At 73.0% G+C, this 57,671-nt stretch carries 42 protein-coding genes and 3 pseudogenes; 16 read left to right on the top strand and 29 right to left on the bottom strand.

The features are described 5' to 3' along the window. Positions 1-275: 275 nt before the first annotated feature. The 5 genes from IE286_RS17875 (at position 276) to IE286_RS17855 (ending at position 7,112) form a co-directional block, all read left to right on the top strand. Entirely contained in the window at positions 276-497 is a 222-nt protein-coding gene (locus IE286_RS17875) for a hypothetical protein (protein ID WP_189797761.1), read from the top strand. Between the two features lie 491 nt (positions 498-988). Further along, the gene (locus IE286_RS17870; RefSeq protein ID WP_229863047.1) at positions 989-2,194 is read left to right on the top strand and encodes an NAD(P)-binding domain-containing protein; all 1,206 of its coding nucleotides are present in this window, start codon (positions 989-991) and stop codon (positions 2,192-2,194) included. Positions 2,195-2,329: 135 nt separating this feature from the next. Continuing rightward, positions 2,330-2,899 carry a TetR/AcrR family transcriptional regulator gene (locus tag IE286_RS17865; protein ID WP_189797759.1) on the top strand — a complete coding sequence of 190 codons (570 nt, stop codon included), beginning with the start codon at positions 2,330-2,332 and terminating at the stop codon, positions 2,897-2,899. 203 nt (positions 2,900-3,102) lie between these two features. Further along, positions 3,103-4,284, top strand: coding sequence for a GDSL-type esterase/lipase family protein (locus IE286_RS17860; RefSeq protein WP_189797758.1), 1,182 nt, complete (start codon positions 3,103-3,105; stop codon positions 4,282-4,284). A gap of 92 nt (positions 4,285-4,376) precedes the next feature. Then, positions 4,377-7,112, top strand: coding sequence for a SpoIIE family protein phosphatase (locus IE286_RS17855; protein WP_229863043.1), 2,736 nt, complete (start codon positions 4,377-4,379; stop codon positions 7,110-7,112). A 353-nt stretch (positions 7,113-7,465) separates the two neighbouring features. On the opposite strand, the gene IE286_RS17850 is transcribed toward IE286_RS17855, so the two are convergent. The 3 genes from IE286_RS17850 to mdlC form a co-directional block, all read right to left on the bottom strand. Further along, positions 7,466-8,698, bottom strand: coding sequence for an MFS transporter (locus tag IE286_RS17850; protein WP_189797757.1), 1,233 nt, complete (start codon positions 8,696-8,698; stop codon positions 7,466-7,468). A 108-nt stretch (positions 8,699-8,806) separates the two neighbouring features. Next, a complete protein-coding gene (locus IE286_RS17845) occupies positions 8,807-10,261 on the bottom strand; it encodes a benzaldehyde dehydrogenase (protein WP_189797756.1) in 1,455 nt (484 codons plus the stop codon). Positions 10,262-10,336: 75 nt separating this feature from the next. Then, positions 10,337-11,917 carry a benzoylformate decarboxylase gene (gene mdlC, locus IE286_RS17840; RefSeq protein WP_189797755.1) on the bottom strand — a complete coding sequence of 527 codons (1,581 nt, stop codon included), beginning with the start codon at positions 11,915-11,917 and terminating at the stop codon, positions 10,337-10,339. 96 nt (positions 11,918-12,013) lie between these two features. Between mdlC and IE286_RS17835 the strand changes: the two genes are divergently transcribed. The 3 genes from IE286_RS17835 to IE286_RS17825 all read left to right on the top strand — a co-directional run bounded on the left by IE286_RS17835 (position 12,014) and on the right by IE286_RS17825 (position 15,215). After that, positions 12,014-12,967, top strand: a complete 954-nt coding sequence (locus IE286_RS17835) for a LysR family transcriptional regulator (protein ID WP_189797754.1) — start codon at positions 12,014-12,016, stop codon at positions 12,965-12,967. A 197-nt stretch (positions 12,968-13,164) separates the two neighbouring features. Continuing rightward, positions 13,165-14,847, top strand: a complete 1,683-nt coding sequence (ctaD, locus tag IE286_RS17830) for an aa3-type cytochrome oxidase subunit I (protein ID WP_189797753.1) — start codon at positions 13,165-13,167, stop codon at positions 14,845-14,847. Then, the gene (locus IE286_RS17825) at positions 14,844-15,215 is read left to right on the top strand and encodes a cytochrome C oxidase subunit I (RefSeq protein WP_189797752.1); all 372 of its coding nucleotides are present in this window, start codon (positions 14,844-14,846) and stop codon (positions 15,213-15,215) included. The genes ctaD and IE286_RS17825 overlap by 4 nt, the downstream gene beginning before the upstream one ends. Before the next feature lie 107 nt (positions 15,216-15,322). Here IE286_RS17825 and IE286_RS17820 read toward each other — a convergent pair whose 3' ends face one another. From IE286_RS17820 to IE286_RS17790, 7 genes are all read right to left on the bottom strand, one after another. Further along, entirely contained in the window at positions 15,323-15,925 is a 603-nt protein-coding gene (locus IE286_RS17820) for a GTP-binding protein (RefSeq protein WP_189797751.1), read from the bottom strand. Continuing rightward, positions 15,906-16,277: a DUF742 domain-containing protein gene (locus IE286_RS17815; protein ID WP_189797750.1), complete on the bottom strand. Its 372-nt coding sequence runs from the start codon at positions 16,275-16,277 to the stop codon at positions 15,906-15,908. Before IE286_RS17815 ends, IE286_RS17820 begins: the two co-directional genes overlap by 20 nt. Beyond that, on the bottom strand, positions 16,270-16,701 hold the full coding sequence (locus IE286_RS17810; RefSeq protein WP_125496377.1) for a roadblock/LC7 domain-containing protein: 432 nt from the start codon (positions 16,699-16,701) through the stop codon (positions 16,270-16,272). Before IE286_RS17810 ends, IE286_RS17815 begins: the two co-directional genes overlap by 8 nt. 12 nt (positions 16,702-16,713) lie before the next feature. After that, a complete protein-coding gene (locus IE286_RS17805; protein WP_189797749.1) occupies positions 16,714-19,290 on the bottom strand; it encodes a sensor histidine kinase in 2,577 nt (858 codons plus the stop codon). A 383-nt stretch (positions 19,291-19,673) separates the two neighbouring features. Next, entirely contained in the window at positions 19,674-20,858 is a 1,185-nt protein-coding gene (locus IE286_RS17800) for an NAD(P)/FAD-dependent oxidoreductase (protein ID WP_189797748.1), read from the bottom strand. Positions 20,859-20,925: 67 nt separating this feature from the next. Continuing rightward, complete coding sequence (locus IE286_RS17795) at positions 20,926-22,461, bottom strand: amino acid adenylation domain-containing protein (RefSeq protein ID WP_189797747.1); 1,536 nt, start codon at positions 22,459-22,461, stop codon at positions 20,926-20,928. Then, on the bottom strand, positions 22,458-24,404 hold the full coding sequence (locus tag IE286_RS17790) for a beta-ketoacyl synthase N-terminal-like domain-containing protein (protein WP_229863034.1): 1,947 nt from the start codon (positions 24,402-24,404) through the stop codon (positions 22,458-22,460). The genes IE286_RS17795 and IE286_RS17790 overlap by 4 nt, the downstream gene beginning before the upstream one ends. 736 nt (positions 24,405-25,140) lie before the next feature. Here IE286_RS17790 and IE286_RS17785 point away from each other — a divergent pair. The 4 genes and pseudogenes from IE286_RS17785 to katG all read left to right on the top strand — a co-directional run bounded on the left by IE286_RS17785 (position 25,141) and on the right by katG (position 31,023). Then, complete coding sequence (locus IE286_RS17785) at positions 25,141-26,187, top strand: GAF domain-containing protein (RefSeq protein ID WP_189797746.1); 1,047 nt, start codon at positions 25,141-25,143, stop codon at positions 26,185-26,187. A 262-nt stretch (positions 26,188-26,449) separates the two neighbouring features. Then, positions 26,450-28,090, top strand: a complete 1,641-nt coding sequence (gene pgm, locus IE286_RS17780; protein WP_189797745.1) for a phosphoglucomutase (alpha-D-glucose-1,6-bisphosphate-dependent) — start codon at positions 26,450-26,452, stop codon at positions 28,088-28,090. A gap of 229 nt (positions 28,091-28,319) precedes the next feature. Continuing rightward, entirely contained in the window at positions 28,320-28,766 is a 447-nt protein-coding gene (locus IE286_RS17775) for a Fur family transcriptional regulator (protein WP_189797744.1), read from the top strand. Positions 28,767-28,790: 24 nt separating this feature from the next. Then, positions 28,791-31,023, top strand: a pseudogene (gene katG / locus IE286_RS17770) (catalase/peroxidase HPI). A gap of 108 nt (positions 31,024-31,131) precedes the next feature. Here the strand turns inward: katG and IE286_RS17765 are convergent. Together IE286_RS17765 and IE286_RS17760 are read right to left on the bottom strand one after the other, a co-directional pair. Continuing rightward, on the bottom strand, positions 31,132-32,559 hold the full coding sequence (locus IE286_RS17765) for a purine-cytosine permease family protein (RefSeq protein WP_189797743.1): 1,428 nt from the start codon (positions 32,557-32,559) through the stop codon (positions 31,132-31,134). A 195-nt stretch (positions 32,560-32,754) separates the two neighbouring features. Then, on the bottom strand, positions 32,755-33,414 hold the full coding sequence (locus IE286_RS17760; RefSeq protein ID WP_189797742.1) for a dienelactone hydrolase family protein: 660 nt from the start codon (positions 33,412-33,414) through the stop codon (positions 32,755-32,757). Between the two features lie 125 nt (positions 33,415-33,539). On the opposite strand from IE286_RS17760, the pseudogene ku reads away from it, so the two are divergent. Further along, positions 33,540-34,022 (top strand): annotated as a pseudogene (gene ku / locus IE286_RS27250) (non-homologous end joining protein Ku); the annotation flags it as partial. A gap of 58 nt (positions 34,023-34,080) precedes the next feature. Then, positions 34,081-34,689 (top strand): hypothetical protein, encoded by a 609-nt coding sequence (locus IE286_RS27245; protein WP_229863033.1) that lies wholly within the window; start codon positions 34,081-34,083, stop codon positions 34,687-34,689. Positions 34,690-34,952: 263 nt separating this feature from the next. On the opposite strand, the gene IE286_RS17750 is transcribed toward IE286_RS27245, so the two are convergent. Next, on the bottom strand, positions 34,953-35,660 hold the full coding sequence (locus IE286_RS17750) for an SDR family NAD(P)-dependent oxidoreductase (protein ID WP_189797741.1): 708 nt from the start codon (positions 35,658-35,660) through the stop codon (positions 34,953-34,955). 103 nt (positions 35,661-35,763) lie between these two features. Between IE286_RS17750 and IE286_RS17745 the strand changes: the two genes are divergently transcribed. Continuing rightward, positions 35,764-36,603 carry a helix-turn-helix domain-containing protein gene (locus IE286_RS17745; protein ID WP_189797740.1) on the top strand — a complete coding sequence of 280 codons (840 nt, stop codon included), beginning with the start codon at positions 35,764-35,766 and terminating at the stop codon, positions 36,601-36,603. Positions 36,604-36,821: 218 nt separating this feature from the next. Here IE286_RS17745 and IE286_RS17740 read toward each other — a convergent pair whose 3' ends face one another. The 5 genes and pseudogenes from IE286_RS17740 to IE286_RS17720 all read right to left on the bottom strand — a co-directional run bounded on the left by IE286_RS17740 (position 36,822) and on the right by IE286_RS17720 (position 41,649). Further along, positions 36,822-37,598: a hypothetical protein gene (locus IE286_RS17740; protein WP_189797739.1), complete on the bottom strand. Its 777-nt coding sequence runs from the start codon at positions 37,596-37,598 to the stop codon at positions 36,822-36,824. Positions 37,599-37,728: 130 nt separating this feature from the next. Beyond that, positions 37,729-38,417 (bottom strand): annotated as a pseudogene (locus IE286_RS27945) (histone deacetylase). A 204-nt stretch (positions 38,418-38,621) separates the two neighbouring features. Continuing rightward, complete coding sequence (locus tag IE286_RS17730; protein WP_189797738.1) at positions 38,622-39,449, bottom strand: carbohydrate ABC transporter permease; 828 nt, start codon at positions 39,447-39,449, stop codon at positions 38,622-38,624. Positions 39,450-39,454: 5 nt separating this feature from the next. Next, the gene (locus IE286_RS17725; RefSeq protein ID WP_189797737.1) at positions 39,455-40,405 is read right to left on the bottom strand and encodes a carbohydrate ABC transporter permease; all 951 of its coding nucleotides are present in this window, start codon (positions 40,403-40,405) and stop codon (positions 39,455-39,457) included. Between the two features lie 11 nt (positions 40,406-40,416). Continuing rightward, the gene (locus IE286_RS17720) at positions 40,417-41,649 is read right to left on the bottom strand and encodes an ABC transporter substrate-binding protein (protein ID WP_189797736.1); all 1,233 of its coding nucleotides are present in this window, start codon (positions 41,647-41,649) and stop codon (positions 40,417-40,419) included. A 280-nt stretch (positions 41,650-41,929) separates the two neighbouring features. Here IE286_RS17720 and yicI point away from each other — a divergent pair, with 280 nt between their 5' ends. Beyond that, the gene (yicI, locus tag IE286_RS17715; protein WP_189797735.1) at positions 41,930-44,200 is read left to right on the top strand and encodes an alpha-xylosidase; all 2,271 of its coding nucleotides are present in this window, start codon (positions 41,930-41,932) and stop codon (positions 44,198-44,200) included. A 92-nt stretch (positions 44,201-44,292) separates the two neighbouring features. Here yicI and IE286_RS17710 read toward each other — a convergent pair whose 3' ends face one another. From IE286_RS17710 to IE286_RS17660, 11 genes are all read right to left on the bottom strand, one after another. After that, entirely contained in the window at positions 44,293-45,495 is a 1,203-nt protein-coding gene (locus IE286_RS17710; protein WP_189797734.1) for a cysteine desulfurase-like protein, read from the bottom strand. Positions 45,496-45,662: 167 nt separating this feature from the next. Beyond that, the gene (locus IE286_RS17705; RefSeq protein ID WP_189797733.1) at positions 45,663-46,928 is read right to left on the bottom strand and encodes an NAD(P)/FAD-dependent oxidoreductase; all 1,266 of its coding nucleotides are present in this window, start codon (positions 46,926-46,928) and stop codon (positions 45,663-45,665) included. Beyond that, positions 46,925-47,119, bottom strand: a complete 195-nt coding sequence (locus IE286_RS17700; RefSeq protein ID WP_189797732.1) for a ferredoxin — start codon at positions 47,117-47,119, stop codon at positions 46,925-46,927. The genes IE286_RS17705 and IE286_RS17700 overlap by 4 nt, the downstream gene beginning before the upstream one ends. Before the next feature lie 45 nt (positions 47,120-47,164). Then, complete coding sequence (locus IE286_RS17695) at positions 47,165-48,385, bottom strand: cytochrome P450 (protein ID WP_189797731.1); 1,221 nt, start codon at positions 48,383-48,385, stop codon at positions 47,165-47,167. Positions 48,386-48,603: 218 nt separating this feature from the next. Beyond that, positions 48,604-49,266, bottom strand: a complete 663-nt coding sequence (locus tag IE286_RS17690) for a TetR/AcrR family transcriptional regulator (protein ID WP_229863031.1) — start codon at positions 49,264-49,266, stop codon at positions 48,604-48,606. Positions 49,267-49,490: 224 nt separating this feature from the next. Beyond that, on the bottom strand, positions 49,491-50,129 hold the full coding sequence (locus IE286_RS17685) for an HD domain-containing protein (RefSeq protein WP_189797730.1): 639 nt from the start codon (positions 50,127-50,129) through the stop codon (positions 49,491-49,493). Between the two features lie 103 nt (positions 50,130-50,232). Beyond that, positions 50,233-51,267 carry a GlxA family transcriptional regulator gene (locus tag IE286_RS17680; protein ID WP_189797729.1) on the bottom strand — a complete coding sequence of 345 codons (1,035 nt, stop codon included), beginning with the start codon at positions 51,265-51,267 and terminating at the stop codon, positions 50,233-50,235. Further along, complete coding sequence (locus IE286_RS17675; protein ID WP_189797728.1) at positions 51,264-52,460, bottom strand: PP2C family protein-serine/threonine phosphatase; 1,197 nt, start codon at positions 52,458-52,460, stop codon at positions 51,264-51,266. Before IE286_RS17675 ends, IE286_RS17680 begins: the two co-directional genes overlap by 4 nt. Positions 52,461-52,657: 197 nt before the next feature. Then, positions 52,658-55,357, bottom strand: a complete 2,700-nt coding sequence (locus tag IE286_RS17670) for an FUSC family protein (protein ID WP_229863029.1) — start codon at positions 55,355-55,357, stop codon at positions 52,658-52,660. After that, positions 55,354-55,836 (bottom strand): MarR family winged helix-turn-helix transcriptional regulator, encoded by a 483-nt coding sequence (locus IE286_RS17665; RefSeq protein ID WP_189797727.1) that lies wholly within the window; start codon positions 55,834-55,836, stop codon positions 55,354-55,356. Before IE286_RS17665 ends, IE286_RS17670 begins: the two co-directional genes overlap by 4 nt. Before the next feature lie 124 nt (positions 55,837-55,960). Next, positions 55,961-56,743 (bottom strand): IclR family transcriptional regulator, encoded by a 783-nt coding sequence (locus IE286_RS17660; protein WP_189797726.1) that lies wholly within the window; start codon positions 56,741-56,743, stop codon positions 55,961-55,963. Positions 56,744-57,671: the final 928 nt, after the last annotated feature.

Below are 57,671 nucleotides of genomic sequence, written 5' to 3'. Positions count from 1 at the left end.
CCCCGGTGTCCGGTGGGTGGACGGCGTGCCGTCCGGCGGCTCACGCCCCCAGGCGCGCGCCGCAGACCGTCGGTGCCGTCCCCGCCGCACCGCACACGGCGTCCAGGTCTGCCGTCCGTGGCGCTCCGCTCTGGTGCCCACGCCCCGTCATGGCACTGCACTGCTTCCCCGAAACTCCGGCGGGCTGTTTCACCCGAATGGCCTTCCCTGAGGGCGTGCCGCCGCCGAACGGGTGTCTCCTGGAGCGGGAGAGGCGTCCATCGAGGGAGCCGATCATGTATGAGATGTGTGCAGGACTCGAAGAACCCGGCGGGGCACCGGTGTGGCACGTCATGGCCAAGAGCGCGGCCAGGACGCTCTGCGGCCGACGGCTCGGGCAGCGCGTCGACGGGGCGAGCGCGCAGCGGGCCGGTCATTGCTCCACCTGCATGACCTTGTTCGGCAAGCTGATGACCGCGCCACCGGCCGTCAACTCCCCGGCGGCCACGGAGCGCTGAGGTCGTCCCTTCCGGGCCGGGGACCGGACCGGCGGACGTGAGGGCCTGCCCCTTTGCGGACGTGCCGCAAAGGGGCAGGCCCTCGGTCTCGGCCGGGAGCACGGCGACGGCGGTGCGGGCCGCACGGTGCCGCGGATGCGTGCCGGGCGTGACCGGCGTGACCCGCACGGCACGCCGTGAGGTCCGCGGGGTGTTCGCTGTGGCCGGCGGGCCGGCTGGGCCGCGTGGGGCGACGGCGCGTCAAGGGTTGGTGCATCTTTCGGCAAGGTGGGACCGATTCCGCATTCCGGCGGCGGCCGATGGGTAACACTGTGCGGCGGAGGGGGGACCGCGTGCGGCGGCGTGTGCCGTCGCGCCCGTCCCGAAGTGCCGCACCGCCTGGGGGAAGGCGGTGGGGGGACCAGTCGGGGGGATGCATGACGCAGTCGCTTCCTGGGCGGCGTCCGGTCCGTGAGAGGGCGTCCAGCGGGCGGCCGGGACTTCCGGTCGTCGTGGTCGGGGCCGGGCCCTACGGGCTGTCGGTCGCCGCGCATCTGCGCGCGGCCCGAGTGCCGGTGCGCGTCTTCGGCGAGGTCATGGGCAGCTGGCGGCATGCCATGGCGACCGGCATGTTCCTGAAGTCGACGCCCAACGCCGTCGACCTGTCCGTGCCGGAACCCGGCGGCCGGCTCGCGGACTTTCTCCAGGTGCACGGCGAGCCGGAGCTGACCGTGCGGACCCCGATCCCGTGCGAGGTCTTCGTCCGCTACGGGCAGTGGTTCCAGAAGCGGTACGTCGGCGAGGTGGAACCGGCGCGCGTCGTGGCCGTGGAGCGGGCCGCCGGCTCCGCCTTCGCGGTGCGCCTGGACGACGGGCAGCACCTCGAGGCACGTTCCGTGGTCGTGGCCACCGGGCTGAACCATCTGGCCCACATACCCCCGGAGCTGCGCCGTCTCGCGCCCGAGGGACCGGGCGTCGGGGCTCTGGTGTCGCACACCAGCCACCACACCGACCTGTCCCGCTACGCCGGCCGGCGCGTCGCCGTGGTCGGCGGCGGCCAGTCCGCGCTGGAGAGCGCGGCCCTGCTGCACGAGTCCGGCGCCGAGACCCGGGTCCTGGTGCGGGAGCGGAGCCTGCTGTGGGGGACGGTCCCGGACGAGCACCGGCCGTGGCCGCTCAGGATCGTCCGCCCCGGCTCGCCGCTGGGCAACGGCTGGATCCTCGCCGGTGTGTGCCGGGCGCCCGGCGCTGTCCGCCGGCTGCCTCCGGCTGCCCGGCTGCTGCTGTTCCGGCGGGCGCTGCGCCCCTCGGGCGGCTGGTGGCTGCGGGACCGGGTCGAGGGAATCGTGCCGGTGACGACGTCGCGCCGCATCGTACGGGCCGAGGCGGACGGGGCGACGGTGCGGCTGGAGGTGGCCGGGCCGGGGCGCACCACGGAGAGGCTGACCGTGGACCATGTGCTGGCCGCCACCGGGTACCGCCTCGATCTCGGCTCCCTGTCCTTCCTGACGCCCGGGGTCCTCCGGGAGCTGCGGGTCGTGCCGGGCTCCCGGGCGCCCTGGCTGTCCGCCGGGTTCGAGTCGTCGGTGCCGGGCCTGTACTTCGTCGGATCGCTGTCGGCGCCGATGTTCGGCCCGATGCTGCGGTTCGTCGCCGGCACGGAGTTCGCCGCCGGCCGGGTCGCCCGCGATCTGGTGCGCGGCGCGGCGGCGCGGTGAGGCGGACGGCGGGCAGCCGCAGGGCCCGGTGACCGGCATGCCGCGGTGATCCGCGTGGCCCGGTGAGCCGCCGAGAGTTTGCCTATAGGCTTTAGGGAAGTGCATAATCCCTTCAGGAAAGACGAAGGGATCGCCGTGCCGCGTGCTGGACTCACCGTCGAACGCCTCGTGCAGGCGGGGGCGGAACTCGCCGACGAGGTCGGCTTCGACCAGGTGACCGTCTCGGCCGTCGCCCGGCGGTTCGACGTCAAGGTGGCGAGCCTGTACTCGCACCTGAAGAACTCCCACGACCTCAAGACCAGGATCGCCCTGCTGGCGCTGGAGGAGCTGGCCGACCGTTCCGCGCACGCCCTGGCGGGCCGCGCCGGCCGGGACGCCCTGGCCGCGCTCGCCGGCGTCTACCGCGACTACGCCCGCGAGCACCCCGGCCGCTACGCCGCCGCCCGGCTCCGGCTCGACCCCGAGACGGCCGCCGCCAGCGCCGGCGTGCGGCACGCGCAGATGATGCGGGCCGTGCTGCGCGGGTACGGCCTGCCGGAGCCGGACCAGACGCACGCCGTCCGGCTGCTCGGCAGCGTCCTGCACGGCTATGTCAGCCTGGAGCTGGCCGGAGGGTTCGCGCACAGCAGCCCCGACGCCCAGGTCAGCTGGGAGTGGATCCTGGACCGCCTCGACGGGCTGCTGACGAGCCTGCGGCCGCACTGACACACGCCGCGGCAGAGCGCACCGCGCACACGGGCGGCGCACCGGCCCCGCCGCACAGCCGCGAGCGCCGCGCAGGCCGCCCCCGCACCGCACTCGGGCGCCGGGCCACGCCCCGCGCCCTCCGGCCCGCCTGCCGCGCGCCCCCGCGCCCGGCCGGCGCACCCGCCCTGCCCCGCCCACCGCCGAGACCCACAGGTGGAACCGTGAACACCGACCCTCGCTGGATCGCCACCCCGCTCACCGCGGACCTCGTGCGCGGAGCGCTCGAACTCGAACGCACCCCGCACGGCCTCCTCCCGCACCGCCTCCCGGCACGCGCCCGCGCCCAGTGCGCCGACCCCCAGCTGGCCATGGCGGAGGCCCAGCCCTCGGGCGTCCGGCTGGCCTTCCGGACCGCCGCCACCGCCGTCGAGCTGGACACCCTGCCGACCAAGCGCGTCTACACCGGGGCCCCGCCGCGCCCCGACGGCGTGTACGACCTGCTCGTCGACGGGCAGCCGGCCGGGCAGGCCACGGTGAGCGGCGGCAGCGTCCTCACCGTCGACATGGCCACCGGCACCACCGATCACCGGCCCGGTGAACCCGGCACCCTCCGCTTCACCGGTCTGCCCGCCCGGGAGAAGGACGTCGAGATCTGGCTGCCGCACAACGAGACCACCGAGCTGGTCGCCCTGCGCACCGACGCCCCTGTCGCGCCCGTACCCGACCGGGGCCGCAGGGTGTGGCTGCACCACGGCAGCTCCATCAGCCACGGCTCCGACGCGGCGAGCCCCACCGGCACCTGGCCCGCCCGCGCCGCGGCCCTGGCCGGAGTGGAGCTGATCAATCTGGGGCTGGGCGGCGGCGCCCTGCTGGACCCCTTCACCGCCCGCGTCCTGCGTGACACCCCCGCCGACCTCATCAGCATCAAGATCGGCATCAACCTGGTCAACACCGACCTGATGCGGCTGCGCGCCTTCACTCCCGCGGTCCACGGCTTCCTCGACACCATCCGCGAAGGCCACCCCACCACCCCGCTGCTGGTGATCTCGCCGATCCACTGCGCCCTGCACGAGCACACCCCCGGGCCCACCATGCCCGACCTGAGCGCCCTCGCCTCCGGGCGCATGGGCTTCCGGGCCGCCGGCGATCCCGCCGAGCGCGCGAGCGGCAAGCTCACCCTCTCCGTCATCCGGGAGGAACTGGCCGGGATCGTGCAAGCGCGCGCGGCCGAGGACCCCCGCCTCGGCCACCTGGACGGGCTCGCGCTGTACGGCGAGGCCGACGCCGCCGAGCTGCCGCTGCCCGACGGGCTGCACCCCGGTGCCGCCGCCCATCGGTGCATCGGCGAACGCTTCGCCCGGCTGGCGTTCACGGCCCCCGGCCCCTTCGCCGACGTGTCCTGAGCCCTCGCCGACGTGTCCCTCGCCGCGCCGTCCCGCAAGGATCAAGCGGGCAAGCCGTGACGATTCGGGTCATCAGGTGCTAGAAAGGCTCGATGGCAACCCCTTCGGGCCGTCCTCGACCCCTGTCGAAGCGGTCACTGGTGATGAGAAGCCTGCGCAGCGTCGCCGGGCAGATGTTCGTACTGCAGGTGGCGCTCGTCGTCCTGCTGGTGGTCGCGGCCGTCGTCGCCCTCATGCTGCAGTCCGAGCGGGACACCAGCGCGGAGGCCAAGCGCCGCTCCGTCGCCGTTGCCGAGACCTTCGCGAACTCCCCGGGCCTGCGGGCCGCGCTGCGCGAGCCGAATCCCACGAGTGTGCTCCAGCCCCTGACCGAGGCGGGGCGCAAGGCCGCGGGCGTCGACTTCATCGTGGTCATGGACACCCACGGCATCCGCTACACCCACCCGCTGCCCGACCGCATCGGGAAGCGCTTCGTCGGCACGATCGGCCCGTCCCTGCACGGGGACACCCTCACCGAGAGCGTCAACGGGCCGCTCGGCGAGGAGATGCAGGCCGTCGTGCCCGTCGAGAACCCCGGCGGGCGCGTGGTGGCGCTGGTCTCCGCGGGGCTGAAGGTGAAGAACGTCGCCAACGAGGTGGACCGGCAGATACCCATCATCCTGACCGCGGGAGCGGGCGCCCTCGGCGCGGCGACCGCCGTGACCGCCCTGGTGAGCAGGCGATTGCGCCGCCAGACCCACGGGCTCGGGCCGGACGAGATGACCCGCATGTACGACCACCACGACGCGGTGCTGCACGCGGTACGGGAAGGCGTGCTGATCGTCGGCGCCGACGGGCGGCTGCTGCTCGCCAACGACGAGGCCACACGGCTCCTGGAGCTGCCCCCGGACGCCGAGGGCCGGCAGGTCACCGAACTGCCCGGCCTCGAATCCGACACGGTCGCCCTGCTCGCCTCGGGCCGCGAGGCCACCGACGAGGTCCTGTTCGCCCGCGGCCTGCTGCTCGCCGTCAACCAGCGGCCCACCGACCGCGACGGAGGCCCGGCCGGCACCGTCGTCACCCTGCGCGACTCCACGGAGCTGCAGGCCGTCTCCGGCCGGGCGCAGATCGCCCGGGAACGGCTGGAACTGCTCTACGACGCGGGCCTCGGCGTCGGCACCACCCTCGACGTCACCCGCACCGCCGAGGAACTCGCCCGGATCGCCGTCCCCCGCTTCGCCGACTTCGTCACCGTCGATCTCGCCGACGCCGTCCTGCACGGCGGGGAACCCAGTGCCCGGGCCACCGACATGCGCCGCGTCGCCGTCCACGGCATCCGCGACGACCACCCCCTCCACCGGCACGGCCGGCTCATCGACGCCCTGTCCGCCACCCCCCGGGCAGGCGGCTACCGCGTCGGTCGGCTCGCGAGCATCCCCGACCTGTCCGCCGCGGCCGACTGGCAGGCCCAGGACCCGGCTCTGGCACGGCAGATCCTGGAACACGGCATCAACGCGCTGATCGTCGCCCCGATCCAGGCCCGCGGTGCCGTCCTCGGCGTGGTCAACTTCTGGCGCACCAAGGAACACGATCCCTTCGACGACGAGGAACTGTCCCTGGCCGAGGAACTCGTGGCCCACGCCGCGGTCAGCATCGACAACGGCCGCCGCTACGCCCGCGAGCACACCATGGCGGTCACCCTCCAGCGCAGCCTGCTCCCGCGTGCCCTGCCCGAACAGGACGCCATCGACGCCGCCCACCGCTACCTGCCCGCCCACTCGGGCGTCAGCGGCGACTGGTTCGACGTGATCCCGCTGCCGGGCGGCCGGGTGGCGCTCGTCGTGGGCGACGTGGTCGGCCACGGCCTGCACGCCGCCGCCACCATGGGCCGGCTGCGCACCGCGGTGCACAACTTCTCCACCCTCGACATGCCGCCCGACGAACTGCTCAGCCACCTGGACGACCTGGTCGGACGGATCGACCAGGAGGAGGCCGGCACAGAGGCGGCGGCCGCCGTCGTCGGCGCCACCTGCCTGTACGCCATCTACGACCCGGCCACCCGCCGCTGCGCCATGGCACGCGCCGGGCACCTCGCCCCCGTCGTCATCCACCCGGACGGCACCGCCGCCTTCCCCGACCTGCCCTACGGGCCGCCGCTGGGCCTGGGCGGCATGCCGTTCCGCACCGAGGAGCTGGAACTGCCGGAGGGAACCCAGCTGGTGCTGTACACCGACGGACTGGTCGAGGACCGCGGTCGCGACCTGGACGAAAGACTGGAGCTGTTGCGCGCGACCCTGGCGGACCACCCCGGCCGGTCGCCCGAGCGGCACTGCCAGGCCGTGCTGGACGTGCTGTTGCCCGGACAGCCCCAGGACGACGTGGCCCTGCTCGTCGCCCGTACCCGCGTGCTGTCGCCCGACCGGATCGCCGACTGGGACGTCCCCGCCGACCCGGCCGCGGTCTCCGGGATACGTCAGGCCGCCCGCGCCCGTCTCGACGCCTGGCAGCTGTCCGACCTGGAGTTCAGCCTGGAACTCGTGCTGAGCGAACTGGTGACCAACGCCGTCCGCTACGGCTCCCCGCCCATCCACGTACGGCTGATGTACGACCGCACGCTGATCTGCGAGGTGTCCGACGGCAGCAGCACCTCACCGCATCTGCGCTGCGCCGCGGCCACCGAGGAGGGCGGCCGGGGCCTGTTCCTGGTGGCGCGGACGGCCGAACGCTGGGGCACCCGCTACACCTCCCAGGGCAAGGTCATCTGGGCCGAGCTGTCCCTGCCCGGCACCGTCGGCGCCCCCCGGATCCCCGGCCTGGAAAGCCTCGGCGACCTCGAGGAACTGCTCTGACGTCGGGCGCGACGTGCTCTACGGCCAGGCGTGCAGCTCCGGCAGCGTCCGCTCACCTGTCTCGGCTCCGGGGCACGGGGACTTCCGCGGCACGAACCACGTGGATCCGGCACTGGACGGCGCGGACGACGCGGTGGTCCTCTTCGGCCGGAGCCCACTGATTTGTGTGGTACGTCACACCCGCACCGGGCAGTCCCGGAGGGTGATCCGCGGCGGCACTCTGCCATCTGCGCGCCGGGGACGGAAGCCGGGGGGGACCTGATCAGGACCACCGGTGTGCGCCGGACGCCGGGATGCCGGAAGGGACCCCGGACGCATCCCGGGGTCCCCTGTGGTGCACACCTACGCCGGTTTCAGGCGGTTTCGGCGGAGCCGCGCGGCAGGATGAGGACGGCGGCGAAGGCGCACACCGCGACCGCGGCGAAGAACCAGAAACCCCACGGGTGGCCGATTCCCGCCGTGACCAGGGCCCCGGTGACGGACGGGCCGACGATCGAGCCGATCCGGCCGATGCCGGAGGCCGAGCCGAGCGCGGTGCCGCGCACCGCGGCCGGGTAGAAGTGCGTCACGTACGCGTAGACCAGCACCTGCGCGGAGAACACGAACACCCCGGTGAAGAACACCACCACGTCGAGCAGCAGATCGCTCTCCATCTTGACGCTCAGACAGGCCAGCATCACCACCGACACCGCGAACCAGCCCAGCGTGGTGCCCTTGATGCCGCGCCGGTCGGCGACGGCACCGCCCAGGACGAGACCGACGACGCCGCCGATGTTGAGCACCAGCAGCTGGGTGACGGCGGTGGGCACGGGGTAGCCGGCGTCGTTCATCAGCTTCGGCAGCCAGGTGTTCAGGCCGTACACCAGCAGCAGGCCCATGAAGGACGCCAGCCAGACCCCGATGCCCGCACGCAGACAGGCCGGCTTCAGCAGCTCCGTGAACGGCACCCGCTGCGCGCCCTCCGCCTGTCTGGCCTGGACGAACGCCTCCGACTCCGGCAGCCGGAACCACTGGATCACGGCAATGACGAGACCGACGGCACCGAGGACGTAGAAGAGAATCTGCCAGTCGTCCGTCACCTGCAGCGCCAGCAGCGAAGTGATCACGGCACCGGTGTGGTAGCCGGTCATGGTCAGCGTGCTGGCCCGGGCCCGCCGCTCGGGCGGCATGTGCTCGGCCATCATCGTCAGCGACACCGGCATGCAGGCGCCGAGGCCCAGGCCGGCGATCAGGCGCAGCGCGGCGAACATCGCCACCGAGCCGGCCAGCGGCACCAGCAGCGTGAACACGGAGAACAGCACGACGGACGAGATCAGCAGCAGCCGCCGGCCGATCCGGTCGGCCAGCGGGCCGACGCAGACCGCGCCGATGGCCACGCCGACCAGCGACAGTGTGGCGATCGTGGTGGCGTCACCGGCGGTCATGCCCAGGTGGTGGGTGCGCAGCAGCACCGGGATGATCGCGCCGAGGACCACGAGGTCGTAGCCCTCGAGCAGCACGGTGATCCAGCACAGGACGACGGTCCAGGCGTTGTGCCCGGTGGTGCCTCTGCCGGGTGTGGTGCGGGACGGGACGGTGGATGTCATCGGACAACCCCCTGCGGACGGGTGCGAGCGAAGGGCATCGGAGCAAACGGGACCCGGGCCGGGACGGGATGGGACGTGACGTGCGGACACGGCCCGGGCCGGGGAAGGTCAGAACGGGTAGTCGGCGATGTCCGGGCGGACCGTGACCCACTGGGTCTCGGTGAACGCCTCGATGTTGGCCGCGGCCCCGCCGAACCGGGAACCGGTGCCGGAGGCCTTGACGCCGCCGAAGGGCGCGTTCGGCTCGTCGCTGACGGTCTGCTCGTTGATGTGGACCTTGCCGGACTCGATCCGGTCGGCGAGCCGCATCGCGGTGCCCACGTCGCCGAGAATCCCGACGGACAGCCCGTACTCGCAGTCATCGACGATCCGCGCGGCCTCCTCCAGCGTGGAGAAGCCGGTCACGGGCGCCACCGGGCCGAAGATCTCCTCGCGCCAGGCCGGCATGTCGGGCCGCACGTCCGCCAGCACCGTCGCCCGGTATCCGGCCCCCGCGATCTCGCCGCCCGCGACGACCCGCGCGCCCGCCGCGACGGACTCGGTGACGATGGAGTGCACCCGCGCCAGCTGCCGCCGGTCGATGACCGGGCCGAGCGCGACGTCCTGACGCGCCGGGTCGCCCACCGTCAGCGCCTCCGCCTTCGCGGCCAGCGCCGCGGTGTACTCCTCCAGCAGCGACTCGTGCACGATGTGCCGGCCGGTGGTCATGCAGATCTGGCCCTGGTGCAGATACGAGCCGAACGCGCCCGCCGAGGCCGCCTTGTGCACATCCGCGCCCGGCAGCACCACCAGGGCGTTGTTCCCGCCCAGCTCCAGATGCGCCCGCTTGAGCAGCCGGCCCGCCCGCTCGCCGATGGCCCGCCCGACCGGCGTGGACCCGGTGAAGGAGATCACCCGCACCTCGGGGGCGTCCACCACCGCCTGGCCGACCGAGCCGTCGCCCGGCAGCAGATGCAGCACCCCGGCGGGCAGCCCCGCCTCCTCGAAGATCCGCGCGATGACGACGCCGCCGCTGACCGCGGTGCGCGGATCCGGCTTGAGCAGCACCGCGTTGCCCAGCGCCAGCGCGGGGGCCACCGAACGCAGCCCCAGGATCAGCGGGAAGTTGAACGGCGCGATGACGCCGACCACACCGGCCGGGCGGCGCCGGGCCAGCGACCAGCGGGACTCCTCGGAGGTCAGCACCTCACCCTGCGGATGGGTGGGCAGCGACGCGCACTCGAAACACTCGCCCACGGCGAGCCCCACCTCGAAGCCCGCCTTGGACCGCACCGAACCGGCCTCCCGCACCAGCCAGTCCTCCACCTCGGCGGCGTGCTCGGTGAACAGCTCGCCCGCCCGGCGCAGCACCGCGGCCCGCTCCTGCGGGGACACCGCCGCCCACGCCCGCTGAACCTGTGCCGCCCGCGCCGCGGCCCGGGCCACGTCCTCGGCGGTGGCCAGGCCGACGGTGCCCAGCCGGTCCCCGGTCGCCGGCTCCACGACGGGCTGCTCGGCGGCCGCCGCCCGCCACCCGTCGCTGAAGACCTTCTTGCTCCAGACGTCGCTGTCCAGGAGTGCCATGGGTGTCCCTTCGTCGTTCCGCGGTGAACGTGTGGTGGTGCGTGCGGTACGGGGTGAGCGGGCCGGGCGCGGGGCTCAGGACGGGGTGGTCAGCGACGTGTCCACCTGGACCAGCCGGGGCCCGTCCGCCGGCCGGGCGAGCACCGCCCGCAGTTCCTCCTCGTCGCCGGCGTGCACGGCGGGGACGCCGTACCCCTCCGCGATCCGGGTGAAATCCAGTCCCGGAAGGTCGAGACCCGGCGCGTCCGGCACGCCGAGCAGATCGCCGAACCAGCGCAGCGCGCCGTAGGTGCCGTTGCGCAGCAGCACGATCGTCAGCGGCAGGCCGAGCCGGGCGGCCGTCCACAGGGCGGTGATGCCGTAGTTCGCCGAACCGTCCCCGACGACGCCCGCCACCGGCCGGTCGGGACGGCCCAGCGCGACACCGACCGCGCCGGGCAGCCCGAAGCCGAGGCCGCCGGCCGCCGGGAAGAAGTACGAGCCGGGCCGGCGCAGATCCATCTGGCGCCACCAGGCGGCGTTCGTCGACGTCGACTCCACCACGTACGCCGTCTCCCGCGGCAGCACCTCGCGCAGCGCGGCGAAGACCTGCTCCGGGTGCAGCCGGCCGCCCTCGCCGCGCGCCGGCGCGGGCACCGGACGGTACGGGCCGACGGGCCCGGCGGGCGCGTCCAGGTGGCCGCTCAGCACCCGGATCACGGCTGCGAGGCCGGCGACCAGCGCCTCGCCCATCGGCGCCCGCGCCGCCGCCGAGGCGTCCTCGGTCACCTGGATCAGCCGGGTCCCCTCGGGCAGATACCGGCCGGGCAGGTACTCGTGGTAGCGGAACACCGGCGCGCCCAGCACCAGCACCAGGTCGTGCCCCTCGAACGCCTCGCAGACCGGCGCGATCCCGGCGGGCAGCACCCCGCGGAAGAGCGGATGCCGGTTGGGGAAGGGCAGCCGGAACTGCGAGGGCGCCGCCCACACCGGACCGCCCAGCCGCTCGGCCAGCCGCACCGCGTCGTCGAACAGGCCCGCCGCGTCGATGTCGCCGCCCAGCACCAGCGCGGGCCGGCGTGCCGACGTCACCTGCTCGGCCAGCCATCGCGCCTGCCCGGGGTCCGGGACCGCGGCCCGCCGGACCTGCCGCTGGAGCACGTGCAGGCTGTTCTCGCCGGCCTCGGCCGCCCAGTCGTCGTACGGCACCGACAGATAGACCGGTCGGCGCCGCAGCCGAGCCTCGAACACCGCCTGCGCCAGGGCCCGCGGCACGTCCTGCGCACACGCCGGCTCCGCCGCCCAGCCGACCAGCGGCCTCATCAGGGACGGCGCGTCGACGTTGGCCAGGTTGGCCTCCGGGCCCACGGCCGGCCGCACCTGCTGCCCGGCCACCACCACCAGCGGTGTCCGCGCGGCCACGGCATTGGTCAGGGCGCCCATGGCGTTCCCGGAGCCGGAGGCCGCGTGCAGGTTCACCAGCACCGGCCGTCCGGTCGCCTGCGCGTAGCCGTCGGCCATCCCGACGACGGCCCCCTCGTGCAGTCCCAGGACGTACCGGAACCCGTCGGGCAGATCCGCCAGGAACGGCAGCTCGTTGGAGCCGGGATTGCCGAACACGGTGGTGAGCCCGTGACGCTGCAGGAACTCGTGGGCGACGCGACGAACGGAGGGCACAGGCGGTTCCTTTCCACGTGTGGCACAGCACGCTAGGCAACCCTTCGACATGCGCACCAATAAATGTTGAACGGCGGCGCTATAGAGTCGATCGATATGAGGAGCTTCGATCTCAACCTCGCCCGGGTCTTCGTCCTGCTGTACGAGACCGGCAGCGTCACCGCCACCGCGGAGTCGCTGCACGTCACCCAGCCCACCGTGAGCTACAGCCTGGGCAAGCTGCGCCGGCACTTCGGCGACGAGCTCTTCCGGCGCACCGGCCGCGGACTGACCCCCACCGCCGGCGCGCACCGCCTGTACGACCCGCTGCGCCGCGCGCTCACCGAGATCGACGGCACCATCCGCCAGGCCGACACCTTCGACCCGCAGACCATGCCGGGCCGTTTCACCGTGGCCCTGACCGACCTCGGCGAGGCGACGCTGCTGCCCCGCCTGCTGGCGGCGGCCCGTGAGCGCGCACCCCGGGTGTCGTTCACCGTCCGGGCGCTGGACGTGGACGACGCCGAGCAGCAGCTGCGCCGAGGGGACCTCGACGCCTTCGTCGCCACCCCCGTGCTGACCTCCCACCGCACCGTGCGCATCCCGCTCTTCCAGGAGCGCTACGTCGCCATGGTCGCCGCCGACCATCCCCGGGTCCGCGGCGAGTGCATCACCCTGGAGCAGCTGTCCGCCGAGCGTCATGCGACGGTGTTCGGTCCCAGCGGGCACGTGGTGCCGCGGGCCGCGCTCGCCGCCCACGGACTGCTGGACCGGGTGGTGGTGGAGGCCACCCGCTTCTCGATGCTGCCGTACCTGCTGGAGCAGACCGACCTGGTCGCCCTCGTCCCCGAGTACGTGGGGGAGGTGTTCAGCGCCTCGCGCCGGCTGCGCCTGCTGCGGCTGCCGTTCGAGACGGAACCCATCGAGATCGCCCTCTACGCCCGGCACGAGTCCTCGCGCACACCCGCCCAGCGGTGGCTGGTGCAGTTCATGGCCGAGGTGCTCGGGCAGCGGGTCAGCCGGGCCCAGCTGCCGCCCTACGCCGCCGGTCCGGCGCCGTCCGGCCGCTGACGCGCGCACACCCTCGCCGGGTGATGCCGCAGTAGGCCGACGGGGTGCATTCGGGCGGGCGTTGCGCCGATCCGGGGACGCACCGTCAGGTCGCGCGCGGGCCGAGCCGCGAGGATGGTGCGGAGCCCTGCGGTACCTCCGCGGAACTCACGCGTCCAGCTGCGAGAGCACTCGAGAGAAAGCGTGTCACGGGCCGCATGACTGACGTTCAGCACCCTACGCGGGACATCCCGGCTCCGCCCCGTCGTCGCCTGCGGCCCGGAGCCGTGGTGGTCGCATGGGTGACGACCACCGACCACAAGAAGATCGGCTCCCTCTACCTGATCACGTCGTTCCTGTTCTTCCTGTTCGGCGGCGTGCTCGCCCTGGTGATCCGGGCCGAACTGGGCCGGCCCGGGCTGCAGATCATGTCCACCGAGCAGTACAACCAGGCGTTCACGATGCACGGCACGGTCATGCTGCTGATGTTCGCGACGCCGCTGTTCGCCGGCTTCGCGAACTGGATCATGCCGTTGCAGATCGGCGCCCCGGACGTGGCGTTCCCCCGGCTGAACATGCTGGCCTACTGGCTGTACCTGCTCGGCTCGCTGATCGCGGTGGCCGGCTTCCTCACTCCGAACGGCGCCGCCGACTTCGGCTGGTTCGCCTACTCACCGCTGTCCGACGTCGCCCACTCCCCGAACATCGGCTCGGACCTGTGGATCATGGGGCTGGCGCTGTCCGGCTTCGGCACGATCGTGGGCGCGGTCAACTTCATCACCACGATCATCTGCATGCGCGCGCCCGGCATGACGATGTTCCGCATGCCGATCTTCACCTGGAACGTGCTGCTCACCAGCGTCCTGGTGCTGCTGGCCTTCCCCGTCCTGGCGGCCGCGCTGCTGGCGCTGGAGGCCGACCGCAAGTTCGGCGCCCATGTCTTCGACCCGGCCAACGGCGGAGCGCTGCTGTGGCAGCACCTGTTCTGGTTCTTCGGCCATCCCGAGGTGTACATCATCGCGCTGCCGTTCTTCGGCATCGTCACCGAGATCATCCCGGTCTTCGCCCGCAAACCGATCTTCGGTTACATGGGCCTGGTCGGCGCCACCATCGCCATCGCCGGGCTGTCGGTGACCGTGTGGGCCCACCACATGTACGTCACGGGCGGGGTCCTGCTGCCGTTCTTCGCCTTCATGACCTTTTTGATCGCGGTGCCGACCGGGGTGAAGTTCTTCAACTGGATCGGCACCATGTGGCACGGCTCGCTGTCCTTCGAGACACCCATGCTGTGGGCGGCCGGCTTCCTGGTGACCTTCCTCTTCGGCGGCCTGACCGGGGTGATCCTCGCCTCGCCGCCGCTGGACTTCCACGTCTCCGACAGCTACTTCGTGGTGGCCCACTTCCACTACGTGGTCTTCGGCACCGTCGTGTTCGCGATGTTCGCCGGCTTCCACTACTGGTGGCCGAAGTGGACGGGCAGGATGCTCGACGAACGCCTGGGCAAGGCGACCTTCTGGATGCTGTTCACCGGCTTCCACACCACCTTCCTGGTGCAGCACTGGCTCGGTGCCGAGGGCATGCCGCGCCGCTACGCGGACTACCTGGCCGCCGACGGGTTCACCGCGCTCAACATGGTCTCCACCATCGGCTCGTTCCTGCTCGGCATGTCGATGCTGCCGTTCCTCTACAACGTGTGGCGGACCGCCAAGTACGGACAGCGGGTCGGCGTCGACGACCCCTGGGGCTTCGGGCGCTCCCTGGAGTGGGCCACGTCCTGCCCGCCGCCGCGCCACAACTTCGTCACCCTGCCCGTGATCCGCAGCGAGTCCCCGGCGTTCGACCTGCACCACCCCGATGTCTCGGCCGTGGACAAGCGGGAGAACCTGGGCGTGCCGCGATGACGGACGCGGCACGGCCCGCCGGCCGGGACCCGGGCCGCCCGGCCGTCCTGGCCGAGCAGGTGGAGGGCTATCTGCTGTGGCAGGCCCGCGTCGCCGAGGCCGAGGAACGGGCCCGCGCCTTCACCGAACCGCTGCACTGGCTCACCGGCGCGCAGCGCGAGGAGATCGAACGGCACTACGTCCGCGACTGCCTCACCCGGGCACGCACGGACCTCCAGCGCGTCGCCGACCGCTGCCGGGAGCTGCGCGGCGAGTACGAGGAGCGCTACCGCCTGCTGCGCATGCGCTGCGTGGCGCTGACGGTCGCGGGGTTCGCCGTCGCCGCGGTGGTGGCGCTCCTGCTCACCGCCACCGCCGCGCACCCGTGACCCGGCGGCCGGCGGCAGCGGCCGGACGGCGCCCGGGGCGCGCGGGCAGGCCGGACGGACGCGCGGCCGTCACCTCGTCCGCGGGCACGGCCCGGCGTCGCGCACCCTCAGAGCACGACCGGACGGGCGGCCGCCCGGTGGGCCCTCGCACGGGCGTGCGCCGCCTCCAGCACCGCGAGGAGCACCTGCTTGCTGGAGGCACGCTCCCGCACGTCGCACAGCACCACCGGGGTCGCCGGGTCCAGATCCAGCGCCGCCCGCACCTGCTCGGCGGTGCAGTCGCGCCGGCCGTGGAAGCAGTTGACGCCCACGGCGAACGGGATGCCGCGCTCCTCGAAGAAGTCGATCGAGGCGAACGACGCCTCCAGCCGCCGCGTGTCCGCCAGGACCACCGCTCCGAGCGCGCCCGTGGCCAGGTCGTCCCACATGAACCAGAACCGGTCCTGACCGGGCGTGCCGAACAGATACAGCACCAGCTCCGGCGCGATCGTGATCCGCCCGAAGTCCATCGCCACCGTCGTGGAGACCTTGCCCTCCACGCCGGACAGATCGTCCACACCGAGACTGGCCTCGGTCATGCGCTCCTCCGTCTCCAGAGGAGGCACCTCGCTCACCGAGGCCACCATGGTGGTCTTGCCGACCCCGAAGCCGCCCGCGATGAGAATCTTCAACGCGGTCGGCATGACCGGGTCAGAGTTGACGGATACCATCCATCACCCTTTCGATCAGTTCCACGCTCGGCCGGCTGTCCTGTCCGGGCGGCGACTGGACGAGGATCAGCGAGGCGTCGAGCAGATCCCCGCACAGCACCTTCACCACGCTCACCGGCAGATCGAGCAGAGCGGCGATCTCCGCCACCGCCATGGCCCGGTCCCGGCACAGCTCCAGGATCCGGTCGGCCTCCGGCTCCAGCCCGGACGGGGTGTCTCTCACGGAACGGGCGACGACAAGGGTGATCAGCGTGAAGGCGTGCTGGCTGTGCCGGGTGCGCCCGCCGGTGATGGCGTACGGCCGTAAGTAGCGCCCCGTCTTCTCGCCGTCGAGCCCGTGCGGTTCAGGCATCCTGGACAGGGGCGCCGGACGGGGACTGCACACGCGGTGCGGCCGTCAGATACTGGCCGACCTGCTTGACCAGGGTGCCCATCTCGTACGCCATCATCCCCACATCCACTTCTTCCGAGGCGAACGCCGCCAGCCGGGCGCCCTGCCCGGCCGCGGTGACGAAGAGGAACGCCTTGTCCATCTGAATGACCGTCTGCTGCACCCGCCCGCTGTGGAAGTGACGGGCCGCGCCGCGTGCGAGGGCGTGCACGCCCGAGGCCACCGCGGACAGGTGTTCGGCGTCGTCGCGGAGCAAGTCCTTGGACTTGCCGATCAAAAGGCCGTCTCCGGAGAGCACGATCGCGCAGCGGATCTCCGGTATCCGGTCCACCAGGCCGTCCAGAAGCCAGTCCAGCTGACGTCCGGTGGTCACCTGCTCAGTCATTGCTCAACGTCCTCACACTTCATGGGCAGTCGGGCCTGCCCCGTCGCTTGGCCGCCCGTGCGCACCGTGCGGCGTGTCGTCGTCGGACCTCCAGGCCCGCTTGAGTCCTTGCTGGATGGCGTTCATCGTGCGGGCCGACGCGTCCGGGGACAGGCCCGGGTCGAAACCGTCCTCGTCGTCCGCGGCCTGCGCCGCCTCCCGGCGCAGCTGCTGGGCCAGGCTGGCGCCCCGGATGCGCTGCGGCAGCACCGTGGGCGTCGTCAGCGGACGGGGTGCCGAGCCGGACGGCTCCGCGGGCTCCGCAGCACCGGGCCGCCCGGCCGGTCCGGCAGGCTGCCGCGTGGGGGCCTGCCGGTCGTCCCGGCGAGGCGCGGGCGCACGGCCGGCCTCCGCGCCGGGGACGGTCCGCTGCGGGGCCGTGTGCGTCGGCTGGACGTCGCGTATCGTGCGGGCCGCCGGCATGGGCCCGTGGGGCGCCGAGGGCGCGGGATGCTCCGACGCGGGGGGCAACAGGCCAGCACCTCCGTATTCGGGGAAACCACTGTGGTCGGGCAGCGACGGACGGGCGAGCAGCGCCTCGCCGGCCGAGGCGGTCGCGCCGGCCGGCTCCGGCTCGGGCTCCGGCGCCGGAGCCGTCGCGGGGGCGTCCAGGGCCCGGTGCCGTCCGGTGTCCGGCAGCCGCTGGGCGCCCGGCTGGGCGCCCGCCTGTCCCTCGATGGCGAGGCCGGCGGCGACGGCCGCCGACTGCAGCTGGTCGACGACCGGCGAGGCGGACTCCTCCAGCAGCTCCGAGGGCAGCACCACCAGCGCGAGCGTGCCGCCGTAGTCCGACTCGCGCAGCGTGACCTTGATGCCGTGCCGTTCGGCGAGCCGGGCCACCACGAAGTGACCCAGCCGCGGGTCCTCGCCGAACATCGTCATGTCGACCCGGGGCGGCTCGGAGAGCAGCTCGTTGGCGCGCTGCAGCATCTCCGTCGGCATGCCCAGGCCCTGGTCCTCGATGTGCACGGCCAGGCCCTTGGCGACCCGGGCCGTGCTCACCGTCACCTGGGTCTCGGGCGGTGAGAAGCTGGTGCCGTTCTCGATCAGCTCGGCCAGCAGGTGCGTGACGTCGGCGACGGCACGCCCGGCCAGCGCGACCCGGCGGTCCCCCGGCGTGTTGCGCACCCGCACCCGGGTGTACTGCTCCGTCTCCGCCACCGCGCCGCGCATCACGTCGGTGATCGCCACCGGGTGCGTCATCCGCCGGCTCGGCGGGGCGCCGCTGAGGATCATCAGGTTCTCCGCGTGACGCCGGATACGGGTGGCCAGGTGGTCGACGCGGAAGATGTCCTTGAGCAGGTCCGAGTCCTCGTGCTTGCGCTCGAGGTCGTCCAGCAGCGCGATCAGCCGGTGGATGAGCACCTGGGCGCGGCGGATGAGCTGGCCGACGACCTTGGCCGAGCCCTCCCGCCCCTGCGACTGGCGCACCGTGGTGTCCGTGGCGAGCTGCGCGAGGCGGTCGATCGCCGACGCCAGCCGCCCGATGTCGTCGTTCGCCTGGTGCTGCCAGGAGCCGAGCACGGCCGGGTCCACACGTTCGCCGCGCTCCGCCTTGGCGAGGATCTCGGCCAGCCGGAAGGACGCCAGCTGCTCCGCACCCGAGCGGAGTTCGGCCAGCCGCGCGGTCAGCTCGTCCAGCTCGGCGAGGCGGCTCGTCGCCGCACGGCGGTTGCGCAGCGCCAGCACCGCCGCCGCGGCCAGCGCGGCCACCGCGGCCGCCGTGCCCAGCAGGGTGGCCACCAGCAGCTCGCCGGCCCGGTCGTCGGCGCTGTCGGCCAGTGCGTCCAGGGACTGGACACCGGCCGCACGCAGGCCGCCGACAACGCTGCCGGCCGCGGCGGGCCACTGCGTCGCACCGTCCGGCAGCTCGGTGCCCTGCCCGCCGGCGACGGCCCGCTCCACCGCGTCCACCGCGGCCCACTGGGCACCGCCGGTGATCCGCCCGTACGACGCGCGGGCCGCACCGGGCAGATCCTGTGCGGTCAGCTCCTCCTCGGCGGCCTGGCGCAGCGCCGCGTACTGCCCGAAGCGGGCACGGTCGGGGTGGGTGATCTGCTGCGCCGGAAGGGCCGCCGCGACCAGGGCGTCCTCCCGGGAGAGCATCTCGGCGATCCGGGCCAGGGTCACCGTGGCGGAGCCGCCGCGCCCCAGTTCCGCGTCGTCGCTGCGGACGGCCGCGCTCAGCAGGTCAAGGCCCCGAGAGGCGGCGCCGGTGTAGAAGGCGAAGGCGTCGGACAGGGACAGCTTCCGGGCGTCGATCGCGGAGCGGCGCTGGGCCAGCGGGCGCAGCGCGGTGTCCAGCGCCGTGTACCGGTCCCGCAGCGCCTCGCTGTCCGGCGCGGACTCGTGCTGCCGGTACGTCGCCAGCGCCACGTCGGTCTTGCGGCGGGCCGCCTCCAGTTCCGCGCGGGAGCCGGCGGAGCGGTCCGCCTGCCACCGGGCGGTGAGCCGGCGTTCGTCCTGCAGAGTCGTCAGCAGCTCCTGCGCGGGCCGGGCGAGGGAGGAGACATGTCCCGCGTCGGTGTGCAGCCGGACCTGGTCGTCCACGAGCCCCGCCGCCGTGTAGCCCCACAGTCCGCTGACGCAGACCGCGGGAATGACGAAAGGGAGGACGAACGAGGATCGCAGTGATCTCGGAAGGGCGGCGCGATGTCGCGTCCGCCGGTCGCGGGTGCCTGACATGTGATCCCTCGTACAGCAGCGGTTGCAGCGGTGCGGACAGCAGTGCGCGGCCTCCGACCCTCCCCGCGTCGTGGCCTGGTGGCTCACCGTGATCGAAGCCGGCGCGAGCTGCACGCTATCAGGATCATGGCCGAGCGTCATATGCGGAGCCGGGCAACTGCCCGCCGCTCGCACGTCAGTTGGGCCGCTGCCTGCGACAACGGCGGCCGGCGGGTGCCGCATGGGAACACCCGCCGACCGGGCTGGGATCACAGCAGGGCCAGCAGCCGCGGAGTGAACAGGGCGTCGGTGGAGACGATTCCCGCCACCATGTCCAGGTAGATCGACGTCAGTTCGGCGTCCGACTGCACCGCGCGCAGCAGCGACAGCCGCTGCTCGTGTATCTCCAGCCGGGCCACACCCAGCGTGGCCTCGTACCCCGGCACGAGCCGCTGCCGCTGTTCCTCGGCGAAACGGTCCAGCGCGGCGTCCAGGCGGGCCGTATCGCCGCCCAGCAACCCGGACACCGCTTCCACCAGCGCCTCGACCTGCCAGAACGCGTCACTGATGCCGCGCGCCGTGATCGAGTCCTTGTGGTGGGCGGCGTCGCCCACGAGGACCCAGCCCGGCCCCGTCGAGCGCCGGAAGAAGTTCTGCTGGTCGCCGCAGGCGTGCAGGCGCTCCAGTTGTCCGGCCCCGGCCATCCGCTCGTGCAGGGCGGGCGCGGTGAGGCGGATCTGCTCCCGGTAGGCGCGCTGTGCGTCGGTGCGGACCTCGGCGAAGCGGGACTGCGGGATGTAGGCCAGCACCAGGGTCGCCGGACCGTGGGTGGGCACGGTCGCCACCCAGCCGCCGGGCCGCTCGTACAGCTCCAGGTCGGCCGGCACGCCCTGCCAGTACGTGTAGTACGCGCAGGTCAGCCGCGGGTCCTGGACCGTGTACGGGGCCTCGGCCAGCCGGGCGACGGTGGAGCGCATCCCGTCCGCGCCGATCACCAGGTGGGCGCGCTCGGTGAAGGCACGGCCCCGGTGGGTGCCCCGCACGCCGGTCACCCGCCCGGTGTCGTCGCGCAGCAGGTCCGTCACCCGGCAGTGGTCCCGGTACTCGACGCCAGCCTCGACCGCCGCGTCGACCAGGAGGGCGTCCAGCACGTCACGCCGCGGCGCGAACGCCGCCCGCTGCCCCTCCACGCCCCGGGCGCAGCCCTCGATGCGGACGTCGGCGACCTCGTACACCGCCCGCTCGATGGGCGGGCAGCCCGTGGCCCGCAGCCGGTCCAGCAGACCCCAGCGGGCGAGGGCCGCCACGCCGGGCTGGTGGATCAGGTGCGTGGAGAGCGTGTCGGAGCCGTACGCCGCCTTGTCGAGCAGGAGTACCCGGTGTCCGGCACGGGCCAGCAGCAGGGCGGTGGGCGCGCCGGCGCAGCGCGCTCCTACCACGATGGCGTCGTACATGCAGATGCCTCACAACAGATGTCGGTGAACGGTGGGTCGGGGATCGCCGGGGCGGACGGATCCGTGGTCAACGGGTGCGCTCCAGCTGTGCGAGCAGCGCCCGGCGGTCCAGCTTGCCGTTGGGGTTGAGCGGCAGTTGGTCCAGGACCGTGATCCGGGCGGGCATCATGTAGGACGGCAGCCGGTCGCCGAGCGCCGTGTACAGGGTCTCGGCGGTGCCGGTGCCGCTGACCGCGGCCTGCAGCTCCGGTTCGCCGTCGGCGGCCGGCACGGTGACGGCCATCGCCTCCCGCACGCCCGGCAGCGCCCGCAACGCGGCCTCGATCTCGCCGAGTTCGATCCGGTGGCCCCGGATCTTGACCTGGTGGTCGGTGCGTCCCAGATGCACCAGCAGCCCGTCGAGGAGGGCGACCCGGTCGCCGGTGCGGTACCAGTCCCCGGGGCCGGGCGGAGAATCGGCCGGCCGGTGGTCCTCGGTGAGGAAGCGCCCGGCGTCCTGGGCCGGGTCCAGGTACCCGGCGAAGCGCAGCGGGCCGCGCACGCACAGCTCGCCGGTGTCGCCGGGCCGGCCCGCGTCGTCCAGCAGCACCACGTCGACGTCCGGGTGGGCGGTGCCGATGGGGGCCGTGCCGTTGGGGGTGTCCGGCCAGGCGGCCGGGTCCTCGGGGAACCGGTAGGAGGTGCAGGAGATGGTCAGTTCGGTGGGGCCGTAGAGCACTTCGACGCGGCTGCCGGGCGCGGCGGCCTGCCAGTCGCGGGCGGCCCGCAGGGTGAGCGGCTCGCCGCCGAAGACGCTCCAGCGCAGCGTCGGCATGCTGCCGGGGGTCAGGGTGCCCAGCCGGGAGGCGAAGCCGATCAGGGACGGCACCGAGAACCAGTGCGTCAGCCGCAGCTTGTTCACCGTCCGCACCGGGGACAGCAGCTGGCCGCGTTCGGGCACCACGAGGGTGCCGCCCTGGGACCAGGCGACGAACAGGTCGTGCACGGACCCGTCGAAGGTCAGCTCGAAGGACTGCGAGAGCCGGCTGCCCGGTCCGATGCCGTACCGGCCGGCGATCCGGTCCAGGTAGGCGCAGATGTTGCCGTGCCTGACCGGCACACCCTTGGGCGCGCCGGTCGAACCGGAGGTGAAGATGATGTAGGCGACGTCGTCCTCGCTCACCGGGCGCAGCGGCGCGGTGCGGTCCTCTGCGGGGGAGCCGGCCGCCGCGGCCGGGACGTCCTCGGGCGGGCACGCGTGCACGGGCACGCCGAGGTCGCCGGTGTCCGCGGACTCGGCGAGGATCAGGTCGAGGCCGGCCGCCTCGGCGATGCCGGCGATACGGGCGGCGGGGTGTTCGGGGTTGAGGGGGACCACCGCCGCGCCGGCCCGCAGGATCGCCAGGTATCCGGCATAGGCGGTGAGCGAGCGGGCCGCGAGCAGTCCCACCCGGCGCGGCGGGGTGCCGCCGGCCGCCGTGACCAGGCGGCCGGCGAGCGTCTCGGCGCACGCGCGCAGCTCGCCGTAGGTCAGCGTGGTCCCGCGGACCTCGAGGGCCGGCTCGTCGCGGTGGGTGTCGGCCGAGCGGGCGAAATACGCGTAGAGGCCGTTGGCACTGCTCATCGGGCCGCCGCCTCCAGCGCGCGCGTCCACTGGCGCAGTTCGCCGACGGTGCGCAGCCGGCCCAGCTCCTCCGGGTCGACCTCCTGATGGCACCGTTTGGCCAGCTCCACCACGATGCGCAGCTTCGCCAGCGAGTCGATGCCGATGTCGGTGAGCGACGAGCCGTCGTCGAAACCGGTGCGGGCGTGCTCCCGCAGCACCCAGCCGGCCAGGTCGTCGCCGTCCGCGGCGGCGGGCTCCTCACCGGGCCAGTAGCGGCGTGTCTGCCACGGGTAGCCGGGCAGCGGCACGAACCGGCCCGGCTCGCCGAACACCGACGGCCAGGACGGTTCCTCGCCCGCGACGTAGGCCGCGGCGACCGCCGACAGCGGGTGCCCGGTCATCCCCGGCCCGCCGGTCAGCGCCGCCGCCAGTTCCTCGTGGGTGCGGCCGACGACGGCCAGGCGGTGCGCGTGGTGGGTGCGCCGGGTGGCGGCGCTGTAGCAGATGTCGCGCAGCGCGTGGGCCTGCCCGGCCCCGCCCGGGCGCAGGTAACGCGCGTAGGCCGCGGCCAGGTCCGCCAGGGCGGCCTCGCTGTGCGCGGAGATCGCCAGCAGGTGCGGTCCCTGGTCCGCCGGCGGCTCGGTGCGCACGCGCGGCGTGTCGGCCTGGCGGAGCACGATGTGGGCGTTGAGGGCCGAGGAGCCCTGGCCGCTGACGCCGGCGACGGCCGGCCGGTCCAGCGCGGGCAGGTCCTGCAGCGCGGACGGCAGGGTCAGCGGCAGCGAGTCCCAGGGGACCTTCGGGTTCGGCGTGTTCACGTTCAGGCTGGCCGGCACCTGGCCGTGCTCCAGGCACAGCACCGCCTTGATCAGGCCGGCCAGGCCGCCGGCGGCCTCCGCGTGCCCGATGTTGGTCTTCACCGAACCGACCAGCAACGGCCGGTCGGCGGGCCTGCCCGCGCCGCACACCTCGCCCAGCGCCCGCAGCTCCAGCGGGTCCAGCGCGGGCGAACCGGAGCCGTGCGCCTCGACGTAGTCGACGTCGGCGGGGTCGATGCCGGCGTCCTCGTAGGCCCAGCGCAGCACGTCCAGCTGGCCCTGCAGGGACGGGTTGAGCACGCTGTCGCTGGTACGGCCGTCGTTGGAGACGGCGCTGCCCTGGATCACCGCGCGGATCCGGTCGCCGTCGGCGATCGCGTCCTGCAGACGCTTGAGGACGACCACCGCCACGGCGTCGCTGGGGGAGTAGCCGTCCGCGCTCGCGTCGCCGAACTTCGAGCGGCCGTCACCGGCCATGCCGCCGGCGTGGGTGAGTACCAGTCCCTCGTCGGGGCGCAGCGCCAGGTTCACGCCCGCGGCGATCGCCAGCGGGCTCTCCCCGGAGCGCAGGCTCTGCACCGCCTGGTGGACGGCCACCAGCGAGGACGAGCAGGCCGTGTCCACGACGACGCTGGGTCCGCGCAGGTCGAAGAAGTGCGACACCCGTGCGGCCAGCAGGGAGCGGAAGTTGTTCAGCTGCGCGGCGGTCACCGTCTCCGGGCCGCGGCGCAGGGCGAGTTCGAGGTGGTCGGCGCGCGTGTTGCCGACGAAGACGGCGGTCCGGCTGCCGGCCAGCCGGTCGGGGCGCTGCCCCGCGTCCTCCAGCGCGTCCCAGGCCGTCATCAGCAGCAGCCGCTGCTGCGGGTCGAGTTCGGTGGCCTCGGTGGCCGACATGCCGAAGAACTCGGCGTCGAAGTCGGCCACCTGCTCCAGGTAGCCGCCGCGGCGGGCCGCTATGTGCCCCTGGCGGGGCACGGGGGAGTGCAGCGCGTCCACGTCGTAACGGTCGCGCGGGGTCTCGCTGGTGGTGTCCACCGCGTCCCGCAGCAGGGCCCACAGCTCGTCGGGAGCGGAGGCACCCGGCAGGCGGCAGGCCATGCCGATCACCGCGACCGACCGAGTGTCCACGTCGGACCTCTTCATGAAAAAACTCCGTTCATACATCGCCACGGTTCCTACGCCGTCGCGCAGTTGACCTTGCCCCATCGCGCCCCGGCCCACCCGCGCGGCACCTGCCTGCGGCATAGGACACACCGGCTCGGGCCCATGTCGGCGGCACAGATCGACACGTACCGGGTGTTGCGGGCGCCTCCCCGTGAGGCCGGCCCCCGGTGCCTCGGCCGGACCGCGTCGTTCAGGTCGGCGGCGGGCCGTACGGCCCCGGGCATCTCATCTGGGCGGACGGCGCGATGCGTGGCGTAAAACCCACCCTGTGAGCGGGCGCCATCGGTCTCGCCGTGGCCGCTTCCCGGGCCGTGACCGGGAACCGCGCACCCGCCTCACCCTCCTCGGATACGGACTGACATTCGACTGGTGGTGGCGTGGGGCGGGACCCGCCGATCTCGGCCACGCGTTCACCCGCACGATTGTCGGGCGGGACATCGTTTCGGTGCGACATCGGGTTCAAGAATGACGGGAACTGATCGCTCCATGTTGAAACATCGGGAACTTTGGACAGACTCACCGAATGCGCACCTGTCGGACCGCCGGTGCCGGCCGGCGGACCCGAGGAGCCCTCCGACAGGCCCGTGACCTGCCGCGCAGCCACCCCGGGCCCAAGTCCCGCCGCTCGTTGCCGGGTTGGCCGAGGGGCCGAAGGTGCGCCAATGACCAGGAGGGGTGATCCACGCAGCCGGAATCTCTGCTTTCATCTGACGTCATGGATCCCCTGTCAACCGAAGATCAGCGTGCCGCGGGCCAGCAGCGGGTGCACCGGCTCAGGATGCTCAACCTCAACTCGGTCGAGGCCGAGGCCACCTTCGACCGGGTCGCGCGGCTGGCGGCGACCTTCACCCAGACCCCCCTGGCCATGGTCAACTTCATCAACGACGAGCGGCAGATGTTCCGCGGGATGTACGTGCCCACCGGGTCGCCCGACGACCCCGTGGACACCTCCGGCGGCATCCCGTTCGACCTGAGTCATCTCGGCCGGGAGGCGCCCGGCGACTACGGCTTCTGCCCCCACGTGGTCGCCCAGCGGTCCCAACTGGCCCTGGAGGACGTCTTCGACTACCCGCGCTTCAAGGGCAACCCGCTGGTCAACGACCTCGGTGTGCGCTCCTATCTGGGCACCCCGCTGCGCGACAACACCGGTGTTATCCTGGGCACGGTCTGTGTGGCCGATGTCAAGCCCCGCACCTGGGACCGTCAGTTGCGGCAGGGCATGCAGGAGCTGACCGAAACCCTGCTGTCGGAGTTCAAACTGCGCGACAGCCTCCTTGCCCAGCAGCAGGAACTGTTCGCCGTGTTCGACGGTGCGCCCTTCCCCATCATGCTCACCGAGGGCCCCGACCATCTGCTGCGCTACGCCAACGGCCGTCAGGGCCAGGCCTTCGGCATGGTCCCGCAGTTCAGCCTCGGCCGGCAGGTGCTGCCCGGTCTGGCCCAGGTCGGCGTCTTCGACGCCATGGACGACGCCCTGCGCACCGGCCGCCCCACGAGCGTGTCCCGGGTGTCGCTGCGGACGTACGACTCCGCCACGCCGCAGGAGTTCAACTTCCTGTGCACGCCGGTGCGCACCTCGCCCAACGCCCCCTTCAAGGGCGTGCTGACGGTGGCCATGAACGCCACCGCGCAGGGCCAGGCCGGCGCCGAGCCGCAGGCCTTCGCGGCCAACGTCCAGCAGCGGTTCGAGCAGCTGGGCGGCGGCGCGCTCGCCGACAGCGTGCCCGGTGGCTGGGGCGGCCATCCGGGCGGCGGGCACTGACCCCGGCCGGGCACTGATCCCGGCCCGTCCGACGGCACCGGGCCCGGGCGGACGAGGACGCCGCGGCGGGCCGCCCCCGGCGAGCGGGGCGGCCCCGTCCGGTTCACCCGCCCGGGCCTCACCGGCGTCCGGCATGCCGCACCGCCTGCCCGGCACTCCTCGCCGTCCCCGGCACCGCCCGGTCGGTGACGCCCCCCGTCCCCCGGGAGGGGAAGATGAGATCGCGACCGTTCACGCGATCGATCCATGAGGAGTGGGTGCCATGCAGCAGGAACGAGCGGGCAAGCCGGCCGGGCCCGAGGACCTGGTCGACGTCGCCCGGCTGGTGACCGCGTACTACGCGCTCCACCCCGATCCCGGCGAACCGGACCAGCGGGTGACCTTCGGAACCTCCGGGCACCGCGGCTCGTCGCTGGCCACCGCCTTCAACGAGGACCACATCGCCGCGACCAGCCAGGCCATCTGCGAGTACCGCGCCGCGCAGGGCATCGACGGCCCGCTGTTCCTCGGCGCGGACACGCACGCCCTGTCGGAGCCGGCCCGGGTCACCGCGCTGGAGGTGTTCGCCGCCAACCACGTCACCGTGCTCGTCGACACCGCCGACGGCTACACCCCCACCCCGGCGGTCTCGCACGCCATCCTGACCCACAACCGGGGCCGCACCTCGGGCCTCGCCGACGGCGTGGTCGTCACCCCCTCGCACAACCCGCCCGCCGACGGCGGCTTCAAGTACAACCCGCCGAGCGGCGGCCCGGCCGGCTCCGAGGCCACCCGCTGGATCCAGGACCGGGCCAACGAGATCATCGCGGGCGGCCTGAAGGACGTCCGCCGCATCCCGTACACCCGGGCCCTGGCCGCCGCCGGCACCGGCCGCTACGACTTCCTGGGCACCTACGTCGGCGACCTGCCGAGCGTCCTCGACCTGGACGCGATCCGCTCGGCGGGCGTACGGATCGGCGCCGACCCGCTGGGCGGGGCCTCGGTCGCCTACTGGGAGCGCATCGCCGAGCAGCACCGCCTGGACCTGACCGTGGTCAACCCGCTCACCGACCCCACGTGGCGGTTCATGACCCTGGACTGGGACGGCAGGATCCGCATGGACTGCTCCTCCCCGTACGCCATGGCCTCGCTCATCGAGCAGCGGGACCGGTTCCGGATCGCCACCGGCAACGACGCCGACGCCGACCGGCACGGCATCGTCACCCCCGACGGCGGCCTGATGAACCCCAACCACTACCTGGCCACCGCCATCTCCTACCTCTACGCCCACCGCACCCGGTGGCCCGCGACGGCGGGGGTGGGCAAGACCCTGGTGTCCTCCGGCATGATCGACCGGGTGGCCGCCGACCTCGGCCGCCGCCTGGTCGAAGTCCCAGTCGGCTTCAAGTGGTTCGTGGACGGGCTGGCCGACGGAACGCTCGGTTTCGGTGGGGAGGAGTCCGCCGGGGCGTCCTTCCTGCGCCGCGACGGCTCGGTGTGGACCACCGACAAGGACGGCATCATCCTGGCCCTGCTCGCCTCCGAGATCACGGCCGTCACGGACCGGACGCCCTCGGAGCACTACGCCGAGCTGACCCGGCGCTTCGGCGCACCCGCCTACGCCCGCGTCGACGCCCCCGCCACCCGCGAGCAGAAGGCACGCCTGGCCAGGCTGTCCCCCGCCCAGGTCGGCGCCGGCACCCTCGCCGGGGAGCCGGTCACCGGGGTGCTCACCGAGGCACCCGGCAACGGCGCACCCATCGGCGGCATCAAGGTCGCCACCGAGAACGCCTGGTTCGCGGCGCGTCCCTCCGGCACCGAGGACGTGTACAAGATCTACGCGGAGTCCTTCCGCGGACCCGACCACCTCCGCCAGGTCCAGGAGGAGGCCGAGCAGGTGGTGCTGGCGGCCCTGGAGGGCTGACACACCTTCCACGGGCCGGAGGGGCGCAGGCCGGACATCCGCGGCCGACCGCACGCGCCGGCCCCGCTGCCGCCGTCCCGGCCGGCCGGCGACCGCTCACCGGTCACCGGCCGGCACCGGGCGGGGCGCCCCGGCACAGCGTCACCCGGACACACGCACCTCACCGGTCACAGACTGTGCCCGTTCGTGTTCTTGAAGCATTCCTGTTTCGGGCGTAGGTTCAGGCGCCATGACGGCAGCCCGGCCTCCGACCACGGCAGAGGAGTTGCGCGGTGCGGGACTGCGGGTGACGGCCGCCCGCGTCGCGCTCCTGGAAACCGTCCGCGCCGGTGGCCACCTGGGTGTGGAGGCGATCGCCTCCCAGGTGCGCGACCGCATCGGGCACGTTTCCCTGCAGGCCGTGTACGAGGCCCTGCACGCACTGACCGCAGCCGGACTCGTCCGCCGGGTGGAACCGGCCGGCAGCCCCGCCCGGTTCGAGGGACGTGTCGGCGACAACCATCACCACGTCGTGTGCCGGTCGTGCGGTGCCGTCGCCGACGTGGACTGCGCGGCGGGCGAGGCACCCTGCCTGACCGCGTCCGACGACCACGGCTTCGTCATCGACGAGGCCGAGGTCATCTACTGGGGTACCTGCCCCGCCTGCACCACCGCGCACCGTTCCGCAGCACCGTGATCCGCCAGTTGGGAAGGATGCTTCATGTCCGAGAACCACGACGCAGTCGTCACCGACGCCGAAGCGGAGGGCACCGGCGGCTGCCCGGTCGCGCACGGGCGTGCCCCGCACCCCACCCAGGGCGGTGGCAACCACCAGTGGTGGCCGGAGCGGCTCAACCTGAAGATCCTCGCCAAGAACCCCGCCGTGGCCAACCCGCTGGGGGAGGACTTCGACTACCGCGAGGCCTTCAAGACCCTGGATCTTCCGGCCGTCAAACGTGACATCGCCGAGGTGCTGACCACCTCGCAGGACTGGTGGCCCGCCGACTTCGGCCACTACGGTCCGCTCATCATCCGCATGGCCTGGCACAGCGCGGGCACCTACCGCATCAGCGACGGCCGCGGCGGCGCCGGCTCCGGCCAGCAGCGTTTCGCGCCGCTCAACAGCTGGCCGGACAACGCCAACCTCGACAAGGCCCGCCGCCTGCTGTGGCCGGTGAAGAAGAAGTACGGCCGCAAACTGTCGTGGGCCGACCTGCTGATCCTCGCCGGCAACGTCGCCCTGGAGACCATGGGCCTGAAGACCTTCGGCTTCTCCGGCGGCCGGGTCGACGCCTGGGAGCCGGACGACGACGTCTACTGGGGCCCGGAGACCACCTGGCTGGGCGACGAGCGCTACACCGGCGACCGGGAGCTGGAGGAGCCGCTCGCCGCGGTCCAGATGGGCCTGATCTACGTCAACCCCGAGGGTCCCAACGGCAACCCGGACCCGCTGGCCGCGGCCCGCGACATCCGTGAGACGTTCCGCCGGATGGCGATGAACGACGAGGAGACCGTGGCCCTCATCGCCGGCGGCCACACCTTCGGCAAGACCCACGGCGCCGGCCCGGCCGAGAACGTCGGCCCCGACCCCGAGGCCGCGCCGATGGAGCAGCAGGGCCTGGGCTGGAAGAACTCCTACGGCACCGGCAAGGGCGCCGACGCCATCACCAGCGGTCTTGAGGTGACCTGGACACCCACCCCGACCCAGTGGGACAACTCCTTCTTCGAGACGCTGTTCGGCTACGAGTGGGAGCTGTTCAAGAGCCCTGCGGGTGCCTATCAGTGGCGGCCGAAGGACGGCGCGGGCGCCGGCACCGTCCCTGACGCGCACGACCCGTCGAAGCGGCACGCGCCGACCATGCTGACCACCGACCTGGCGCTGCGTTTCGACCCGGTGTACGAGCGGATCTCGCGGCACTACATGGAGAACCCGGACGAGTTCGCGGACGCCTTCGCGCGCGCCTGGTTCAAGCTGACCCACCGCGACATGGGCCCGGTCTCCCGCTACCTCGGTCCCGAGGTGCCCAGCGAGACGCTGCTCTGGCAGGACCCGCTGCCCGAGCGGACGTACGAGCTGGTCGACGCCGACGACATCGCGGCGCTCAAGGCCCAGGTGCTCCAGACCGACCTGAGCGTCTCCGACCTGGTGTTCACCGCGTGGGCGTCGGCCTCATCCTTCCGCGGCAGCGACAAGCGCGGCGGTGCCAACGGCGCCCGCATCCGCCTGGAGCCGCAGCGCGGCTGGGAGGCGAACGACCCCGACCGGCTGGCGGCGGTGCTGCGCACCCTGGAGGGTGTCCAGGAGTCCTTCAACGCCGCGCAGAGCGGCGACAAGCGGATCTCGCTGGCCGACCTGATCGTGCTGGCGGGCTGCGCGGCCGTCGAGAAGGCCGCCAAGGAGGCCGGTGTCGAGATCGAGGTGCCGTTCACGCCGGGCCGGGTGGACGCCGCGCAGGACCAGACCGACGTGGAGTCCTTCGCCGCGCTGGAGCCGTCCGCCGACGGCTTCCGCAACTACCCTGGGCAAGGGCAACCGGCTGCCCGCCGAGTATCTGCTGGTGGACCGGGCCAACCTGCTCACCCTGAGCGCCCCCGAGATGACCGTCCTGGTCGGCGGTCTGCGGGTGCTGGGCGCGAACCACCAGCGGTCGCAGCTGGGTGTGTTCACCGACACCCCCGGTGTGCTCACCAACGACTTCTTCGTCAACCTGCTCGACATGGGCATCGAGTGGCGGCCGACGTCGCAGGACTCGACCACCTTCTCCGGCCGTGACCGTGCCACGGGCGAGGTGAAGTGGGCCGGCAGCCGTGCCGACCTGGTCTTCGGCTCGAACGCCGAACTCCGCGCGGTCGCCGAGGTGTACGCGAGCGACGACGCCAAGGAGAAGTTCGTGCACGACTTCGTCGCCGCCTGGGACAAGGTCATGAACCTGGACCGGTTCGACCTGGTCTGACCGAAGGCCGAGGGGCCCGGCCGGTGCCGGGCCCCTCGCGGACGGGCACACCCGGGCCCGGCCGGCCCGCGCGGCCGGACGGGCCCTTCCTTCGTCGCTCCGGGCCGCTCAGTCGGCGACCGGGCCGGCCCGGGCGGCCGCGGCCGGGGTGCCCGCCGCCGCGGGCGACGGCCGGGCCGGCAGCGCACGGCGGGACCCCAGCACCGCGAACAGCACGGCCGGCACCACCAGACCGACGATCCACGAGATGTCCGCGCCCCCGAGCGAAGCGACCAGCGGGCCGGTGTAGAAGCCGGTGGACAGGAACGGGAACTGCGCGGCGAGGCCGACGGCGTAGACCAGCAGGGCGTCCCAGCGCCAGCCGCCGTACCGGCCGTCCGGGTCGCTCAGCGCGGGCAGGTCGTAGCGCTCCTTGGCGAGCAGGTAGTAGTCCACCAGGTTGATCGCCGACCACGGGGTGAAGAACGTCAGCAGGAACAGCAGGAAGTCGGCGAAGGAGTCCAGGAACGAACTGCGCCCGGCGAGTGCGACGGCCGTCCCCGCGATCATGATGCCGGTGATGTACGCGGTGCGGCCGCGCTGCGACAGCACCCGCTGGCCGCGGAACCCGCTGATCCCGGTCACCAGCGACATGAACCCGCCGTAGGTGTTGAGCACGTTCACCGTCAGCTTGCCCAGCGCGATCACGAAGTACAGCACGGACGCCACCAGGCCGGTGCCGCCGAGGCCCACCACGTATCCCACCTGGTCGTCCGTGAACGCCGCGCCCGCGGTGGCCGCCACCAGCACCCCGAAGCCCATCGACCACTGCGCGCCGAGCACGGTCCCGGCCAGGGTCCAGCCGAACGTGGCCCGGGCGGAGGTGGTGCGGGGCAGATAGCGCGAGTAGTCCGCGACATACGGCCCGAACGCCAGCTGCCAGGACGCCGACAGCGACATGGCCAGCAGGAACATCGGCGGCGTGAAGTGGTGCTGGTGCGCCAGGTGTGCGAGGTCGGCGCGGCTGAGCAGACGCAGCCCCAGGTAGACGAAGGCCAGCGCGCACACCACGCTCGCCACCCGGCCCAGGGCGTGGATCACCCGGTAGCCGACGGTCGCCGTCACCGCGGTCACCAGCGCGAAGACGACGATGCCGGGCACCGGGCCGAGGTGGGTGAGTTCGCCGACCGCCTCCCCGGCGAGCACCGAGCCGCTGGCGAAGAAGCCGGTGTACATCACGACCACCAGCACCAGCGGGACGACCGCTCCGCGCACCCCGAACTGCGCCCGCGACGAGATCATCTGCGGCAGGCCCAGCCGCGGTCCCTGCGCCGAGTGCAGGGCCATGACCGCCCCGCCCAGCAGGTTGCCGGCGAGCAGCCCGGCCAGGGACCACACCACGTCCCCGCCGAGGACCACGGCGAGCGCACCGGTGACCACCGTGGTGATCTGCAGATTGGCCCCCAGCCAGAGCGTGAACTGCGAAAACGCCGTGCCGTGGCGCTCCTCGTCGGGGATGACGTCGATGGAACGCCGTTCGACCACCACCTGTGCCACCGCGTGCTCCGTCCTGCCGCGCCGGGGCGGGGCGCGGCACGCCGGAGGGCCCGGGACGCATCCACCGCCTGCATATGCCTATGCAGGTTGACTGGACTCTGAATGGATTGCAATACCCCGGAGTGGACGCGAAGAAAATCTCCCGGCCGCCTCCGACGGCACAAGGCCGTCGCGGCCGGTCGCGGCCGACGCTGCTCAACCGGTCTTCGTGACCAGCTCCTCGCACCATTCCTCGATCGTGTGGACGGCCTGCCGCAGCACATCCGGCTCCGTGAACCGCCGGGCCAGCCCGGGCACCTCGCGCACGGTGTGCGGACCGGCGAGCCGGAGTGCCGCCTCGTGATGCGCCGACAGCGACTGCGGCTCCTCGGTGTCGACCACGAACAGCACCGGCACCCGCACCCGCTCCAGGGCCGCACCCGCCAGCTCCGGCTGCCCGTCGCACGAGACCACCGCGCTCACTCCGTCCGGCAGGTCCGCCGCCGCGAGCAGCGCCACCGTGGCCTCCGCGCCCGAACCGCACAGGAGCACCGGCAGCCCGCGGGCGTCCGGCTGGATCGTCACCCAGTCCACCGCGGCCACCAGCCGGCGGCCCAGCAGGGCGAGATCGACCGGTTGCCCCTCGCCCTGATCGCTGCGCCCTCCCTCCGTCTCGCTGAACAGATCCATCACCAGGGTGGCGAACCCGGCCCTGTGCAGCTCGTCGGCGACCGACCTGATGTGCGGATCCTGCGGGGAGGCGTGCAGCCCGTAGGCCAGGACGGCCGTCGCCCGCGACGAGGCCGGGACGACGAACTCGCCGGGCAGCGTCACGCGGTCGGCGGGCACCGACACCATCTGAGAGATCACGGACATCGCCTGCTTCCTCCGGCGGCCCCAGCCGGGCCGCCTCGCGTTCTCGGCCTTCTGGCCGTGTACCCACACACGTGCGGGAAACCCGCGTACCGCCGGAAGGCGTCGGAGCGAGGAGGCGGGAGCAGATGGCGAGACCCGTCTGGACCGGAGTTCTCACCTTCGGACTGGTCACCGTCCCGGTCGGTCTGTACACGGCGACCGAGGACCACACCGTGCACTTCCATCAGCTGCAGCGGGACAGCGCGGACCGCATCCGCAGCAAACGCGTCAACGAGCGCACCGGCCGGCAGGTCTCCTCGGACGACATCGTCAAGGGCTACGACCTCGGCGAAGGCGACTACGTGGTCGTCGATCCCGGCGAACTCGACGAGATCGCACCGGGCCGGTCCAAGGTGATCGATGTGGCCGGCTTCGTCGATCTGCACCGGATCGAGCCGGTGTACTTCGCCCGTACCTACTACGTCGGCCCGCGGGGCGATGAGTACCTGAAGGTGTACGAACTGCTGCGCGCCGCCCTCCAGGACGCCGACAAGGCCGGCATCGCCACCATGACCATGCGCAACAAGCAGTACCTCACCGCGCTGCGGGCCCAGCCGATGGTCCTTGTCATGCACACCCTGCACTGGGCGGACGAGGTGCGCGACCCGGCCGGCGTCCTGGAGCGTCGTGCCCGGCGGGCACACCGAGCCGGCGCGCCAGGAGCTCGAGACCGCCCGTCGGCTGATCGACGCCCTCACCATCGACTGGCATCCCGAGGACTACCACGACACCTACGCCGAACGCGTCCGGGAACTGGTCGAAGCCAAACGCCGGGGCGAGGAGGTCGTCGGCGAGGCCGGACCGCCCCGGACGACCGATGTCGTCGACCTCATGGCGGCACTGGAACGCAGTGTGGAACGCGCCCGCTCCCGCACGACCGGAGAGAACGGGGCGAGGGACGGGGGACAGGAGGCCGGCCGGGGCGCGGCGCGAGGGTCCGCGACGTCCGGCGAGGGCGGTGCCGGGGCCGCCCGGAAGAAGGCCGGTGGCGGCAGCGCCGAGGACACGGCCAGGGCCGGACGGCGCGGCAGCACCGAGGGCAGCGGGGAGGACCGGCGGAAGGGCAAGGACACCGGCACCTCCCGGGACCGTCGCCGGGCCGGTCCGGGCGACGACCTGGGGACGCTGTCCAAGGAGCAGCTGTACCGCAGAGCCGGCGAGGCCGAGATCGCCGGCCGTTCCCGGATGAACCGCGACCAGCTGATCGAGGCGCTGAAGAAGCAGCCGGCCGCCTGAACCCGCCGGGCCGGCACCGGAACCACGGCTGCGGTGCCATGCGGCCCGGGGCGGCCGGAAGAGCCCCGGCCGCCCCGGGCGGTCATGTGTCCCTCAGGCGGCGGCTCCCGGCTCCCTCGAGGACCGTCCCCGCCCCCTGCCGCGGCCGGTGCGCAGGGCGGGGCGGCCTGGACCACGTGCCGTACGGACACACCCGGACCGCACACCGGACCCCGCCCGCGTCCGGCCCTGCCGGCACGCCCCCTGCGGACACGGGCGGCGGCTCACCACGGCAGCGGACCGGCCGCGTTGCTGAACGTGCCCGTCGGGCCGTCGGCGCCGATGCACGCCATGCGCACGATGATCTCGGCGCCCTCCTCCACGGTCTGGGTGCCGGTGTTGTGGTTCAGGTCGGTGCGGGTGAAACCCGGGTCGACGGCGTTGATGCGTATGTCGCGGAAGGCCTTGGCGTACTGCACGGTGAGCATGTTGACCGCGGCCTTGGACGACGGATACGCGATGTCGGGGTAGAAGTGCGTGGGCGACGCGGGATCGGCCAGCTGCGCCGTCAGCGCCAGGCCGCTGCTGACGTTGACCACGACCGGGTTGGCCGAGCGCCGCAGCAGCGGCAGGAAGGCGTGCAGCGTCCGCACGATGCCGAACACGTTGGTCTCGTACACCGCGCGGACCGCGTCCGCCGTGGTCTCCGCCGGGTCGACGAAGGAGCCGTCGGCGTGGCGCGGCTCGACCCCGGCGTTGTTCACCAGCACGTCCAGTCCGCCCGCGGCCTCGACCTCCTTGACGGCGGCCGCGACCGAGGCGTCGTCGGTCACGTCCAGCTGGACGAACCGCGTGCCCAGCTGCTCGGCGGCGCGCCGGCCCCGCTCCGGGTCGCGTGCGCCGAGGAGAACGGTGTGACCCGCGGCGAGCAGGCGGCGGGCGGTTTCGAAACCGAGCCCCTTGTTGGCTCCGGTGATCAGTGTCGTCGTCATGTCCTCAAGCCTCGGCGGGTGACGGTCCGCGAGCCAGAAGACCGGTTTTCCTGGGACCGGCAGTACCAGGAAAACCCGCACCGCGCTCCGGCACACTGGGGGCATGCCCACCACGGAACTGGGAGCCGCGATCCACCGCTGGCGTGACCGGCTCGCCCCCGGGGAGGTCGGGCTGCCCGCCGGCGGACGCCGGCGCGCCGCCGGACTGCGACGCGAGGAACTGGCCCAGCTGGCCGGTATCTCGGCCGACTATGTGACGCGCCTGGAGCAGGGCCGTGCCACCAACCCCTCCGCGCAGGTGGTGGAGTCGCTGGCCCGCGCACTGCGGCTGTCGGCGGCCGAGCGCACCCACCTGTACCGTCTGGCCGGCCTGGCACCGCCCGGCCCGAAGACCGTGCCCGTCTTCGTCCCGCCCAGCGTGCACCGGCTGCTGGACCGGCTGGCCGGCACCCCGGTCGCGGTCCACGATGCCGCCTGGACGCTCCTGATCGCCAACCCGCCGTACACGGCGCTGATGGGCGACCTCACCAAGGGGCCCGAACGCAACGGCGTGTGGCGGCACTTCATCGGCGGCGGCGGCCGGGTCGTGCACACACCCGAGGAACGCCGTGCCTTCGAGCGGGCACTCGTCGCCGACCTGCGCACCACCGCCGAGCGCTACCCGGCCGACCGTCGGCTGCGCGCACTCGTGGCCGAACTGCGCGCCGGCAGTGGCCGGTTCGCCGAACTGTGGGACAGCGGTGCGGTGGGCGAGCACATGGCCGCACGCAAGACCATCCGGCACCCGCGCGTCGGGCCGGTGACCCTGGACTGCGATGTGCTGTCCGTCGCCGGCAGCGATCTGCGAATCATGGTCTACACGGCCGAGCCCGGCACCGAGGACGCGGAGCGGCTGGCCCTGCTGATGGTCCTCGGCACCCAGGACCTTCCGGCGGCCCCCTGACGGGGGCGACCGGTCCGGCGAGACGCCGGCCGGTCCGTGCGCGGGGGCGTCCGCCGGCCGACGGTGGTGTGCGCGACACCCGACAGCCGCGTCGGCGACGGCTGTCGGCCCAACCGGCGGGTCACGGACCCCAGCGAGGCGCCCGGTCCCCGGCCGACCCGCCGGTCATCGTGGTCCCCCGAACACCCGCCGGTCGGCTGGTTCGTGACACCCGCCGGTCAGGCCGCACCCGCGGACTCGGCCTGAGCGGCGGCCTGCGCCTGCGCGTGGTTCCCCTCGACCACGGTGTACATGACCGACCGGTTCTGCTTGTACCGCTGGATACGTCCCTTGGCGACCAGCGACTCCAGCGTGTTGCGCACGACCTGAGGGCTGGGCTCGCGGTCCGGGTGCTTGCTCAGCAACTCCTCGCGCAGCTCGGCGGCCAGACGCGGCTCGCTGTGCCCGCTGAGCAGCTCCAGCAGCAGATCCCGCAGCAGCACCTGCCGCCCGTTCTTGCCGCGGCCCTTGCCCGCGCTCTTCGGCGCACCCTTGCGGGCACTCTTCTGGGCGCCCTTGAGCGGCCCGGTCTTCTTCGCGGTCTTCTTGGCGGCCTTCGGCGCCGGCTTCTTCGCGGCCTTCGGCGCGCGGCTCTCACCGGCCCGCTCACCGGCCGGCTCCGCGGACACGGTCTCCTGCTGCGCCTCGGTCTTTTCCGCGGGCGCGGCGGCCGCGCCGTCCTCGGCCGCGGCGGGCTCCTCGGCGGGGGCGGGTGCCGGGGCGGCGGACGGAGTGACGGGCTCACCCTGCGCCTGGTGCGGCACATGTGCCTGGGCGGACGTGGCACCGGGGCGCTCGGCGATGTCGAGGATGTTCCGCAGCAGCGTCTCCTCCTGCCGCAGCGTCTCCAACCGGTGTGCCAGTTCTTCCTGTTGACGGCGGTTCTGCTCCAGGTCGGCGGCGGCCTGCTCCGCGTACCGGGAACGAAGCGTGGCATCGGTTGATTCGATCGGCATAACCGTCCTTCCTTCATAGGGGTATCGCTGCGCATGTTACTGGGACACACATCATCGGTGCCCACATCCGTTCAGAGTGCTCCACGAACCGTCAAAGGTGCAAAACCGCCCGCCGTCACGGTGCCGTTCGTCACGGCTCGTGCGGCCCGGCGTCCGCGTCGTCGAGCAGGGCGAGAACGGCTAGCGCGGTCCAGTGTCCCGCAGCACCCGGGCAGGTCGCCAGGTACGCGGCGACGGCGTCCGCGTCCCACGCACCCGCCGACAGCAGTCCCGAGGCCGGGAAACGGATGTAACCGGGCGAGGGACACACCCACGTCACGTCGTTGACGCCCCACGGGGCGGTGCAGGTCAGCACCGGCACGCCGTCGATCAGGCCCGGGCACAGGAGCGTTTCGGACCGGCCGGGGCCCAGCGCGTCCCTGCCGCGGGTCAGCACCGGTGTCAGATCGAGGTCCGCGCCGGGCTCCCGGTACATCTCCTGCGCGGCGATGTCCGAGAACTGCTGCACCGACACCAGATATGCGACCGCGCCAGGACCCGGCCGCCGGCGCGTGCGTCGTAGAAGGCCCGGCCACCGCCCCGGACCGGGGACCGGGTGGCGAAGTACACGGCTCCGGTCAGCTCCACGGGAACCGACCGCGACGGCATCCGCGGGTCCCGGCACCCCGGCCAGGACCGGGCCGCTCCGGGCGGTCTGCCCCCGGTGAGGTACACGGCGAGCCGGCCCAGGTGCACGTTCGAGCCGCACGAGGCGTACCAGACCTGCCGCGGACGGAGGTTTCCCGGCAACGTCGGATCGATGCTGCTGAGTGCCTTCACGCGTGCTGCTCTCCCAGGAGACCGGACGGGCCGCCCACGGTAGCTCCCGGCCCGTCCGGGACACCGGCGGCACACGTCCGCGGCCGGCCCGCCGGGGCCGGCCGCTGTCCACCGCGACACGCCGGTGCCCCGACACACCGGCGCCCGTGTCCGTCCGCCGGGGAGGACACGGGCGCCTGCTGCCGGTGCGCCGGGGCGCGGTGGTCACTTCACGGAGCCACCGGTGATGCCGGCCGCGATGTACTTCTGCGCGACGACGAGCAGGATCGCGGCCGGGACCGCGGACAGCACCGAGGCCGCCATCACCGAGCCCCAGTCGCCGACGTGCGCGCCGATGTACTGGTAGATGCCGAGGGTGACCGGCTTGACGTCGTCGGTGGTGTTCAGCGTCAGCGCGAACATGAAGTCGCTCCAGGCGAACAGGAACGCGAACAGCCCCGAGGTGATCAGGGCGTTGCGGCTCATCGGCAGCACCACCCGGAGGAACGTGCGCAGCGCTCCGGCGCCGTCCACCTGCGCGGCCTCGATGACCTCCCCGGGGATGGACACCATGAAGGAGCGCATGAGCACGATGGAGAACGGGATGCCGAGCGAGGCGTCCGCCAGCATCAGCCCGGCGTAGGAGTTGACCAGTCCCAGGTCGACATAGGTGTTGTACAGGGCGTTGGCGATGACGATGCCCGGCACCATCTGCGTGATCAGCGTGCCGAACACGATGGTCCGGGTGCCGCGCAGCCCGAACCGGGCCAGCCCGTACGCCGCCGGGGCCGCGATCGCCAGGCAGATCACCACGGCACCCAGCGACACCACCAGCGAGGTCAGCAGATGACCGCCCTGGTCGTCGAGCGCCTTGGAGAAGCCCGACAGGTCCAGATTGTGCGGCACCGGGGCCACCCGCAGCAGCCCGGCGGCCGGCTGCAGCGCGGTGTTGAGCATCCAGTACAGCGGGAACAGCATCACGCACAGGACGATCACGCCGGCGATCGTGGAGCCCCAGCGGCGCCGGGACGCGGTGGACGGACGCGAGGCCATGGACGTCACTTCCCCTCGGTGCGGTTGGCCCGCAGATACAGCACCGCGAACACCGCGGAGATCAGGATGAGTACGTTGCCGACGACCGCGCCCGCCCCGAAGTCCAGCTGGACGAAGGAGTTCTGGTAGGTGAGCGTGCCCAGCGTCTGGGTGGCGTCCGCGGGACCGCCGTCGGTCAGCGCGAGGATCAGGTCGAGGATCTTCACCGTCGACATGAAGCCGAGCACCAGCACCACCGTGATGACCGGCCGGAGCATCGGCAGAGTGATGGAGCGGAAGCTGCGCCAGGCCGAGGCGCCGTCCAGCGAGGCCGCCTCGTACAGCTCCCGCGGGATCTCCTGCAGACCGCCGTACAGGATCACCATGTTGAACGGGATGCCGATCCAGATGTTCACCAGGATCACCGACAGCAGCGCCATGCCGGGGTCGGTGAGCCACGGGGTGTGACCCGGCAGGCCGAGGGTGTCGAGGAAGGAGTTGAGCACCCCGGTGTCCTGGTCGAGGATGCGCCGCCAGACCACGCCCGAGACCACCATCGGTACCAGCCACGGCAGCAGGATCAGCGAGCGCAGCACGCCGCCGAGCGGGAAACGCCGGTTGAAGAACACCGCGAGCGCGAGCCCGATGCAGAACTGCCCGAGCAGCGAGCCGGCGGTGAACACCAGGGTGTGCCACAGCGCCTTGCCGAACAGGGCGTCGCGGAAGACATGCGACCAGTTGTCGGTGCCGTTGAACGGGGCCCGGCCGGTGAAGAAGGTCTTCGGCGTGTAGTGCTGGAAGCTCATCACGACGTTGCGCACGAGCGGGTAGCCGAAGAACAGCAGCATGAAGACGACCGCGGGTGCGACGAACCCCCACCGGGCGAGCGTGCGGCGGCGCCGCTGCCGGGCCGGGTCCGGGACGGTGTCGCGGGGCGTGACGACGGCGGCCGGAGCGGTGATGCTGGACGTGGTCATGGGTGCGTACCTCAATTTCCGCTCGTGGCCCGCTGCTGGGCCCGCTTCAGGGCGGCCTGGCTGGACTCGCCGGTCAGGGCGGACTGGAAGGCGCTCTGCAGGGCGAGCGAGACGCTCGACCAGCCGGCGCCGAGCTCGGCGGTACGGGAGCGGGCGGCAGCCACCTGACCGGCCAGGGCCTGCAGTTCGGGCATCCGCCGGCGCCACACCGCGGCGGCCTTCTCGTTGGCCGGGACCATCCAGCTGTTGAGGGCGTAGGTCAGCTGTTCCTTCTCGCTGGACAGGCAGGCGACGATCCGCCCGGCCATGCGCTCGCGCTCGGTGTCCCCGGTGTTCGGCACCGTCAGCACCGCACCGCCCAGGGGCCCGACGGACGTCGCTCCCGCTCGCGGCACCGGGATCGGTGCGATGCCCCAGTGCAGGGACTTGTCCGTGTTCAGCGTCTCCACCTGCCACGGCCCGTTGATCATCATGGCCGCGTTGCCGGCCATGAACTGGTCGTTGACGTCCGCCTGCGTCCAGCTGACCGTGGACTTCGACAGCGAGCCGTCCTTGATCAGGTCCTTCCAGAAGTCGAGCGCCTCGACGACCCGCGGGCCGTCCAGCGTCCGCTCGTCGCCGCCGTTGGACCACATGAACGGCAGGAACTGGAAAACGCCGTCCTCGGCGCCGCCCGCGCTCAGTGCCAGCCCGTACCGCTTGCCGTGGGTGAGCTTCTTCGCGGTGGCGCGCAGCTCGTCCCAGGTGGTGGGCACCGGCAGACCGGCCTGCCGGAGCACGTCCTTGTTGTAGAAGAGCGCGAGGGTGTTCACGGACCGGGCCGCGCCGTAGTACGTGCCCTTGTAGGAGCCGAAGGCGACGATGCCTTTCGGGATGTCGCGGGTGCTCAGCCCGAGCGTGGTGAGATCGATCAGACCTCCCGCCTCGGCGAAGGTCGGCATCTCCGAGGCGTCGAACTGCACGATGTCCGGCAGCGACCGCGAGGACGCCATGCGCAGGGCCTTCGTCATCACCTGCGCGGCCGGAACGCTCTGCTGCTCGATGGTGATCCCCAGCTGCTTGCCGCAGCGGGCCATCGCCTCGGCGTCCCAGCGGTGATACGTCTCGTCGGTCGAGGAGTTCAGGACGGTGTACACACCGTCGTCCCGGTCCTGCCCGCATCCGGTCAGTGTCGCGGAGGCGACCAGGACACAGGCGGCGGCGACGATCCTCGTGCTGAAGCTCGCGTTGAAGCGCTTCGACATCGGGCGGCCCTTGCTGTCGTACGACTCGGTCGCGGCACCGAGCCCGTTTGTTCGGTGGGATGACTAATACGTCACGGGAGCCGAGCGGCGCTAGACCCCGGCACCACGTTTGTGACGTCACGCACCGTGCCGAGTCGCTTCATTGCGTAGTAGATGCAGGTGATAGCCCGTTTCTGTCGGTGCAAGGCTCGTGATCGAGGGCAGCTGTGTGTACGATCGCCTCTCGTCCGGGGCGCTCCCGTACCGCTCTCCGCCGGCCCCCGCTCCCTTGAGGAAGATGATGAAGTTCACCGATGGCTTCTGGCGTATCCGCGACGGCGTGCAGATCTCCTATGCCACACAGGTGCGTGATGTGCGTGCCGAAGCGAAGCGCTTCACCAGCTATGCCGCCGTGAAGAAGGTGACGCACCGAGGGGACACCCTGAACGCGCCGCTGCTCACCGCCGAGTGTTTCTCCCCCCTGGAGGGTGTGATCGGCGTCCGGGTCACCCATCACGCGGGCACCCGGCGCCCGGGCCCCGAGTTCGCCCTCGGCGGCCCGGCGGACGGCGCGGGTACGGTCCGCCAGGACGGCGCCGTCACCGAGCTGACCAGCGGCCCGCTCACCGTGCGCCTGGACAGCTCACGACCGTGGACGCTGAGCTTCCACGACGCCGACGGGCGCGAACTGACCCGCGCCGGCGCGCGCAGCACCGCCTTCGCCACCACCCCCGACGGAGCCCATCACATGCTGACCCGGCTCGGGCTCGGCGTGGGCGAGCAGATCTACGGCCTCGGCGAGCGCTTCACCCCGTTCGTCAAGAACGGACAGGTCGTCGACATCTGGCAGGCCGACGGCGGCACCAGCAGCGAACAGGCCTACAAGAACGTGCCGTTCCACCTCTCCTCACGCGGCTACGGCGTCTTCGTCAACCACCCCGGGAAGGTCTCCTACGAGATCGGCTCGGAGTCCGTGGGACAGGTCCAGTTCAGCGTCGAGGACCAGAGCCTGGAGTACTACGTCGTCGCCGGGCCCGCCCCGAAGGACGTGCTCACCCGCTACACGGCCCTCACCGGCCGGCCCGCCCTGCCGCCCGCCTGGTCGTTCGGCCTGTGGCTCACCACCTCCTTCACCACCGACTACGACGAGCACACCGTGACGTCCTTCGTCGACGGCATGGCCGAGCGCGGCATCCCGCTGTCCGTCTTCCACTTCGACTGCTTCTGGATGCGCGAGTACCAGTGGTGCGACTTCGCCTGGGACCCGGAGGTGTTCCCCGACCCGGAGGGCATGCTGGCCCGGCTCAAGGACAAGGGCCTGCGGATCAGTGTGTGGATCAACCCCTACATCGCGCAGAAGTCGCCCCTGTTCGAGGAGGCGGCCGCGCTGGGACACCTGGTGCGCCGCCCGAACGGCGACGTGTGGCAGTGGGACCTGTGGCAGGCCGGCATGGGCCTGGTCGACTTCACCAGCCCCGCCGCCCGCGCGTGGTTCCAGTCCAAGCTGAAGCCGCTGCTGGACCAGGGCGTGGACTGCTTCAAGACGGACTTCGGCGAGCGCATTCCCACCGACGTCGTCTGGCACGACGGAAGCGACCCGGAGCGGATGCACAACTACTACACCCACCTGTACAACCGGACCGTCTTCGAGCTGCTGGAGCGGGAACGCGGCCGGGGCGAGGCGGTCCTCTTCGCCCGCTCCGCCACCGCCGGCGGCCAGCAGTACCCGGTGCACTGGGGCGGCGACTGCTGGTCCTCCTTCGAGGCGATGGCCGAGTCCCTCCGGGGCGGGCTGTCGCTGTCGCTGAGCGGCTTCGGTTTCTGGAGCCACGACATCGGCGGCTTCGAGGGCACACCCGACCCGGCGGTGTTCAAACGCTGGCTGGCCTTCGGCCTGCTGTCCTCCCACAGCCGCCTGCACGGATCGTCGTCCTACCGGGTGCCGTGGGCGTTCGGCGAGGAGGCGGTCGACGTCGCCCGGCGTTTCACCCTGCTCAAACACCGCCTCATGCCGTACCTGTACGGCGCCGCCGTCGAGGCGCACCGCACGGGTGTGCCGGTGATGCGGCCCATGGTCCTGGAGTTCCCGCACGACCCGGCCTGCCGAACCCTGGACCGCCAGTACATGCTCGGCCCCGACCTGCTGGTCGCGCCGGTGTTCAGCGAGGACGGCACGGTGGAGGTGTACCTCCCCGAGGGCACCTGGACGCATCTGCTCAGCGGCGAGCGGGTCACCGGCCCGGCCTGGCGCACCGAGCGGCACGGCTTCGACAGCCTGCCGCTGTACGTCCGCGAGGGCGCCGTGCTGCCGCTGGCCGCCGACGACCGGCGCCCCGACGGCGACTGGCTGGCCGGCCTCACCCTCCTCGTCCACCCGGCCGCCGCGCCCGGCTGCACGCACGAGGTCACCGTCCCCGACCGCACGGGCGCCCCGGCCGCCACCTACCGGGTCCGGCGCGAGGGCGACGTGCTGCGGGTCACCGCCGACGGCACCGACGCCCCCTTCACCGTCCGCGTGCCGGGCGGGGCGAGCGCCGAGGGAACCGGCGAGGTCACCCTGCCGCTGGGCTGACCCGGCGGGCGTCCGGCGCGGGGCGCGGGTGCGCGCGGGGCCCTGTGCAGCCGCGCATGCCCGCAGGTCCGCGCCGCGCCCGCCCCGGGCCGTCAGCGGGGCAGCCGGGACAGCGCCGCCAGCAGCCGGTCGACGTCCTCGGCACTGCTGTAGGGCGCCAGCCCGACACGGACACCGCCCTCGTCGCCCAGACCGAGCCGGTGCGCGGCCTCGACCGCGTAGAACGTCCCCGCGGGGGCGTCCACGGCGTGCTCGGCCAGATGCCGCGAGACCTCGGCCGGAGCCATGCCCGCCACGGTGAACAGCAGCGTCGGCGTACGGTGCGCGGCCCGCGAGTGCACGGTGATCCCGCCGAGGTCCGCCAGGCCCTGCTCGATCCGTGCGCGCAGCGCGTCCTCGTGCGACTCCAGCGCCGCGAAGGAGGCCACCAGACGCTCCCGGCGGCTGCCGCGGGCCTCCGGCTCCAGCCCCGCGAGGAAGTCCACCGCGGCCCGGGTGCCGGCCAGCAGCTCGTACGGCAGCGTGCCCAGCTCGAACCGCTCGGGCACCGCATCGCTGGAGGGCAGCAGCTTGTCCGGGCGCAGGGTCTGCAGGAACTCCGGGTCGGCCGCCAGCACCCCCAGGTGCGGCCCGAGGAACTTGTACGGCGAGCACACCAGGGTGTCCGCACCCAGCGCGGCCAGGTCGACGGCGGCGTGCGCGGCGTAGTGCACCGCGTCCACGTGCAGCAGGGCACCCGCCTCGTGCGCCGGCGCGGCCAGGGCCGGGACGTCGGGGCGGGTGCCGGTCAGGTTGGAGGCCGCGGTCACCGCGACCAGCCGGGTGCGCTCGGTCAGCACCGCCGCCACATGCTCCGGGCGCAGCTCACCGGTGTCCGGGTCGAAGTCCGCCCAGCGCACCGTGGCGCCCGCGGCCTGGGCCGCCTGCACCCACGGGCGGATGTTGGAGTCGTGGTCCAGCCGGGTGACGACCACCTCGTCGCCCGGCCTCCAGTCCTTGGCGAGCGTCCGGGACAGGTCGTACGCCAGCTGGGTCGCGCTGCGGCCGAACACCACGCCCCGCGGCTGCACCCCGAGCAGGTCCCCCAGGGCCGCCCGGGCCTGCGTGACCAGGGCGTCCGCGTTGCGCTCGCCCTCCGTGACCTGTCCCCGGTTGGCCAGCGGACGGCTCAGGGCCTCGGCGATCGCCTCGATGACCGGCTGCGGCATCTGGGTGCCGCCGGGTGCGTCGAAACGCGCGGAGCCGGACTTCAGCGCGGGGATGTGCGCGCGGATCGCTTCGACGTCGAGGGCCATGGGACCTCCTGCTGGCTGAGGCGGGCCGGCGGCGGGCCTGCCGTCGGTCAGCCCATGATCGCAGCTCGGCCGTGACGCGGAACCCCCTGTCCCGTCCGTCTCGCGGCCCGGGCGGACGCGTGCCCCGCTCGCGGGAGAGCGGGGCACGCAGCGGTGGGCACGGCGTCTCAGGCGTCCACCGCCTCCGCCAGCCGTGCACGGGCCTGCGCCCAGTCGGCCGGCGTGGCGACCAGCCCGCGCAGCGACCGCGCCTGGCGAGGGGTCAGTCCGATCGCCAGGGCGCCGGTGGCGTGACCGGACGTCCCGTACAGGGCGGCCAGCCGCAGCGGATCCTTCCCGAGCTGGAGCACCTCGGTGCGCTCCGCCCCGGCCAGGACCCCGTACGCCTGCAGTTTCAGGTCGTACTGGTCGGACCAGAAGTAGGGCACGGGAGCGAAGGGACGGCGCTCGCCGAAACGTTCCGGGTCCAGCTCGGCCAGCAGGTTGCGGGCGGCGGCCAGGCCCTGCTCGCCGGCGTTCATCCGGTGCTCGACCCGCAGATGCCGCCGCAGCACCGGGTGGTACCAGCGGGCCACGTCCCCGGCGCCGTACAGCCCCTCGGCCGCGGCGCAGAACTCGTCGCAGCCCAGCCCGTCGGACAGGTCCACACCCGCCGCCTCGGCACCGGGGCCGCGCAGCCAGTCGACGGCGGGGACGGAGCCGACGGCCAGCAGGACGTCGTCGGCCTCCACCACGGTGCCGTCGGTGAGGACGACGCCGGTCGCCCGGCCCGACTCGGCCCTGACACCGGTGGCCGCCCGCCCCGGACGCAGGGCGACGCCGTGGGCGCGGTGCACCTCGGCCAGCAGCTCCCCGACCTCACGGCCCAGCACCCGCTCCATCGGGGTGGCCTGGCTGCCGATCAGCTCCACGTGATGGCCCAGGGCGCGGGCCACGGCGGCGGCCTCGGCGCCGAGCACGCCGCTGCCGACGACGGCCAGCCGCCGGCCGGGCACGGCCAGCCGCCGGCGCAGGGCAAGCGCGTCGTCCAGGGTCCGCAGCACGTGCACGCCCCGCAGCCCGTCGGTGCCGGGCAGGGTGCGCGGCGTGACCCCGGTGGCGGCGATCACCCCGGCGCACCGCAGCACGTCCCCGCGGTCGCCGTCCAGGGTGAGCGTGCGCTCCACCGGGTCGTAGGCGACCGCGCGGGTGCCCAGCCTGAGGTCCAGGTCCAGCGCGGCGAGCTGGGAGGTGTCCCGCAGCGTGGTCCGCTCCGGCTCCCAGGCTCCGCTGAGGACCTGCTTGGACAGCGGCGGCCGGTCGTAGGGCGGCCGGGGTTCGTCGCCGACGAGGGTGATCACCCCGTCCCAGCCAAGGCGGCGCAGCGCCTCCGCCGCGGCCAGACCGGCCGCGGCCGCGCCCACCACGGCGATGCGGTGTCGGGCGGCGGTCATTGCCGCACCTGGATGGCCGCGGCCGGGCAGATGGTGGCGGCCTCACGGACCGCGGCGTGCTGTGCGGCGGCCGGGGAGGCGTCGAGCAGCACGACGATGCCGTCCTCGTCCCGCTGGTCGAAGACCTCGGGGGCCACCAGCACGCACTGGCCGGCGCCGCAGCATTTCGCCTCGTCGATGGTGATCTGCATGGGGTGCTCCTTGTGAGGTGGGGGGGTGATGCGCGACGGGAGAGGTCACCAGGTGACCGGCAGGGCGTGGCAGCCGTAGATGACCATGTCGGTGCGGAAGGGGATCTCCTCCAGCGGCACGGCCGGGCGCATCGTGGGGAAGCGGCGCAGCAGGGTGGTGATGACCACCTGCAGCTCGGCGCGGGCCAGCGCCTGCCCCAGGCACTGGTGGATGCCGTAGCCGAAGGCCACGTGGTGCTGGGCGTTGGGGCGGCGGATGTCGAGCCGGCCGGCATCGGGGAAGACGTCCTCGTCCCGGTTGGCGGACGGCACGGCCACGATGACGCCCTCGCCCTTGCGGATCAGCTGCCCGCCGACCTCGACGTCCTCCAGAGCGGCGCGGCGCGGGCCGTTGCGGATGATGCTGTGGAAGCGCAGCAGCTCCTCGACGGCACCGCGGATCAGGGCGGGGTCCTCGCGCAGCCGGCCGGCGGTGTCCCGGTCGAGCATCAGGGTCAGGGCGCTCAGACCGATCATGTTGGCCGTCGTCTCGTGCCCGGCGACCAGCAGCAGGACGGCGAACGCGACGAGGTCCTCGTGGGTCAGCTCGCCCTTGTCGTACCGCTCGGTGACCAGCCGGCTGAGGATGTCGTCGCCCGGCTCGGACTTCTTCGACTCGACGAGGCGGTCGATGTACTCCAGGAGCTCGGCCCGGGCCGCGCCCCGGTCCTCCTCGGAGATCTCCCGGGAGAGCAGGGCGCCGGTGAGCCGCTGGAAGGTCTCGTGGTCCTCGTAGGGCACGCCCAGCAGCAGGCTGATGGCGAGCGACGGCAGCGGCAGAGCGAGGGCCTTGACCAGGTCGACGGGGTGCTCGGAGCGGTCGACGCGTTCCATGGCGTCGCACAGCTCGTCGGTGAGCTTCTGCAGGGTCGGGCGCAGCTCCTCGACCCGCTTGACCATGAAGTCGCGGGTGACCATGCGGCGCAGCCGGGTGTGCTCGGGCGGGTCCATGCGGATGAAGCCGCGGGTGGCGCCGGGACGCGGCCCGCCGCCGGTCATGCCGCTGACCGGATAACCGGGAGTGTTGGTGTCCGAGCTGAAGCGGGCGTCACCGAGGATCGCCCGCACATCCGCGTAGCGGGTGGCCAGCCAGGCCCAGGTGCCGTCGTCCAGGGCGACCTTCGACAGGGGCTCCTCGGCCCGCAGCCGGTCAAGGCCCTCGGGCGGATCGAAGGGGCAGCCGGAAGGAGGCCGGGTGGGAAGTGGGGGGAGAGGTGCGGTGGTCATGCCGCTCCTTGAGGAGGAGACGTTGGCTAACAGCTGTTAGCTTACATCTGTATCCCCAGGGTGTGCCGTGACCCCTGTCGCAGACATGGTGAAGACCGACCGGAGGGTCGGTGGACGAGCGGACGGGCGACGGGCGCGCCGGACGGGAGCGTTGCGCAGGGGGCGTCGAGGCGCCGGATGGTCACAGGCCTGCGGCCCGTGCGCGGCGGGGTGCCGCGTCAGCGCTCCAGCATCAGGTTCAGCAGTTCGTCGACGAACCGGTCCAGCCGGACGGTGTCCTTGCGGCGCGGCATGACCTGCCACAGAGCGATCCGGCCGTGCAGCGCGTACCACAGCATGTACGGCGCCTCCTCGCGGGTGCCCCGCACCCGCCAGCCGCCCTCCTCGCACGCGGTGAGCGCCCGGCTCAGACCGCGCAGCAGCAGCCCCGCCGGGTGACCGTGCAGGCGTTCCTCGTCCACAGGGGTCTGCCAGGTCTCGCACATCAGGCGGTACTTCGCCGGGTTCGCCACCGCGAAACGGCAGTACGCGGTCAGCTGGGAGCGCAGCCGCTCCAGCGGATCGTCGGCGGGTGCCGAGGCGTCGGCCTCGGCCATGATCCCGGCCAGCCGCTCGTAGTGCTCGGCCAGCACCGCCCACACCAGGTCGGTCTTGTCGGAGAAGTGGCGGTAGATGCTCGGGGTCGCGATGCCGACCTCCCGGGCCACCGCGCGCAACGACAGCGCGTCCTCGCTGCCCACCTGCTCCAGCAGGCCCCCGGCCGCCCGCAGGATCTCCTCCCGCAGCCGCTCGCCCTGTCCGCGCGGGTTGCGCACCCGCACGGTCCGCTCGGCGGGCGTCCCGGCGGTGGCGCCACCGCCGTTCCGCCTCTGCTCGGCCACCGCCGCACCTCCCTCGTTTGGACACCGGCGCCGCGGCTGCGGAACGGCGGCCTTCGGCCGGCCGCGCGGCGCCCACCCGAACCTACACGACCCGCCCGCCGGGCCCGCGCAACGGACAGGGCGGCCGAAAAGGAGCGGCACCGGCGGGGCGCCCACGCCTCACCGGTGCCGGGACTTACCCGGGCCGGCCGCGGAGCCGACCGCGTCACCGCGCCGGGCACGCCTCACTCGGGCCAGGCGGAGTCCTGGATGACGTCGACGAAGTCGATGCGCCGGAAGCCGGGCACGAAGTGCTCCAGCACGTCCGCGTTCACCGTGCCGAAGGTGGTGGCGGGGCGGTGCCGGAAGCCCTCGGTGAACGCCTGGAGGATCTGCCGCTTGAAGTCGGGACGCGGGTGTGCGGCGGTCACCGCGTCGATCTGCTCCCGGGAGAGGTGGGCCAGATTCAGCCCCAGCACGTCCGTCTCCACCCCGGCGGTGGTCGCCGCGATCTCCGGGGCCATCTTGTACGGCACCTCCGGGGTGGTGTGCAGGGCGACGGCCGTCCAGACGGTGTCCGCGGCCGCCTGCGGCACGTCATGAGCCAGCAGGAAGGCGCGCGCCTGGTCGGCGCCGTCCATCTCGAAGCGCTGGTCGTCGCTGCGGTACGGCGGCACCAGCCCGGTGTCGTGGAACAGCGCCGCCACGTACAGCAGTTCCGGGTCCGGCTGGATGCCCAGCGCTGCGGCCTGCAGGCTGCCGAACAGGTACACCCGGCGGGAGTGATGGAAGATCAGGGGCGGAGTGGTGTCACGGATGAGTTCGGTGGCCTCCTGCACGAGCTTGCTGTCAGGGATCTCCACACCGGCGATCTTCTCGGTCATGGCGGTCGCTCCTCGGAAGAAGGGGGATCGATTACGTCTTCACTCTCCGAGAGGGGCAGCCGCCGTGTCCGCTACGGAACGGCCGGGAATCCCTCGAATACGGTCATGACGTCACCGCCCCCGCGGGCCCGGCCGGCGTGCGGGGGCGGGACGCGCGCCCGGTCGTGGCGAAACGCTGCTGGTACCGGGTGGGGGACAGGCCGAGGTGGCGGGCGAAGGCACGCCGCAGGCTCTCGTAGCTCGGGAAACCCGACTTCGCCGCGGCCTCGGTGGCGTTGTGCCCGGCGTCCAGCAGCGCCTTGGCCAGGTCGAAACGGATCAGCTCCACATACCTGCCGGGCGTGGTGTCCAGCTCGGCGCGGAACATCCGGGTCAGATGCCGCGGGCTGACCCGCACACGCGCGGCCAGCGCCTCCAGGCTGTGGTCGGCGGTCGGATCGGCCTGGACGGCCTCCTGCACCAGTCTCAGAACGGGGGTCTTCGGGGCCGGGCCCTGCAGCGAGGCGGAGAACTGCGACTGTCCTCCGGCCCGTTGCATGTGCACCACCAGCGAGCGGGCCACCTGCCGGGCCAGGTCGGGGCCGTGGTCGTGCTCGACCAGGGCGAGCGCCAGATCGATGCCCGCGGTGACACCCGCCGAGGTGTAGGTGTTCCCGTCCTTGACGAAGATGGCGTCCGGTTCCACCCGGGCGGACGGGCAGCGACGGGCCAGCGTGGCGGCGTGCTCCCAGTGGGTCGTGGCACGTCTGCCGTCCAGCAGCCCGGCCTCGGCCAGCACGAAGGCGCCGGTGCACACCGAGGCCACCCGCCCCGCCCGCTCCGCGAGCGTCTTCGCGGCCGCGGCGAGTCCGGGATCGACCGGGGAGCCGGGCAGCAAATCGCCGCCGATCACGAGCAGGGTGCCGAAGACCGTGGCGGCCCGCGCGTCGCCGTCCACCGGCACCCGCAGGCCGATGGACGTGTGCACCGGCTCCCCGCCCACCGAGACAAGACTCAGCCGGTAGCGCGCCCCGAACCGGTTGGCCTCGCTGAACACCTCGGCCGGACCGGACAGATCGAGCATCTTCATGCCGTCGAACACCAAGGCGCCCACGCTGTGTGTGTCCGAGGCGCCCGCGCTGTGTGTGTCCGCCGTCATGTGCCCTCCCGTTCGCCGCCGGCCTTCGCTCGGTCACATTGTCCCTTCGCGCAGACGGTCGACGAACCCTGCTCCCGTTGGACGACGACCATGGCCAGGTCGTCGTCGAGCCGGCCGCCCGTCCAGGCCTGCAGATCGGTGGTGATCCGGTGCAGCAGCTGCTCGGGCCGGTCCTCGGCCCAGGCCGCGGCACGCTCGGCCAGGGGATAGAACACTCCCCGGTCGTCGCGTGCCTCGGTCGCACCGTCGGTGTACAGCAGCATCCGGTCACCGGGCGCGAAGCGGAACGCCGCGGTGGCATACATGCCCCGGGAGATCGTGCCGAGACCGAGCGGCGGCGCGGGCTCGGGCACGACCAGCGCGGTCGCGGCGGCGCCGCCGCGCAGCAGCAGGGGCGGCGGATGCCCGCAACTGATCAGGCTGACCACCCGCCGGTCGTCCGGGATGTCCACGAACACCGCCGTCACGAACCGCTCCCGGGCGTCCTCGCCCGGCTCGGAGAACTCCACCAGACCCCAGCGGACCGCCTCCTCCACGGAGGCCACCAGCTCCGGCAGCGGCAGCTCGCGATGCGCGGCGGCCCGGAAGGCCCCCAGCACGATGGCCGTGTCGCTGATGGAGGCCAGCCCCTTGCCGCGGACGTCCCCGATCACCAGCCGGGTCGACCCACGGGTGCGGGCCACCGCGTACAGATCGCCGCCGACGCATGTGTCGGCCTCGGCACTGCGGTACACCGAGGCCAGGGACACCGGACCGGACCGCGGCGGCAGGGGCCGCAGGAGCACCCGCTGGGCCGCGTCCGACACCCGGCGCGCCCGCGTCAGCTCCTGTGCCCGCCGGCGCCGAAGGAACGTCAGCAACGTCATCAGGGCGCCGACCGCACCCAGCGACAGCAGCTCCACCAGGACGCTCTCGCTCGCCAGCGTGTTCCGATCGACCGACGCGCAGACCAGGGCGAGCACCGCGAGCACGCCGACGACCGCGGTGGTCGCCGGACCGGACCCCATGGCGGTGATCACCACCGCGACGGCCAGCAGATGGGCGAGATGGACGTACGGGGGCAGGAAATGGTCGGCCACCGGGATCGCCACGATCAGCAGCAACGAGCCGGCCGGCCACCACCCCTTCGCGGACACCATGAACCGGCCCCGCAGCTTGTCGGCAATGTCGTTCGTCGGGGTCACCGTGTCCATGGCATGCTCCCGGCCTCGGCACTTCCGGCCAACACTGTCACACGTGGTCGGGTCAACCAAGACAAGACGGCCGGTGATTCCCGCCGGGGACGACGCCGACGCGGCAGGGCCGCACACACGGGCGGCCGGCGAGCCGTGTCGTGGCCCGCCGTCCGCTTCGCTGCGGCACACCCGCTGGGGTGTGCCGGTGCCGGCGCCTACAGACGGATGTCCCGCTGGATCCGCGGCTGCGACGTGGCCACCGTGACGGACTCCGCGCGCGGGGAATGGCCGGGTGCGGACACCACCAGGGTGTGATGACCCGGGCGCAGACCGAGCCGGTAGCGGCCGGCCTCGGTGTAGGTGTGCGCGACCCGCTGCCCGCGCGCGTTGACGACGGTGATCCGAGCCGGGCAGCCGGCGGGGTGGTCGGCGCAGCCGACCGTGCCGTTCACGGGCACCAGGGGTGCGGCGGCGCCGGCGTCCGGGCGTGCGACGGTCGCGGTGGCCGCCGGCTGCGTGGCCCGGCGGCCCCGGCCCGACGGAGCGGCACCCGCGCGGTGCTGCCGGCCGGCACCGGACTGCGGCCGGCCGGACAGGCCGGTGCCGGACGTCACGGTCAGGCCGCGCTGCTCCGCGTAGGCCGCGAGGGCCGTGTCGAGGGCGTCCAGTTCGTGCAGCGCCGTCTGCAGCCGCTGGGCACGCGGCCCCCGAGCGGCGGGCCGCAGCGCCGTCTGCATCTCCCGCACCAGCGGGCCGACACGGCGCCACTCACCCTGAGCGGTGCCGTTGGCCAGATGATGGTCGAGCACGCGCAGGGAACCGGTGAGCGTCTCGGTGATCAGCTGGATGCGCTCGGACAGCGCGGGGGAGAGGTCGATGTCGACATCCGCCGCGGCGGCCAGCGCCCGGGCGTGCGCGGTGGCCGTGTTCAGCAGGGCCATCCGGTGGTGCGGCCCGCGTCCGCGCACCCCCAGCGGCATGCGCACCAGGGGCCGGGAGACCTCCGCGAGCTGGAACAGCGCCACGTCCACGGCCCGCGCCGCGCCCCGCAGCCGCACCGGGCTGTCCGGCCGCTCCCAGCGGGCCGCGACCTGGGTGAGCAGCTTCTGCACGGCCTGGACGTACCCGTGCTCGGCCTCGCGGACGACGGTCCGGGTGGACAGCGGGAAGATCAGTGCCGCGCACGCCGTCGCCACCAGGACACCGATGCCGTTGTCCAGCAGACGCTCGCCGAGCAGATGGTTCATATCGCCGTCCGGCGTGGTCAAGCCGTACATCTGGACCAGCGCAGCGACCAGCCCGACGACCCACAGCGCGTAGGCGCGCTGCATGCCCCAGGCCCCGAAGGACAGACCCAGCACGATGACGGCCAGCGTCCAGTAGATGTGGTCGTGGCCGATCAGACGCAGCAGCAGCACGCCGATCACCGCGCCGACGACGGTGCCGGCCATGCGGTGGCCGAACTTGCGCAGCCGCTCGTGGGTGGTGTTGGTGCCGAACAGCGTGATCATCACGCCGACCAGCCCCCAGTAGAACCGCTGCGGGTCGACGGCCTCGGCGATCGGGCAGACGACGGCGGCGGCCACGCCCGCGTGCAGCGGGGCACGCACGTAGGGGACGACACGCTGCCATCCGCGCTGCGTCCGGGCGGTCAGCGCACGCCGCGTCGGCTCGGCGGAACCCGGGATCCGGTTGTTCTCCAGTGCGACGGCGGCCTGGAACGGCACCGCGGCACGGTCGGCGCAGGTCTGCGAGCCCAGCGTCAGCCAGCTGATCAGCGACTCGGCCAGGGAGTCCAGCAGGTCGGCGACCCGGCGGGCCAGGGCCGCGCACTCGGCGGCCTCGGGGTCGGCGTGCGGATCGCGCAGGATCACCTCGGTCTGCTCGCGGATCGTCTCCACGGCCGGCCGCAGGCAGCCGGCCTCGGCCGGCGGGGTGTCACGGGCCAGCAGCAGTCCCACCGCGAGCGCCTGGCGCAGCTCCTCGGGCGGCGACTGCGCGGCCAGGACCCGCACCGCCTGGGCGATGCCGCGCAGCGCCAGCTCGGCGTCGAACAGGTGGCGGTGCAGCAGCTCGGCCACGACGGGGTCGGTGGCGGCCTCGGGCTGGGCGAGACGCGCGTCGATGGTGACCGTCACCATGTTCAGACGGCGCAGCGAGCGGTTCATCCGGCGCTCGACCCGGTCGATGCGGGCCTCCGGGTCCAGGGCGTCCACCGTGGTGTCCGCCAGCCGCCGGGCCTCCACGACGAACGCCCGCTGCGTGCGCAGCAGATCCTCACGCGGCATCGGGTGGCACAGCAGCAGCCGGGTGATCAGCACCGCCGACGCGGACACCAGCGCCACGGCGAACACCTTGCCCACCATGGCCGGCGGCAGCTGCACGATGATGCCGACCATCAGGCCGTTGAACAGCATCATGCCCGTCAGCAGGGCCATCGGCCCGTACCGTGCCAGCAGGAAGGTGAGGGCGAGCGCCACGACGTCCAGCCCGATCTCCAGGGCGCGGTCGTGGTGCAGCTTCGCGGCCAGCAGGAGCACCGCGCTGTACGGGAACGGCATCCACAGGATGGGCCTGGCCAGCTGGAGCCAGGTGTTGCCGGCCACCGCGAAGGCGCTCATCAGGCCCATCATCCCTGCGGTCATCATGCCGATCATGGCCGGGATGCCGAGCGCCTCGGCCATGCCGTAGCCCACCGCGAGCGAGGTGCACATCGCCACCAGCGTCCGCCAGCCGGCCTGCAGCTGCCCGAGTCCGGGGTCGGTGACCAGCACCCAGTCCCACCACCTGGGCGGACCGGAGACCCGTCGGGGGACTGTGCCGGTGTGCGCGGCCTTCGGCGGACTCGCGCTGGTGCCCGAGCTCGGGGCGGTGGTCTTCCGGGTGTCCTGCCGGGTGGTGTCCGGGCTTGTCAACTGGCCTCCGATACGGGATCCATGGCTTCGGCGAGAGTGGCGACGGACTGGCGGGCGGCGCACACGACGCGCTCGCAGTCCTCGACGGGGGTGGTGTGCAGTGCGCTCAGCAGGGCCGCGGCCATGCGCTGCCGTCCCTGGTCGAGCAGGTGCCGTCCGGCGGGCGTGATGCTGGTCTCGACGGCACGCCGGTCCGCTGTGCAGCGTCGGCGGGTGACCAGGTCACGCTCCTGCAGCTTCTGCAGGATCACGGTGACGCGGGGCTGGACCATGCCGGTGCGGGCAGCGAGTTCGGTGACCCGCAGCGGCGCCGCGGCCAGCGCGTCGAGTACGGACACCTCGCTGTGGCTCAGCCCGAAGTCGGCGGCGCGGAACAGCGCTCGGTTGAGTCTTCCCAGGTCGCGCAGCATGCCGCGGGCAGCGGTCTCGATGCGTCGCTCGTCCGACAGGCCGTCGCCGCCGTCGGAAGGTATATGCATACCACAAATATATAACGCGGCACAGGCAGGTCCGTCCGCGCCCCCGGCGAGGGGACGACGGGGCGGGGCACCACGGGGCGGACCGCGTGCGCGCCGCCCAGGTGTGACCCGGGAGGGAAGTGGTTCAGGCCCGCACGCCGAATGCGGCACCGTCCAGGCGCAGCAACGGCTCGACACGGCGTGCCAGCGGACGCAGCACCGCCAGCGCACCGGTCGGGGTGAGCCGCTCCCGCGGACCGTGCACGCTGAGCGCGGCGACGGCCTCGCCGTCCTCCCGGCGCAGGGGGACCGCCAGGGTGATGATCCCGTCCTCCGCTCCGTCGGCCGACGCCGCCCAGCCGTTCGACCGGATCACCGCCAGGTCGCCCGCCGACGGCAGCGGCACCCCACGCCGGGCCAGCGCCGCGAGCGTCTTCTCGCCGGCCAGCGCGCACAGCAGCCGTCCGGTGGCACTGCTGCACAGGCCGAGCCGGTCGCCCGGCAGCAGGGTGGCACGCAGCGGACGGCCGGGTTCGGCACGCTGGACCACGCGGGCCGTGTCGCCGTCCAGCACGGCGATGCTCACCACCTCACCGCAGGCCCGGGCGGCCTCGGCGAGCAGCGGGGCGGTGCGTTCGCCGACCCCGGCCTGGCGCAGCGCGGTGTGTCCCAGGTGGGCCGGGCGCAGGGTGAGCCGGTAGGAGCCGTCGGGCAGCTGTTCCATCCAGCCGGCGGCCTCGAGCGTGACCAGCTGCCGGTGCACCTCGCCGCGCGAGGATCCGACCGCGCGGGCGAGCGAGGACACGCGGACGGGTTCGTCCGAGCCGGCCAGGAAGTCGAGCAGCGCCAGCGCCTTCATCACGGTGCTCAACGGCCGGGTGGCGCTGTGCGAGGACGCGTCCGCGTCGTCCCTTGTCACTCTGTGCATGGCGCTGACACTGTCCTTCTCTGCGAGCCGCGGGAACTGTAGGCGCTCGCGTGCCGTGCCACAAGACACCTGCCGACGCTTTCTCCGCCGCCGCTCGCCGCGGAAGCCGCCACCGCGGCGGTGCGGGTGGCCGGCGTGGCCGTGGCGGCGGACGAGGCGGAAGCCGGGGAGGACGCCGTCCTCGTCCTGGACGAGTGCTCCGTGGTGCGCTGACTCGGCGTCAGGCTCTGTCTCGAGTGAGGCCGGTGAGTGACTGTCGAGGTGAGCACGTGATCCCTGACGCGGACCCGGCTCCCTGCGCCGCTCGTCGTCTCGTCCCTCTTTGTCGCTGTGCGATGCCGCACGCTCGCCGTGTCTCCCAGCCGGGGGAAGCCGCTGCCCGTGAGGTGTGAGGGGCCATCGGCGAGCAGGGGGAGAGGTGTGTGCCGTGGGTGCGGGTCCATGGCCCCAGAAGCACCTGGCGTCCCACCGCATGCGAGACCGTGGCTCCGGGCGTCCGCCGGGTGCCGGTCATGCCGGTGCGGGTGGGTGTCACCGCGCGCTGTGCAGGACAGGGGCCGTCTGTTCCGCACGTGGCCGTGCCGCCAGGCTCGCCGGGGCCGCCGGGCGACGTCGTGGCGTCCGGTGCCGTGGCGGACAGATGACGATCCGGGCCGGCGCGGGGTGTGCACACCCGGGTGGACGCTTCCGGGCCGGTGGCGACACAGAAGCCCGGCCCGATTACGGCGGGCCGGGATTCTGTGTCCTGTGTGTCATGCGGTTGTCGGGTGGGCTCCGGCCCGATTACGGCGGGCCGGGGTCCGGTGTGTGTCGTGTCGTGTCCGTGGGCTTCGGCGAGCGGGGGTTGTCACTCAGTGGTCGCCCTTGCCGCCGTGGTCGCCGTTGTCGTCGTTGTCGTAGCCGTGGTCGTCGTTGTCGTGGTCGTGGT

It is taken from the genome of Streptomyces thermodiastaticus (assembly GCF_014656135.1).
Classification (GTDB): domain Bacteria; phylum Actinomycetota; class Actinomycetes; order Streptomycetales; family Streptomycetaceae; genus Streptomyces; species Streptomyces thermodiastaticus.
Note: the sequence above shows the minus strand (reverse complement) of the source record. Positions and strands in the feature narration are given on the sequence as shown.

Bases quoted from the DNA above. Each gene is read 5' to 3' on its own strand.
- IE286_RS17845 (WP_189797756.1), bottom strand. From the start codon at position 10,261: ATGGCACTCCTGGACAGCGACGTCTGGAGCAAGAAGGTCTTCAGCGAC.
- IE286_RS17680 (WP_189797729.1), bottom strand. From the start codon at position 51,267: ATGACGGCGGACACACACAGCGCGGGCGCCTCGGACACACACAGCGTG.
- IE286_RS17695 (WP_189797731.1), bottom strand. From the start codon at position 48,385: ATGACCACCGCACCTCTCCCCCCACTTCCCACCCGGCCTCCTTCCGGC.
- IE286_RS17850 (WP_189797757.1), bottom strand. From the start codon at position 8,698: ATGACATCCACCGTCCCGTCCCGCACCACACCCGGCAGAGGCACCACC.
- IE286_RS17675 (WP_189797728.1), bottom strand. From the start codon at position 52,460: ATGGACACGGTGACCCCGACGAACGACATTGCCGACAAGCTGCGGGGC.
- IE286_RS17775 (WP_189797744.1), top strand. From the start codon at position 28,320: ATGACGGCAGCCCGGCCTCCGACCACGGCAGAGGAGTTGCGCGGTGCG.
- IE286_RS17705 (WP_189797733.1), bottom strand. From the start codon at position 46,928: ATGACCGCCGCCCGACACCGCATCGCCGTGGTGGGCGCGGCCGCGGCC.
- IE286_RS17730 (WP_189797738.1), bottom strand. From the start codon at position 39,449: ATGGCCTCGCGTCCGTCCACCGCGTCCCGGCGCCGCTGGGGCTCCACG.
- ctaD (WP_189797753.1), top strand. From the start codon at position 13,165: ATGACTGACGTTCAGCACCCTACGCGGGACATCCCGGCTCCGCCCCGT.
- IE286_RS17710 (WP_189797734.1), bottom strand. From the start codon at position 45,495: ATGGCCCTCGACGTCGAAGCGATCCGCGCGCACATCCCCGCGCTGAAG.
- IE286_RS17700 (WP_189797732.1), bottom strand. From the start codon at position 47,119: ATGCAGATCACCATCGACGAGGCGAAATGCTGCGGCGCCGGCCAGTGC.
- IE286_RS17790 (WP_229863034.1), bottom strand. From the start codon at position 24,404: ATGAAGAGGTCCGACGTGGACACTCGGTCGGTCGCGGTGATCGGCATG.
- IE286_RS17800 (WP_189797748.1), bottom strand. From the start codon at position 20,858: ATGTACGACGCCATCGTGGTAGGAGCGCGCTGCGCCGGCGCGCCCACC.
- IE286_RS17685 (WP_189797730.1), bottom strand. From the start codon at position 50,129: ATGACCGAGAAGATCGCCGGTGTGGAGATCCCTGACAGCAAGCTCGTG.
- IE286_RS17745 (WP_189797740.1), top strand. From the start codon at position 35,764: ATGCCCACCACGGAACTGGGAGCCGCGATCCACCGCTGGCGTGACCGG.
- IE286_RS17740 (WP_189797739.1), bottom strand. From the start codon at position 37,598: ATGCCGATCGAATCAACCGATGCCACGCTTCGTTCCCGGTACGCGGAG.
- IE286_RS17835 (WP_189797754.1), top strand. From the start codon at position 12,014: ATGAGGAGCTTCGATCTCAACCTCGCCCGGGTCTTCGTCCTGCTGTAC.
- IE286_RS17875 (WP_189797761.1), top strand. From the start codon at position 276: ATGTATGAGATGTGTGCAGGACTCGAAGAACCCGGCGGGGCACCGGTG.
- yicI (WP_189797735.1), top strand. From the start codon at position 41,930: ATGAAGTTCACCGATGGCTTCTGGCGTATCCGCGACGGCGTGCAGATC.
- IE286_RS17760 (WP_189797742.1), bottom strand. From the start codon at position 33,414: ATGTCCGTGATCTCTCAGATGGTGTCGGTGCCCGCCGACCGCGTGACG.
- IE286_RS17665 (WP_189797727.1), bottom strand. From the start codon at position 55,836: ATGCATATACCTTCCGACGGCGGCGACGGCCTGTCGGACGAGCGACGC.
- IE286_RS17810 (WP_125496377.1), bottom strand. From the start codon at position 16,701: ATGACTGAGCAGGTGACCACCGGACGTCAGCTGGACTGGCTTCTGGAC.
- pgm (WP_189797745.1), top strand. From the start codon at position 26,450: ATGCAGCAGGAACGAGCGGGCAAGCCGGCCGGGCCCGAGGACCTGGTC.
- IE286_RS17725 (WP_189797737.1), bottom strand. From the start codon at position 40,405: ATGACCACGTCCAGCATCACCGCTCCGGCCGCCGTCGTCACGCCCCGC.
- IE286_RS17855 (WP_229863043.1), top strand. From the start codon at position 4,377: ATGGCAACCCCTTCGGGCCGTCCTCGACCCCTGTCGAAGCGGTCACTG.
- IE286_RS17660 (WP_189797726.1), bottom strand. From the start codon at position 56,743: ATGCACAGAGTGACAAGGGACGACGCGGACGCGTCCTCGCACAGCGCC.
- IE286_RS17785 (WP_189797746.1), top strand. From the start codon at position 25,141: ATGGATCCCCTGTCAACCGAAGATCAGCGTGCCGCGGGCCAGCAGCGG.
- IE286_RS17815 (WP_189797750.1), bottom strand. From the start codon at position 16,277: ATGCCTGAACCGCACGGGCTCGACGGCGAGAAGACGGGGCGCTACTTA.
- IE286_RS17825 (WP_189797752.1), top strand. From the start codon at position 14,844: ATGACGGACGCGGCACGGCCCGCCGGCCGGGACCCGGGCCGCCCGGCC.
- IE286_RS17820 (WP_189797751.1), bottom strand. From the start codon at position 15,925: ATGGTATCCGTCAACTCTGACCCGGTCATGCCGACCGCGTTGAAGATT.
- IE286_RS17750 (WP_189797741.1), bottom strand. From the start codon at position 35,660: ATGACGACGACACTGATCACCGGAGCCAACAAGGGGCTCGGTTTCGAA.
- IE286_RS17720 (WP_189797736.1), bottom strand. From the start codon at position 41,649: ATGTCGAAGCGCTTCAACGCGAGCTTCAGCACGAGGATCGTCGCCGCC.
- IE286_RS17795 (WP_189797747.1), bottom strand. From the start codon at position 22,461: ATGAGCAGTGCCAACGGCCTCTACGCGTATTTCGCCCGCTCGGCCGAC.